This is a genomic window from Snodgrassella alvi (assembly GCF_002777745.1).
Classification (GTDB): Bacteria; Pseudomonadota; Gammaproteobacteria; order Burkholderiales; family Neisseriaceae; genus Snodgrassella; species Snodgrassella alvi_D.
Map to the genome: position 1 here is coordinate 1 of NZ_MEIO01000025.1, position 57,671 is coordinate 57,671.

Sequence of the window (57,671 nt, forward strand, 5' to 3'; positions counted from 1 at the left end):
CCCCTTTGGCCTGCTTACCCCCCAGTGCACTGGCCGCATCCTGCAAAGCCTTGGCGTGCTGCGCCTTGTGTTTGAGCACATCAACCGCAATACCCGTAACCACCTCACTTAAATTCAGGTCACCAAATAAATCACTGAAGATTGAACTATTCTTATTATTCGGTGCTATCGGTGGCGTAGCACCTGCCTTGGGTTTATTCGCAGGCTGGGTACCCGTGTTCACCGGATCATCATTAAAACCATCATCCTGATTGGGTGGTAGCGGCGTGGGTGGTGCCTTCTTATCCGCATCACCAAAATAAAGTATATCGCCGTTTTCGTGAATATCCTTAAACTCTTCTGCCTCATCCACATTATTGAGCATATAGATACTGCCGGCAAAAGTTTTCATTAAAAACCCCAGCGACAAAAAAGACTCAAAATTAAACTGATGCAAATAATCAGCCTTGAAATCCTTGGCACTCTCCAGCATATCCCAGCCATCATTGCGCGGATCATAATTTTTATTGATCATGCCATTCATAAAGTCGCCGCGTTTATCCGCCGGAATATCCCCCAGCCCCGCCTGCTGCCACACCTCATCATCCTTAGTAATGTCTGCCGGCGCCGGTGCCGGCAAGCCTCCGCCGGCTTGAGCCTGCGCCATCTCATTGGCATTACTGCGCCCCTGACGGATGATGCGCTCGCGCGCACTCACCTGAGCCGGATTTTCCTTCTCGCCCGCCGTCCCCTTATTTGGGGTGATTTGCAGCCCCAGAAACGTGGCATAGCCATCCACCCCGTCCTTTACCCAGCGCAAAATGCGCCAAGCGGTAATATGATGCACCTGCTGGCGCAAATTTTTATCCAAATTATCGGTAATCGACACATCGCGCCACGCATTAAAGCGCGCCACCATCTCCGGCTGCGTTTCAAATTCTTTTGATACATCTTTATCCATCATTTCATAATTTTTTAATTTGAATTTGCGCTTTTGCTGCATCTGTTTGGCTAATGCCGGATGTTTGGCCCAAATCTGCATCGGCATACCATGCTCCCAGCAGCGCGCATACATATCATGCAAGGCAATCTGTGCCACCACATGCCCCATCCCCAGATTGCTTTTAAACTGCTCCCCCGGCGGATAGCCGCCGCCGATATCGGCATGTACTCCGGGATAGGTGTATTCGCGAAATTCGCCGCCGCCGCCATGCGGATAGCCGCCATCAATACAGATGCTTTCTACAGAAAAGCTTTTGCGCTGCTCATGCCCGGCCACAAAGTGGTAGCAGCTTTTAACAAAGCGTGCGGCAGCGGCGCGCTCCAGCGACATGGTGCCATGCGCCCAGCCAAAATGGCCGCTAATCATCGACACCAGCGGCGACATACCCACATTGGCCACCGTATCAAACAGGCCGGCCATTTCAATGCTGATGGGAATGCCACGCAGCTTCAGATAAATAAACTCCGGCTTGCCGGCATTGCTCTGCGCGCTGTTATTCGCGCCGCCCTGTGGCTGCGGGTTAGCCTGTGACTGTTTAGGCTGTGGCTGCGAGTTAGGCTGTGGCTGCGGGTTATTATTGGCCTGAGGTGGTTTGGTTGGACCACCATTGGCCTCTTCCTCTTGTTCTTGCGCTGCTTTAATGGCTTCTTTTTCTTTATCCGGATATTTACGATAATATTTGCGCAGTCTGGCGCGCTGCTCCTGCCGCTGTTTGAGCAATTGTTCCAGCTGCTCCTTGGCCTCGGCATTTTCCGGCCGCTCCAGCAGATAATCCAGCAGCCAGTTGATAAAGGTGCGCCCTTCCGCTGCGCCGCGGGAAAAGCCGATTACATACAGCTTAATCGCCTGCGGCAGCGGCTTATTGCCCGGCGCCGGCACCAGCGCATCGATAAACTGGTCGAGCTGAGCTTTGCGCCCGATAGCCGAATCCATGCTTTTAATCATTTTCTGCGCCGTGGTAAGCTTCAGCGGCTTGTCATTATAAACTTTGCATTGTCCCAGCGTGGCACACAGGCGTGTCAGCGCCCAGTTGATTCTGGCTTGGCCATAGCGGGCAAAGGCTTCGCCGGCAAAGCCCGGATCCAGATCGCCGATTTCTTCAAAGCGCGTGCCCACGCCCTGAATATAATGTCTGAACCAGCCGTTTTCGATCATATCTGGATTGAGGTTATTTTCATCCGGTGTGCCACCGGCGCCCATACAGGCATGATACAGGCGCGTCACATTGCTGGTGCGTGGATAGGTATAGGCGCCAATCAGCTTGGCCTGCGGCGCCGCCGCAGTTTGCGCTTTCAGCTCCTGCTCGCTTGGTGGTTTCGCGCCGGTAACCACTTTATCCGCTTTTTCGTGATTATTGGTGCCATCAAAGAAAAAGCTGATTTTCAGAATTTTCTGGCACGGCTTGGGGGCATTACGTGCTTTATAAAAGCAGTCGCCACGATTTTTCTGGATTGCTTCAATTGAGGCCGGCAGGCGCCCGCCCGCCTCAGTGGGAAATATTTTCGGCTTATGCGTTACCGGCCATTTGAATTCGATACTTTTACCAGGCAAAATATCCCCGAGCGTATCCTGCGCTGTTTCTTTGATGCCCTCGCCAGCATGCTTAAGGTCTTTACCCAGCTGCTTAATCCCATCGCCGATTTTTTTAATCTGTTTACCGGCTTTATTCACCACACCACCCGGTGCATTGCTGCCGGTGCCACTCTTATTGCCGCTGGCACTGGCACTATTCGTACTGCTGCCACTGCTGGCGGGCTTGCTGCTGGTACCGGGCGGCGGCGGATTAGGCGTATTGCTGGCTTCATCCTTACCTAATCCCAGCCCATTTAACACATCAGGAAGCGAAATTTTATTGTTATTGGGGTTATTACCTGCCATCGTACTCTCCTTTAATAATTATTTCTGGCTGCTCAGCGGCAATTTACCTTCTGCCTCCAGTTGCTTGATATAGCGCGGCAGAATTACCTGCGGAATTGTTTTGCGTTCCGCCTTAATCGCATCCAGCTTCGCCTTGTTTTTACGGTAATCCGCCATCGATTTTATACTCGGGCGTGGCGTGCAGAGTTTCTGGCTTTCAGCAAACAGTTTCCAGTGCACCGGATTACGCCCTTCCTCAATGGTGCCATAAGTAATAAATATCTGGTTGCATGGCAAAAAATGCACCGTAATATTGGCTACCTCACCAAAATCATCACCCGCCGATGGCGGCGGCGGTGGCAGTGGAATATCGGTAGAATAATATTCATCATATTGATCAATAATAGCCAATTCCTTATGATCAAGATTCATCCCTGGTAAATCTAATCCTCTGGCTTGCCAGCCCGGATACGGCAATACTTTCCAGGAAATATGCATGGTCATCCCCGGCGTCCATTTTGCCCGCAATGCGGCTGCACCACAGGTAGAGCCACCACCATAGCGCATTTTGCCCACCTCATAATCATCTATGCCCGGCGTATTCGGAATACAGCCACCGCCGATACTGCCACCAGCCATATTTTCATAGTTATATTCAATTGCTTCTACCGGCGCGGCATACATGCGGTTTTTACCTGAGGTAATGCCTACAAAAGGCTCAAAACGGTTTGCACAGCTTGTAAGCTGCAAAGCCGCCAGCAGCGCCAGCCCTAGCCATTTTTTCTGCATCTTTTCTGCCTTTTTTATTAGTTTCAAAATTAATAATATTTTCAATGCATTCTATTCTGCTATCTTATTACTACAGTCATCAATTTACATTGTTATGCGTCAATATTTAGAGTGTTAATTATTATTTCTGGCTGCTTAATGGTTAGCACTTTATCCGCTTTTTCATGATTATTGGTGCCATTAAAGAAAAAGCTGATTTTCAGAATTTTCTGGCACGGCTTGGGAGCATTGCGCGCCTTATAAAAGCAGTCACCACGATTTTTCTGGATTGCTTCAATTGAAGCGGGCAGGCGCCCGCCTCAGTGGGAAATATTTTCGGCTTATGGGTTACCGGCCATTTGAATTCAATACTTTTACCGGGTAATTTTAACCCTTTCATCATAATAAAAGATGCTATTAATAGTATTTAGTACACCGGCATTATCAGCTTATTAACACACCCATAATTAAATCGCAAAATATCTCTGCTGCGTTCAATAGCGCAGCCAGTTTTGACAAGCTGTTTTAGTATGATGAACAACACCGCCAATATTTTACTGCGCGGCTTTATTGTCTGATTTCCTTGCTATGGGTACGCTTTATATAGTGAACCATGGCTGAAGGTTTTTTTGCCTACGGCTCATACTGCCTGTCAGTCAATTTTTTCTTATGCTTGCCGGTATGTAAGTAGGCTTTTCAAAATTCATAGAATGAAAGGCTACCAACATGAAAGCAATCCAGTAGCTTGCCCAATGCTGTAAATTTCCGCATCTATCACTAATATCCCAATCACAACCAATTGCAAGTAAAGCCAAAAATAAAACAAGTCAATGCTTGGCAGCTAGCAAAGCAATATAACAGCAAATATCATTCTTGCGCCCAATAGCAAACCAATGTGGAAGTGCATAATAAACCAGCAATAACATATTGCTGCCTTACAGCTTGATCAGGCCTGAGAGCTGGCTATTATTCAAGACAAAAATATAGCCCTAGAGAAAAAGCTCAAATGCTCAAACAACATGAGCTTAACACCATCATCGAATATTGTGGAAGTACCAGCTATAATATTGATTTTCTTAGCAGCACATTAGGCAAACTCCTGCTTGAACGCCCGCATATCCCCAGCCAAACCTTGCTACTGGAGAATCAGGGTATGCTTCAATTTGCCGGTATATTCAATACACTGCTTGCCAGCCTGAAAACCAGTATTAACACTATTGAAAGCAGCAGTAAGGTTGTTGTTGGTTGTTATCGTTAAGATACTTGTAGTTTGAATAAAAATGCCTATTTCTTTTTTAGTTATAGGCATCTATTTAAATTAGAATATATACATAATATTACGTTTTCTTGGAATAATGAGATATTAAATTATAGGTATATGTCCATATTTAATAACTTTTTAGCCTTTATAAATTCAGATGATTTCAAAATTTTTTCTTCATCTAGTTCAATTATATTAGCTTTTTCCTTGAAACAATTAATTTCATTACAATCCATTGCACATAAAATAAGTTGAGCTTGGGGTGGAATTGTATTAATAAGAAAATTTAAAATATTTTTATAATTAAAATTAGCCTGTTCCTGTTGATTTGGTGTATCAATGATAATGGATGCAAAAACTTCATTTTCTGCTTCTTCTATCAATTTCAGTATGGCCATATAATATGCGAGTAGTCCTCTGGTACTTTCAGCTGCGCCACCACTTCCATGCAGTTTGTTGTAATCTATAGGAGATTTAATTGATTTTAAATTAACTCCTTTTGCATCCAGTTTGTCGATATAATCACTTAAATATTTTAAAAAATTATTATTTATGGAAAGACGTTGTTCTTTTGATAAAAGTTGTGTTTGTTTTTGGTTTAACCTTTTTATCTCCAATTCATTTTCTTCTGCTAGTAATAAGCTGTTTGCTCTGGCTTGTTGTACATGCTTTTCAACATTTTTGACTGTTAACATATCAAAGATGTTAATATCATCTATCCCAACGCTTGATTTTTCTAAAACTAAATCCTTCGAAATGTATTTGTTTCTTATTTGATTAATTTTGCTTCGAAGTATTGTAATTTTAATATTCTTGTCTGATAAATTTTTATCAATAAGCTCAATTTCTTTTTTTAAGGATTGAACTAATTTAATGGCTTGGTCTTTGTCTGCAAGAATAGAAGCTCTATAAGGAGAGGAATTATTATGGATTGTCCCACATAAGGGACATAAAAGCTCATCATTGTTATGATATTCGATAGAGAATAAATAATCTTTTTCTAATTCGTCTACTGCTATATTAGCTAACTCTAACTGACTTAACAAATAGGTACGTTTTGCTTTATCTTTTGCTATTATATTAAATAATTCTTCTTGTTCGGCTTGAAGTTTAGATATATCTTCTGATACTTCTTTTTTTAAAATATCAAATTCTTCATTAGTTAAAGCTATAGTTTTAGAAGGAATGGGAAAGTATGTATTCACTATTTCAATGGCTGTATCAATTTTTTGTTGAATTTGTATTTGAGCTTTTCTTTCTTTGTTTTCTTGAGCAATTTCTTTCTGAATTGCAAAGTGTTCTGGCCTTAGATATCCAGTGTGATATTTTATAATAGTCTTTTGCCAGTCGCTATATTGACTTAGGCTAGAAAAACCTATCCATGTTTTAGACCAACTAGATTGCTGATCAATGTAAAAAGGTAAATAGTAAAAAGCTGGTGGAGGTGTCTCTAATATAAAGTCGTCTCCAACCCCTTTCTTACGTTGGGGTAAAAGAGCTCTAAAACCAACAATTTTAGCAAATTCTTCAGCATACTCCCCTGATATATTAGAATATTTTTTTTGAGAATTATCAGGCCAATATATTATTATGGTTTTTTTATAACGTTCTATCCTAAAATTATTTTCTCCTATATTAAAATCAACACGGCAATGTACTTCGAGGTTCTTCCATGTTGGATCTAAATATGGCTCACACCCTAAAGTCCATACTAATAATTTAGCTAAAGTTGATTTACCAAAGCTATTATTCTTTGCTGTTATCAAATTTAGATGAGGATTGAATTTGAACAGGTTTCCCAGTTTTTTTGACTCTGATATTACTACAAGTTGTTGGAATACTAAGTTTTTCATATTGTTTTGTCCTTAGATTTCTTATAAGCAATTTGTAATTATCGATTGTAGGTTCTTTTTTCATGGCTTTTATTTATCAATTCATAAATTATCGCTGCTAAAAGTTCGGTTCTATCTGTAAAATTATTTTTAATTGTTTGAGGTAAATCATTTAATGTAGCCTCTATAAAGTCTTTAACTGAAAGTTTTTTAAATATTTGAAAATTATTGTCAATTACTTTTATAATCTCATTTTTATTATTAACTGTATCAAGTGAACGTCCTATATGCATTGTATTCATATATCTGTTGAAGTCTATTCGGATATTTATTTTATCTGATGGATTTAATCCCAATTCTGGAATTAGATCATCGAACGTTTGGATGAAAATTTCTTTATTAAAATCAGTATTCACCAAAATAATTTCTTGAACTTGAGAGTAGGTAATTCCTTGGGTTTTAATCATTTTTTCCCAATTTAAATAGTTATTTTGGTTTGTACCTTTACGATGTAAATCATCTATTATGGCTCTATAAATTGTAAGCGGTGAACATTTTGAATTAGGATAAAATTTATCAATAAGATTTATTATTTTTCCTTTGGTTGTATCTTGAAAACTTGTAGATGGAAGTGCTGGTATAACAAATCTTAATGATTGTGGTAATGGATAATCACCTAGCTCTCTATTAATAGCATCTTGAATTTTTTGTAAACAATTTTCATCAATATCATTGATAGTAATAATATTTAATTTATAACCTTTTTTTCTTTTTTTAGATCTATCTTATATCCACAAGTTAAAACGAGATCCACATTTTTCAATCTTGAAATAAATGGTTTATCTTTTATTCCAGAAAGCATTTTTCCCAATAATGAATTAGCTTGATTAGAACTTTGTATTTTTACTAATTGTGTAGCTGTACATGGCGAAGAACTAATGCTTTTTACCTGTGTGAACTCAAATTCGGCTTTTGTTTTATCCGTTGAAGTAGCAAATAATACATCTTCATGTAACTCCATAAATATTACATAATCTTTGGATACCTCATGTGCTTCAAGTATTCTGCATAAAGCCCAATGATACTGATATTCAAATTTTTCGAAGGTCAAGGCACCAGCATTTTCGCGTTGTGGGCAAGCGAGAGGATTATTTTCTGGTGCAGATTGTGATATATCCAATATAACCTCCCATATTTAAATGAAAAATTAGTTACTATTTTATTAATATCAGTATATTAGATTATTTGATTTATATTAATAAACAGTTAAATAAATTTTTATATGTAAAATTTATTTAACTGTTACATGTCACCTTATTTAGGAACTTACAACAACACCTTTTCAATTCCCCCATTGCTGGCTTTCTGTACAAACTCTTCCTGCCAGTTTTCACCGAGTATATGTTTGGCCATTTCAATCACCACATAATCGGCCTTGGTATTGGTGTCATCGCTATAGCGGCTGAGGCCTTGCAGGCAGGCGGGGCAGCTGGTGAGGATTTTTACTGGCTCGCCCTGCGGCAGTTTGGCTTTGCCTTTTTCGATTTCTTCTTGTTTACGGAAGCGCACTTGGGTGGCGATATCGGGGCGGTTGACGGCAAACATGCCGGATTCACCGCAGCAGCGGTCGGACAGGGGGATGTTTTGTCCCATCAGCTCGTTAACTACTTTGACTGGCTGGGTGGTTTTGATGGGTGTATGGCAAGGATCGTGATAGAGGTATTGCTGGCCTTGGATGCCGTCCAGTTTCAGGCCTTTTTCCAGCAGGTATTCGTGAATATCGATGATGCGGCAATCGGGGAAGATTTTGTCAAAGTGATAATCTGCGAGTTGGTCGTAGCAGGTGCCGCAGCTTACGACTACGGTTTTGATATCCAGATAGTTGAGGGTGTTGGCTACGCGGTGGAAGAGGACGCGGTTGTCCATGGTGATTTGGTCACCTTTGTCTTTGTTGCCGCCGGCAGTTTGTGGATAGCCGCAGCACAGGTAGCCGGGTGGCAGTACGGTTTGTACGCCAACATGCCACAGCATGGCTTGTGTGGCCAGACCAATCTGGCTAAACAGGCGTTCGGAACCGCAGCCGGGAAAGTAGAATACGGCTTCGGCTTCTTCGCTTATCTGTGGATTGCGGATAATGGGTACGGTGGTGTTGTCTTCGATATTCAGCAGTGCACGGGCGGTTTTAATCGGAACGTGGCGCGGTAATGGCCTGTTGATGAAGTGGACAACCTGTTCGCGGATTTCTGGTTTGCCGGTGGTGGCACGCGGGGCGGTTTTCTGGCGTTTGAGCCAGCCTAGGCTGAAATGTTTGCCCATTTCATAGCCCCAGTTTTGCAGTCTGAAACCGGTTTTGATTACGCCCTGACGCAGGGCTTTGATGGTTCTGGGGTCGGTGGCGTTGAGAAAAGCCATGCCCATGTATACGGTGGGGTTGAATTTCTTTTTGCCAGCTTTGCGCAGGTAGTTGCGCATGGCTACGGTTACGTCGCCGAAGTCGATTTTTACTGGGCAGGGCTTGATGCAGCGGTGGCATACGGTGCAGTGGTCGGCCACGCTGTTAAGTTCGTCAAAGTGTTTCAGGGATACGCCGCGGCGGGTCTGTTCTTCGTACAGGAAGGCTTCGGTAAGCAGGCCTACGCCGAGGATTTTGTTGCGTGGGGAGTAGAGCAGGTTGGCGCGCGGTACGTGGGTGCTGCATACGGGTTTGCATTTGCCGCATCGCAGGCAGTCTTTGATGGCATGGGCGATTTTGCCTAGCTCGGACTGTTCCATAATCAGGGATTCTACGCCCAGCAGCTCGAAAGAAGGGGTGTAGGCTTTGTCGAGGTTGGCGCCGGGCATGAGTTTGCCGCGGTTGAAATGGCCGTGCGGGTCTACCTGCTGTTTGTAGTCCCAGTAGGGCTGCATTTCGGTTTCTGTTAGGTAGTCGATTTTGGTGATGCCGATACCGTGTTCGCCGGAGATAACGCCGTTAAGGCTGCGCGCCAGTGCCATGATGCGGTCTACGGCGTGGTGGGCGGTTTGCAGCATGTCGTAGTCGTCGGAGTTAACTGGGATGTTGGTGTGGACGTTGCCATCACCGGCATGCATGTGCAGGGCGACGAAAACACGACCACGGATAATGTGGCGGTGGATTTCGTCGAGTTTTTCCAGGATGAGGGTATCGGTCTTGCCGCTGAAGATTTCTGCCAGTGGCTGCATGATGTCGCGTTTTACGGATACACGCAGGTGGAAGTCGCGCATGGCGATAAAGCAGTTTTGCTTACCCACGGGTTCGTTATCTTCTAGTTTTTGCGGAAACTGTTTGAGGTAGTCGACCAGTGGCGCATCAAGGTGATTGAGCAGCCATGTCCAGCGGGTTTGGATGCTGGTAACGTGATCCAGAGCATGTTGTTTGCGTGAACCAAGTAATTCGGCGCTGGACAGGTCGGTATCAAGCTTGTCTACCGGCAGTTTGGTTTGCAGGTAGTCGATGATGGCGGCACACAAGGCCAGTTTGTTCCGGATGGACAGTTCGATGTTGATGCGTTCGATGCCGTCGGAGTAGCTGCCAAGCTGTTCCAGCGGTATAACTACGTCTTCGTTGATTTTAAAGGCATTGGTATGGCGGGCAATGGCGGCGGTGCGGGAACGGTCGAGCCAGAAGGTTTTGCGCGCTTCGGGGGTAACGGCGATAAAGCCTTCGCCACAGCGGGCGTTGGCTAGGCGCACGATATGTGCGGCGGCGGTCTGTACTTCGTTTTCGTCATCGGCAACGATGTCGGCAAGTAATACCATTTTCGGGCGGCCTTTGCCGGCAGCTTTGGTGGCATAGCCGACGGCGCGCACGTAGCGCCAGTCCAGATGCTCCAGCCCCGCCAGTTTGACGGTTGGGTGGTTGAGCATGTAGTTACGTACTTCGACGATGGACGGGGTGGCATTGGCTACGGTACCGAAAAATTCCATACATACGGTACGGGTATATTTGGGCATGCGATGCAGTACGAAGGCAGCAGAGGTAATGATGCCGTCGGTACCTTCTTTTTGCACTCCGGGCACGCCGGCAAGGAATTTGTCGGTAACGTCTTTGCCTAGGCCTACTTTGCGAAACCGCTGACCGGGTACTTCGAGGCGCTCGGTTTTGATAATGGAATAGCCGTCGTCATCTAGGGTGTGTATGTCGAAGATGGCGGTGGTTTCGTCGTGAATTTTGCCAAAGTTGTGGCGTATACGCTCGATTTTCAGCCATTGCCCCTGTGGGTTGACCATTTTCCACCATGCCAGATTGTCGAGAGTTGTGCCCCATAGTACGGCTTTTTTACCACCGGCATTCATGGCTATGTTGCCGCCGATACAGCATGCATCGGCGGAAGTGGGGTCGACGGCAAATACCCAGCCGGCGGCGGTAGCTGCTTCTTCTATGCGGCGGGTAACGACGCCGGCACCGCAGGTAATTACGGGGTGCTTGCCTTCTAGCCCGGGCAGTTGTTGTAAGGCTACTGGGCTGTACTGGTCGAGTTTTTCGGTGTTGATTACGGCACTCATGGCATCCATGGGTATGGCACCGCCAGTATAGCCGGTGCCGCCGCCGCGTGGGATGATGGTGAGTTCGAGTTCAATCAGGGCGCGTACTAATGGGGCTATTTCTTTTTCGTGATCTGGGTTGATGACAACAAATGGGTATTCGATACGCCAGTCGGTGGCATCGGTGACATGGGTAACGCGCGCCAGACCATCAAACATGATGTTGTCTTTGTGGGTGATTTTGCGCAGACGATTGAATACTTGTTCGCGTTTGCTGCGGGTGTGGCCAAAGCTGCTGTCAAAAGCGTTGATGGCTTGTTCGGTGTTTTCTATCAGCACTGCCACTTGCTGGTTGTTGTCGCGCCGTTTCTGGATTTCGTGCAGGCGGTGGCGCATTTCTTTAACCAGTGCCTGTTGGCGGTGCTGGTGTTCGAGCAGGTCATCGATGAGGTAGGGATTGCGGATGACTGCCCAGATGTCGCCAAGTATTTCAAACAGCATGCGTGCGGAACGGCCGGTACGTCTGTGTTCACGCAGTTGTTGCAGTAAATCCCACGCATGGCTGCCGAGTAGGCGGATGACTATTTCCCGATCGGAATATGAGGTGTAGTTATAGGGGATTTCGCGTATACGCTGATTGGCTTGTGTGCTCATTAAACGTGTTCCGTTCCGCTCTGCTGGCGTTAAATTGGTAAGGCTGTAAGTAGGTTATTTTAACTGATTTACGCTATATTTCGCAGTTTTGTCTGGTGACAATTTAGGTGAAAACAGTGATGGTGGCAATGGAAAAATCTGCTGGTTTGATGGTATTTTGTTTCATATACACAGTTGTTCAAATGGATAGCTACTGTGAGGTCTGTATAATGTTTTTGCTGGTACGGCTAAAAGTAATCAGCCCTTTAGTTTTTTGCTAAAGGGCTTGGAAGATTAATTTACTGGTTCTATGGTGGTGGTGTCTGGTTTTTTGTATCTGGAGCTGTAGGGACCGTAGAGGATGCCATTACGTTCCTGAGCGGATAATAAGTTGGCGTCGACAACTCCGGCAACTTTATAGGCGCGGTCTGATACTTTATCGGAAATCTGGGTAATCACTGCATTAACCATGAGTGAGAAAAGACCATTGTTATTGCTGTTGCTGCTGGAGTCTAGGGTGATGTTTTTCCGCCCTGTCCAGAGAACTGTACCGTTTCTGGCATCTACCAGTTTGGCATTGACTGTTACGGTGGTTACGCTGCTAATTACTTTGTATTTGGTGCCGTAGTCTTCTACGTTTAAATACAGAATGGCGTCGGGATTATATACTTTTCTGATTTTATTCAATTGTACGGCTTGTATTTCTGCACCATCATTTAAACCGTTGTCTTTAAATGTTTCATGAACCAGTGCTACTGGAAAAACGTAATAACCGGATTCGGCCAGTGGCTGGGTAGTTTGTGCCACGACTGCGTAGGGTGCTTTTACATCTACCGATGAGTTGGTTGGCAGCATCACCATTATGGAGTGTGGATTGCTTTGCTGGAATTGGCTGTAGTCACGCGGTTGTACATGGTGACGGTTGTTGGCACAGGCAGAAAGTAAGGCGATGATGGATAGTGGCAGTAATAGCTGGCGTAAACGCATTATGATTTGCCTCCGTCAATTTTTTTTATCAGGAAATCCATATAGGTTGCTGATTCTGGAAAGGCTTCTTTTTCCTTTTTAAATTGGGCTTTGGCGCCGGCGCGGTTGCCCACTTTGGCGTATAGCATACCCAGATGGGCATGAGCACCCGGTGCTGCCTTGCTATGATGGTTGCTGGTATCGATGAAGTATTTTTCCATGCTGGCAATCTGTTCTTCCGGGGTAGTTTTGCCATCAAGTGCTTGATATTGCAGTTTGTGGAAGTCTCCCCAGTAGTACAAGGTAGGTGCTTGCTGTCTTTGGGCACACGCTGCCAGTAACACGGCAGCTAAAGCTGTGGTTAGTATTTTATTCATATTGGGTTTGATGTGTGTTGATAAGTTTTTATTGATTTGAGGTTATGGATTCCACTGTCCTTGCTCAATACCTTTGACCAGATTGTTGACGGCTTCACGAATGGCTAAATCAAGTACTTTGCCATTGAGGGTACCATCGTAACTGGCGTAACCACCTGTGCCGAGTATTTCGCGTGTAGACAGTTTAAATTCGCCGGCGCCCTGACTTGAGTAAACGATTTCAGATGTCTGTACATCAACAATATTCAGGGTTACTTTGGCGTAGGCTACTTGAGTTTTGCCCTGACCAAGCAGGCCAAATAGTTGTTGATCGCCTACATTTTTTCGTCCGAATTCGGAAATGTCGCCGGTGACGACGTAGCGTGCACCTTTAAGTTTTTGGGGCATACCTTTGATGCTGGCTTCGGTGCGGATTTCATCCATATTGGTGCGATCCAGAACAATAAAGCGTCCGGTTTGCTGCAAATCGGTCATCAGGAGGGTTTTGGCCTGACTGGTAAGCTGATTGTTGCTGTTGCTGAAAATGCCGCCTCCGAGATTGCCACGGCTATCAAATTTGCCTACGGCCAGCGGTGCCTTGGCGCCGTTATAGGCCTGCTGATAGGTTTCTACTTTGGCAGTGTTCAGAATCTGAGAGCTTTCGGTAGCACATGCAGATAATAAAACTGCACTTAATGCGGTTAAATAAAGTTTATTCATGATTATTTGTGTTAATTATATTGAAGGGGAGTATATAGAGGCTGTTTTTTTATGTCAAAAATATATTGGGTAAAAATATAGATATTTTAATTACGCAAACTGTATGCAGGAAGTTGACTGGTATCAGAATTGTTCCTGTGCGCTTAGATAGCGCCATTGTCCCGGTGGTAGGGCTCCCAGTTTAATTTTGCCCATGCGTACCCGTTTCAGACCGGTAACGCGCAGACCTACCAGTTCGCACATGCGCCGAATCTGGCGTTTTTTACCTTGTTTGAGTATAAAGCGTAGCTGATCTTGATTTTGCCAGCTAACTTTGGCTGGACGCAGTTTTTCGCCATCCAGACTCAAGCCATGGTTGAGTAATGCCAGACCATTGTCGCTAAGCTTGCCGCTGACACGTACCAGATATTCTTTTTCGATGCCGCTGTTTTCACCGATAAGCTGTTTGGCGATGCGCCCGTCCTGTGTGAGTACGAGTAAACCTACTGAATCTATATCCAGCCGGCCGGCCGGTGCCAGATGGCGGGTATGGGTTGTCTGAAACTGGATACGGCTTTTGTCTTCCTGCCAGTGATTGGCTTCGGTAATCAGTTCGACGGCGGCACGGTAGCCTTTTTCTGGCTGCGCGCTGACATAGCCCACCGGTTTGTTTAACAGGATGGTGACGCGCTCGGCCTGTTGGCGGTGCGCCTGCCGGTCGAGGTCGATGCGGTCTGAGTCGATAACTTTTTGTCCCAGTACTGCGGTAACGCCATTAACTTTTACCCAGCCCTGCTCGATATAACCATCTGCTTCGCGGCGCGAGCATAGGCCTAGTTGTGCCATGCGCTTGGACAGGCGCTGTGGTTCATTTTGTTCTGATGTTGTCATACTTTGTGCTCTTTCTGTCGATTTGAACCAGCCACCATGTCCAGCAGGAACAGGCGGCAATCCAGATTACCATTGAAGAGGGGGATTTTGCGTTTGGGTGATAGGCGCATCAGTTTGGGCATATCGCGGTCGGCACTGAACATGCCAATCAGCCAGCCGGCAAAATACTGTTTCAGCCAGCTACCAAGCTGCGGATATAAGGCGTGCAGTAGCTGGATTTCTGAAAGGCGTACTCCATAGGGAGGATTGCTTAGCATAATGCCATTGGCACCATTTGGTCGAGTATCTAAGGCATCAGTTACCTGCCATTGAATATGTTGCTCTACTTCGGCGTAACGGGCATTGTTTTGTGCCAGTTTGATTAGTTTGCTATCAATATCTGCGCCGAAAATGGGTGCCTGAGGCTGGCTTTTAGCGGCTGAAGCGGTACGGCGCTGTTGTTGCCATAAAGCATCATTGTAATTGCATAGGTTTTCAAACCCGAAAGCTCGCTCCAGTCCGGGTGCTGTGTTGGTGGCAATCAGTGCTGCTTCTATGGCGAGAGTGCCACTACCGCAGAATGGATCCATGAATGGCTGGCTGCCATTATAACCAGCCAGTAGTAACAGGCCGGCCGCCAGATTTTCACGTAATGGTGCTTCACCGGTATCGCTGCGATAGCCTCGTTTAAATAAGGCTTCGCCACTGCTATCCAGATAGATAGATAGTTCGTTTTTTTCTATGAAGACATGAATACGCACATCCGGGCGGAATTTTTCTACACTGGGGCGGCTGCCGGTTTTGTCGCGAAATACGTCGCAGAGCGCGTCTTTTACTTTTAATGCAGCAAAATTCAGGCTGTTGATTTGTGCCTGTTTGCCTTCGATATGAATTTTGAAGTTTTTGTCAACGTTAAACCATTCAGGCCAGTTAATTTTTTTAGCTTGCTGATAGATATCGTTTTCGTTACGAAAGTAGCCGGTACTCAGGCGAATAAGTACGCGGCTGGCTACTCGGCTATGCAGATTAATCTGGTAGATACTGGCTAAATCACCGTTAACGGCAACACCGCCATCGTGGTTGTGAATCTGTTCGCAGCCAAGTGTAACCAGTTCCTGATTTAATATGGTTTCCAGTCCGCGCGGACAGCTTACAAAAAGAGAATATGAATTCATGCAATACTTTAACTAAGGAGGAAAGGACATGCTAAACTTGTTTACGCATGTTTGGATAGTATGATTGTAATATTGAAGGTCAGGTATTGACCATTGTTTGTGTTTTCGGGTGCGCAAATTTAGGTGATTTGGTGTGAAGCTGCATTTTGGGAAAAGCAAACTTTATGTCTGCATGTTTTGATGAATTATTGAAGGAGGTGCTATGTTTATTTTTAAGTTAACTTATCTGCATTCTATAGATGAAATTGAGAAATATATACCTGCCCATCTGGCTTATTTGCAGGAACATTATGATATGGGTCATTTTATTGCTTCAGGCCGGCAAGTTCCGTGTGTCGGCGGGGTGATTCTGTGTCGTGCCAGCAGTAGAGAGGCTGCTGAAGCCATATTGCAGGAAGACCCGTTTTATATCCATAAGCTTGCTGAATATGAAGTAATTGAGTTTGTACCAAGTAAATATGCGAATGGTTTTGAAGTATTTATCTGATTTTATTGCTGGGTAAGCTGATTAGTTTACTGAACTGGTTTCGGTTTTTGCTGGCAATTTTAGTTGGTGTTTGGGATACCTTTTTCTAATGAATTTTATTTTTAGGATATACAAACTTTATGAATCAACCTAAGAAACTAGCTGTTTTCATCAATGCTGATAATGTGTGTGCAAATACTATAGAATCTATACTAAACAAAATTGAAACCTTTGGGCGAATTGGTATCAAACGTGTTTATGGTGACTGGGGTTCTTCACGATTAACAACTTGGCGTCAGAAAATATTACCAAATGCTTTGACACCTATACAACAAATTGCTTATATCAAAGGAAAAAATGTAAACGATGTTGCTATAATTATTGATGCGATGGATTTATTACATAGTAAAGTATTTGACGGGTTTTGTATCGTCTCTAGTGATAGTGATTTTACTAGTCTTGCTACACGTATTCGTGCAGATGGCTTATTAGTATATGGATTCGGCGATATTAAAACTCCAAAAATTTACCGTAATTTTTGTGATCAATTTATTTATATGGATGAATTAAACTCGTCAACAAATAAAAATTCAGTATCTATAACTGCTGAAGAGTCTAAAAAAACTGAACAAAAACAGTCTGTCCATTCAAAATCAGAAAATAATATAAGGCTGAAAAAACAAATAATCACTCTAATAGCCTCGATTATTGAATCGCAAAAAAATAAAGAAGGCTGGTGTAATTTAGGATGTGTTAAACAACGTATCATTGTAGAAAAACCAGATTTTAATTTTAAAAGTTATGGACACAGTAAATTTTCTAGTTTAATTGCCAGTATTAATCTATTTGAACTAAACAAAGGGAATTCTTGCCTTGTCAGAATACGCCCACATTCATCGAATAGTAAATTAATTTTATCAGATATGCCTTGTGCTAAGACAAAAGAAAAAACAAACACGGTTTAAATTATTTTTAGTAAAAAATTATTTACATTATAATAATCATTCATTGATTAAATAGATAAAATTAAAAGGGTATGATGTAAAACGAACGAATCAGAATAATCAGATATAAATCAGATATAAAATGGTTTGCTAGATTTATTGTAATTATAAGAAATAAAGAGGGAATGCATTATAATGCCGCTTACAGATAGAATCGAAATCCAAAAATACTACCAAGCTTTACTCGCAAAAGACCCAAGCTATGTTGGTATCTTCTACGTAGGTGTTAAAACTACTTCAATATTTTGTATAGCTGCATGCAGAGCGAAAAAGCCAAAATTTGAAAATACGGAATTTTTTCGCACGGTTAAAGATGCTCTTGATGCAGGCTACAGACCCTGTAAAATCTGCCGGCCAGCAGAGAATGCTAATGAAGCACCCAAACAGGTGATTGATGCTATAAGAATCAGTACTGAAAATCCAAAGATAAGAATATCTGATGCGCTGTTAAGAGAGCATCAAATCAGCCCAGAAACTGTTCGCCGCTGGTTTAAAAAAAATTATGGTATTACTTTTCAGGCTTATCAAAGAATGTACCGGATTAATCAGGCTTATCAGGAGTTGAAAACGGGTAAAAAGATAATGGATACAGCTTTTGATAATGGATATGAATCATTAAGTGGCTTTGCTTATACCTATAAAAAGATTGTCAAAAAATCACCTTCCAATTATTCAAATGAGAATCTTATCCTTATCAATCGTTTAACCACGCCTATTGGCCCTATGTTTATTTGTGCTACTCAACAGGGTATTTGTCTGTTGGAGTTTGTTGACCGACGTATGCTTGAAACGGAGTTCAGGCAGCTACAAAATTTACTTAAGGGGACAATTATCTTTGGTGAAAATAATCATATTCTACAGGCCAGACTTGAAATGGATGAATACTTTCGGGGTAAAAGGACAAACTTTACTGTTCAATTGCATACACCCGGAACGCATTTTCAGCAAGCTGTCTGGGATTGTTTGAGAACAATACCTTATGGTGAACTCTCTACTTACAAGCAACAGGCAGAAAAGCTAAATAATCCTAAAGCAGTTAGAGCTGTTGCTAGTGCCAACGGTTTTAATCGTGTCGCCATCATTATTCCCTGCCACAGAGTAATCGGTTCTAATGGTCAATTAACTGGCTATGGTGGTGGATTGGCGCGCAAACAATGGCTTATTAATCATGAAAAAAATAATCACCAATCATAAATTTTTGGGTGCAAATGGGTAGTTTGCTTGGATTTTGTCACCGCTTAAATACACAGTTCTGTTTGTCTTTAACCATATTGCGTAATCTTGATTTAACTGAACATGGTTTTAATAGGCTGGTTTCGGTGGTTAAGCTGAAACAGGGCAAACTTGTGTCCAGTAGGCAATAAAAATTTACCTGCGGTGAAGCCTTAATTTAACTGATTTAGTAATAACCATTGCTGGTTGGAATTTTTTTAATGGAATATTCAGCGTAGTATAGCGGTCTTTACTTGTTCCATGATTATTTGTTCTTAAATAATGAAACTGGTAAAGTTACTCTGTTTTTTGTCTGTAATTATAATGTGTTTGAAAAGATTTTAGTTTTGGTAATTGTGTTGATTAATTTTAATATTAATTGAACTGGTTATCATGGTTAACTATATATTGATATGGTTTTTAACCTAATCTATACATAATTTATTTGTAATAAAAGGATAATAGATGAAAGAAAAATCAATTTCACATGTGTCAGCCTTATTAAAACAAATTAGTTCTGATACCAAGGCAGAAGATGTTTCTGAAGAAAAAGAAAATAATTTTAATGAGTTAGAATATATTGAAATGCAGGCGCAGCGGGGTGATGCAGATTCTCAATTTCACTTGGGTATATTTTATTATGCAGGTGAAGAGGTATGTCAGGATTGTGAGAAAGCTGCCAGATATTTCGGCATGGCAGCCAGACAGGGAAACGTTAATGCACAATTTGCTCTGGGTGTTATGTATCAAAATGGCGACGGTGTGCAGCAGGACTATGTTAAGGCTAAAGAATTTTTTATTCAGGCTGCTAAGCAAGGTAATGCTTCGGCTCAATGTAATCTTGGATTGCTGTATAAAAATGGCAATGGGGTAAAACAGGATTATTTTGAAGCGCTAAAATATTTTCAGCTAGCGGTTGCTCAGAATGAAGCTAAAGCACAATCTTCTTTAGGATTGATGTATTACTTGGGCGAAGGTGTGAAACAAGACTACATAAAAGCTTTTAACTATTTTCAGTTGGCAGCTAAGCAGGGTGAAATTACTTCTCAATATATTTTAGGGATAATGTACTATCATGGTGAAGGGGTAGAACAAAGTTATGATAAAGCAATGCATTATTATTCCCTTGCTGCTGAACAGGGAAATGCTGATGCACAATATAAATTAGGACTGATTTACCATAATGGTACAGGCACAACACAGGATTTTGTTCAGGCATTAAAATATTATCAATTAGCGGCTGATCAGGGGTGTAGTGATGCTTTAACTAATCTGGGGCTTCTGTACAGTGATGGATTAGGAGTAAAGCAGGATTATGAACAGGCTGTAAAATATTTTCATCTTGCTGCTGCACAAGGTAATGTAACTGCACAGTTTAATCTCGGAGTATATTATAGATATGGCTATGGTATAAAACAGAATTATACAAAAGCTCTGAGCTACTATCAGTTAGCGGCCGAACAGGGCAATATTATTGCCCAATATAATCTCGGTGTTATTTATGAAAATGGTCAGATTACGCAACAAGATTATGTTGAGGCTGTGAAATATTACCAGCTGGCAGCTAAACAGGGCTATTCTTATGCTATCTATAATTTAGGACTGATGTTATATAACGGTAAGGGTATTAAACAGGATTATCAAAAAGCGGCCAAATGTTTTTATCTGGCTGCTAAAGATGGGTTGGCCACTGCACAATATAATCTTGGATTAATGTACTATAAAGGGATAGGGATGAAACAAGATTATGCAAAAGCTGCTGAGTATTATCAATTAGCTGCTGATCAGGGAGAAGCTATTGCTCAGGCTGATTTGGGTTATTTGTATGATAATGGGATGGGTTTGCAGCAGGATTATATAAAAGCATTTGAGTATTATCAGCTTGCAGCAGATCAGGGGCAGGTTATGGCTCAATATAATTTAGCTAATATGTATCAAATTGGCAGAGTTGTAAAACAGGACGATGCAAAAGCATTGAAATATTACCAACTGGCAGCCGAGCAGGGACATGTGGATGCGCAACTGGATTTAGGAAAAAAATATTTCTCTGGTAATGGTGTCAAACAGAATTATTTGAAAGCAATTGAGTATTTTCAACAGGCTGCAACGCAGGATGATGCTGAAGCCCAGTTTATTTTAGGAGTGATGTACTTAAATGGTAAAGGTGTAAAGCCAAATAAGCGTATGGCTATGGAATTGCTTAGAAAAAGCTGTGAAAATGGTAAACAGGAAGCCTGCGAGATATATGGGCAATTGAAATAAAAAAATAGCTTTATTTTTTATCAGATATTTGTCTTTATTATATATTATAAGTCACCAGATAAAAACAACGTTGAAATTATCTATAATGGGTATCTGGTGAATCATGATGTTTGTATAGATAAAATAAATCTGGTTTTGCAAAATTTGTTGCTTGTTTTATGGCCATTGTCACCAATATTAGCTTTTTATCTGTAACAGTCAGATTTCTTTGCTAACAATTTGGTATTTCAAGATTAATCCGTTATGAATGAACAAGCAACACCAATGCCGGAATTTGCTCTCCGTTTAGTCAAATGGCAGCGGCAGTATGGCCGGCATGGTTTGCCATGGCAGACGCGTGAACCGTATCTGGTATGGCTGTCGGAAATTATGTTGCAGCAAACACAGGTAACGACAGTGTTGGATTATTATCCACGGTTTGTGGCTGCTTTTCCAAATGTGCAGGCTTTGGCGGCCGCCGATGAAGATGTGGTAATGGGCTTGTGGCAGGGGCTGGGCTATTACAGCCGTGCGCGGAATCTGCATAAGGCTGCCAGACAGGTGGTAACTGAGTTTGCCGGCAAGTTTCCGCGCAGCCGGATTGAACTGCAAACTTTATGCGGAGTAGGGCGCAGTACGGCAGCGGCGATTGCCGCTTTCTGTTTTAATGCTCGTGAAACGATTCTGGATGGCAATGTAAAGCGTGTGTTGTGCCGGCTGCTGGCACTGGATGGTGATATTGCCAGCAAGGCGTTTGAAGATACACTCTGGCGCACAGCCGAATCCTTGTTGCCGCTGGATGCTGCTGATATGCCGGCTTATATTCAGGGATTAATGGATTTAGGCGCGACGGTATGCAAACGCAGTAAGCCGGTATGTTCTGCATGTCCTATGAGTGATATTTGCATGGCACGCGCGCAAGACCGTATTGCTGAATTACCTCGCAAGAAAACTGCGGTGGCAGTAAGAAATATGTCGCTATACTGGCTGGTATTGTGTAATGGCGATGGGGCTGTGTTTTTACATAAGCGTCCAGCCAAAGGTATTTGGGGTGGTTTGTGGTGTGTGCCTTGTGTGGACAGTCTGGCTGCTTTGTATGAGTTGGCAGCACAATTTGGTATTGCTGTTGAAGATTTGAACGAAGACGCTGAAATCAGCCATCGTTTAACCCACCGCCAGTTACTCATTTTGCCTTTCAAGGCACAAGCAGACTGTCAACCTATAAAACCTGCCGAAATAGCTGGTGAATGGGTGCTGCCAGATAATTTAGCAGCCTATGGTATTCCTAAACCATTACATGAATATTTGAATGCGGTACAAGGCAGTCTGTTTTAATCCAATACTATTTTTATTTAATGACAGTGTTATTGAGAATGCTTGCTGAGCATGTTTATTTTTAATTTTGTCTGGTTTGTGTGAATAAACGGCAGTGAGTATTGCTGCTTGTGAATAATATTGTTTTTTACTCTATTTAGAGTAAATTTAATTGACGCTATCATCTTTGTCACGTATAAACGCTATCTTGCTGAAATGTTGCTGTCTTTTTGCTATTTTTACGCTATAGAGATGAAGGCGGTAAAACTATGTTTTCAGTATTAGGTGAACTTAATGCGATGCTTTAAGTTTCTGATTATTTAACCGGGAATAAAACAATGGAAGAAGATTCGAGTCGACCGTTTATTTTATTGATACTACAACTGCAACTAGGCCGTTGATGTTTCCGGGTTAACAGTATCTGCCGACCGGGAAACAGCATGGTCGGTGAGGTACTGTTTATGAAAAAATTAAAAAAAATCATTTCTCAACCAGTAGTAATTAAGGCTGTGCTGGAATCACGCAATAGTCTTGATGGTACACTGTCCAATTTACAGACTAGTCTGAGTGGTCTGACTGAACATGATGTTAAAGAACGGCTGGCCAGTTTTGGCAGCAATGATGTGGTGCACGATAAAGCACCTTCTGCGTGGCTGCAATTATTGCTGGCGTTTAAAAATCCCTTTATTTTTGTCTTGCTGGCACTGGCCTGCGTAAGCGTTTTTACCGATTATCTGATTCCCTTGCACAATGGTGAGGAAACCAGTGTGAGTGGAATTGTTATTATTCTGGTAATGGTTCTGCTCAGTGGTTTACTCAGTTTCTGGCAGGAATATCGTTCTAATAAGGCCGCTCAGGCACTAAAATCAATGATCAGCACCACTGCTACAGTGTTGCGCCGCAGCCATCATGATATCAGCGCCAAACAGCTTGAAGTGCCGATTAAGGAAGTGGTACCGGGCGATATTATTTTGCTGTCTGCCGGGGATATGGTTCCGGCCGATGTGCGCCTGATTGAATCACGCGATTTGTTTATTAGTCAGGCGGTACTGACTGGTGAATCCATTCCAGTAGAAAAATCAGATACTGTTGATCTGAATGGAATTGTTGCTGCTGAACAGCAGCAGCCATTATCGGCCAATCCTCTGGATGCAGAAAATATCTGCTTTATGGGTACCAATATTGTAAGTGGTACGGCTAAAGCGGTGGTGGTGGCTACTGGCAGCGATACTTATTTTGGTTCGCTGGCAAAATCGATTGTGGGTACACGCAGCCAGACTGCTTTTGACCGTGGTGTGAACAGTGTGAGTCATCTGCTGATTCGCTTTATGCTGGTGCTGGTGCCGGTGGTGTTGCTGATCAATGGTTTTACTAAGGGTGATTGGGGTGATGCAGCTCTGTTTGCTTTGGCTGTGGCTGTAGGACTGACACCGGAAATGCTGCCAATGATTGTAAGTGCCAATCTGGCTAAGGGTGCTATGGCAATGGCGCGGCGTAAGGTGGTGGTGAAACGTCTGAGTGCTATCCAGAATTTTGGTTCGATGGATGTGTTGTGTACCGATAAAACTGGTACTTTAACGCAGGACAAAATTATTCTGGAACATTACACTGACATCAATGGCCACAATGATAGCGAAGTTTTGCAGTTGGCATGGTTGAACAGTTCTTACCAGAGCGGTATGAAAAATCTGATGGACAAGGCGATTGTACGCTTTGCTCAGGAACCGGAAAACAGTGCTGTTATTAATGATGGTGGCTATCGTAAGATAGATGAATTGCCGTTTGATTTTGTACGCCGGCGTTTATCCGTGGTGTTGCGGGATGAGGAACAGTGCCATGTGCTGATTTGTAAAGGTGCTGTGGAAGAAATGTTGTCAATTTCCAGCTATGTGTATGAACAGGGGCAATATCTGCCACTGGATGCTGCACGGCGTGAGCAATTGCTGGCATTGGCTGAAAGTTATAATAAGGAAGGCTTCCGCGTACTGGCGATTGGTAAAAAGTATATTAGTCCGAATGCACAAAAATCACAGTATGCGGTGGCTGATGAAACTGAACTGACTTTATTTGGTTTTCTGACTTTTCTTGATCCGCCAAAAGACAGTGCAGCCCAAGCCATTGCAGCCTTGAGTGAAAATGGTGTGGCAGTGAAGGTGTTGACCGGTGACAATGCTATTGTGACACGCAAAATCTGCCATGAGGTGGGTATTGAAGCCGGCCAGCCTTTGCTGGGTAATGATATTGAGGGACTGAGTGATGAAGCACTGAAGCCTTTATTGGAGCAACATACTGTTTTTGCTAAGTTAACACCGTTACAGAAATCACGCATTATTCGTCTGTTACAGGAGAATGGGCATACTGTTGGTTTTCTGGGTGATGGTATTAATGATGCGCCGGCATTGCGTGATGCTGATGTTGGTATCTCTGTGGATACGGCTACTGATATTGCGAAAGAATCTGCCGATATTATTCTGTTGGAAAAAAGCTTGATGGTGCTTGAAGAGGGGGTAATTAAAGGGCGCGAGACTTTTGGTAATATTATTAAATACCTGAATATGACTGCCAGTTCTAATTTTGGCAATGTATTTTCAGTATTGTTTGCCAGTGCATTTTTGCCTTTTTTGCCTATGTTGGCGATTCAGTTGCTGATTCAGAATCTGCTGTATGATTTTTCCCAGCTATCCCTGCCATGGGACAAGATGGATGAGGAATTTTTGCGTAAACCACGCAAATGGGATGTTTCCAATATTAGCCGCTTTATGTTGTTTATTGGCCCGATTTCTTCTATCTTTGATATCAGTACCTTTGCGCTGATGTGGTTTGTATTTCATGCTAATGCGCCAGAAGTGCAGAATCTGTTTCACTCTGGCTGGTTTGTGGAAGGATTGCTGTCACAAACATTGGTGGTACATATGTTGCGTACGCGCAAAATTCCGTTTGTACAAAGTACAGCAGCTTTGCCGGTATTGTTGATGACTGGGTTAATTATGGCTATCGGAATTTATATTCCATTTTCTCCGATTAGCAGTTGGATTGGTTTGACTACGCTACCATGGCAATATTTCCCGTGGTTGGTACTCACTCTGGGCTGTTACTGTGTGGTGACTCAGATAGTTAAACGCTGGTACATTCGCCGCTTCGGACAATGGTTTTAGGCATTAAATAGTAAAAAAGAGCGAGTTGGCTACTCGCTCTTTTTTTGTGGCCATTTATCAGGGCAAATATGAGGCAGATTGTGATGCGTTTAATTTGGTGATATTCTGCCAATTTGTTTAATATGTACTGATTTTATATATATTTATATTTTTTATCAGTAAAGCGATAGAGATAAAAATGGCATTTAATGCAACTGAAAAAGCAGCTTTGCTAACGGTAAAAGGGATTGGGGAAAAAGTCATTCTGCGTTTGGAGCAAATGGGTATTGATTCATTGGCAAAACTGGCACAGGCAAATCCGCAGGATATCACTGAGCAGGCAGCCAGTTTAGTTGGCAGCAATTGCTGGAAAAATAGCCCTCAAGCCAAGGCTGCCATCAGTATGGCGGTAGATTTTGCACAAAAATCAGTATTAAAAGCTGATGAATAAATTAAAATAAATGATTTTGGTTAATTCTGGCTAACTTGATGGCAAAAACAGGAATATGCATTTTGAGAATTGAGAAATAATTATCTTTCTGAATGTTGGTGAGCTGGGGTGAGTTATGTATTTACAATTGATGATGGTTGATTATACTGATAATAAAGCGGTGCATGATTTTGTTAAATAACGCTATAATATGAATCACTATTATCTTGGCTATGTTTACTAGATTGCTCGGATAAAAATAATTTTATAGCGTGCTCTTTCAAGAATAGCTTATTGGTGTTGAAAACCTAAGACTGAGAACAGATATGGATGAATTAATCAAAGAAGCAGCATTACATTTTCACGAAGAACCCCGTCCCGGTAAAATACAGATTACGCCAACTAAGCCGCTGGCTACTCAATATGATTTGTCACTGGCTTATTCACCGGGTGTAGCTGCACCATGTATGGAAATTCACCGTGATCCTCTGAATGCATATAGATACACCGCACGCGGCAATCTGGTTGCTGTCATTTCAAACGGTACGGCGGTACTGGGGCTGGGCAATATTGGTGCTCTGGCCGGTAAGCCGGTAATGGAAGGCAAAGGGGTACTGTTCAAAAAATTTGGCGGTATTGATGTATTCGATATTGAGATTAATGAAACTGATCCAGATAAGTTAGTAGATATTATTGCTTCACTGGAACCGACATTTGGCGGTATTAATCTTGAGGACATTAAAGCACCTGAATGTTTCTATATTGAGAAAAAGCTGCGCGAGCGCTGCAATATTCCAGTATTCCACGATGACCAGCATGGCACGGCAATTATTACAGCCGCCGCAGTTAAAAATGGTCTTGAAGTGGTTGGTAAAGATATTAGTCAGGTTAAGCTGGTATGTTCGGGCGCGGGTGCAGCGGCTATTGCCTGTCTGGAGCTACTGGTTGCGCTGGGCATGAAACGTGAAAATATCACTGTGTGCGATTCTAAAGGTGTGATTTATCAGAATCGTGAAGAAAACATGGTGGAATCGAAAAAACTGTTTGCCATTGCGGATAATGGTCAGCGCCAGCTTGCTGATGCTGTTCATGGTAAAGATATTTTCCTGGGCTTATCTGGTCCGAATGTATTGAGTGTAGATATGCTCAAAACCATGGCTAAAGACCCGATTATTCTGGCCATGGCTAATCCGACTCCTGAAATCTGGCCGCCGGAAGCCAAGGCAGCCCGACCAGATGCTGTAATCGGTACAGGCCGTTCTGATTTCCCGAATCAGGTAAACAATGTATTGTGCTTCCCATTTATTTTCCGTGGTGCGCTGGATGTAGGTGCAACCACCATTAATGAACAGATGAAGCTGGCCTGTGTGCATGCGATTGCAGAACTGGCTAAAGCCGAACTGAGCGATGAAGTATCTGCTGCTTATGGTAATGCCGAGCTGTCTTTTGGACGTGAATACCTGATTCCGAAGCCATTTGATCCTCGTCTGATTGCTGTGGTGGCACCTGCTGTAGCTAAAGCGGCTATGGATTCTGGTGTGGCTACCCGTCCGATTGATGACATGGATGCTTATGTAGAAAAACTGAGTCAGTTTGTCTATAAATCTAGCCTGTTTATGAAACCGGTTTTTTCTCAGGCTAAGAAAGAGCTTAAACGTGTGGTGTTATGTGAAGGTGAAGATGAGCGTGTTCTGCATGCTACCCAGCACATTGTTAACCAAAAACTGGCTTTCCCGATTCTTATTGGCCGGCCGGCAGTAATTGAAGCACGTTCAAAAGCTCTGGGTCTGACTATTCAGCCCGGCAAAGATTTTGAAGTGGTTAATAATCAGGATGACCCGCGTTACCGTGAATACTGGCAGGCTTATTATCAGTTGCGTAAACGCCATGGTGTTACCGAGGAAATGGCACGCCGCCGCATGATTAGCAGCTCTACTTTGATTGGCGCTATGATGGTACACATGGGCAGTGCTGATGCTTTGTTGTGTGGTACAGTAGGCCGTTTCCACGATCATTTCAATATTCTGGAAGAAGTTATCGGCTACAATAATCCTGAGAAAAACGCCTGTGCAATGAATGCATTGATTATGACGTCAGGTAATATGTTCATTGCTGATACTTATGTTAATCCAGAACCTACTGCCGAGCAGGTTGCTGCCAACACGCTGATGTGTGTTAATGAGATGAAACGTTTCGGTATTGAACCTAAAGTAGCTTTGTTGTCTAATTCCAACTTTGGTTCACTAAACCAGCCGAGCAGCAGTAAAATGCAGCAGGCATTGGCTTTGATTAAAGAAGCCGATCCTGAACTAAATATTGATGGTGAAATGCAGGGTGATCTGGCTCTGGACGAAAAACTGCGTCAGAAACTGATGCCAGACTGTGAACTGAAGGGGGCAGCTAATCTGCTGGTAATGCCAAATGTTGAGGCTGCTAATATCAGCTACAATCTGCTGCGTACTTCTTCTAATGGCGTAACGATTGGACCGATTCTGATGGGTATGAATGAATCTGTACACATTGTTACTCCAATGGCTTCCGTACGCCGTATTGTGAATATGGTAGCTTTGGCTGCGGTGGATGCACAGCGTAAATAATTGCTGAGTTTGTTGTAAAATCAAGCAGGCTGTCTGTAATTTTCAGACAGCCTGCTTTTGTATCAATCATGGAGACTCAGGCTATGTCTAATGTGCCCTCTCAGACTGCACCCAATTACATTACTCCTACTGGTCATCAGGCTCTACAGGATGAACTATATCATCTGGTTCATAAGGAGCGTCCGGAAGTAGTGAATGTGGTAAATTGGGCTGCTGGTAATGGCGACCGTAGCGAAAATGGTGATTACCTGTATGGTAAGCGCAGGTTGCGTGAAATTGATCGCAGGATTCGTTTTCTGACCAAAAGGCTGGAAGCTGCACAAGTAATTGATCCGGAGGCGCGCGAAGCCAGTGATCAGGTGTTTTTTAGTGCAACAGTAACCATTCTGCGCGGAAACGGGCAGGAGCAGACTGTGCGTATTGTTGGTACAGATGAAATTGATACTGCCCGTAATAAGATTTCTTGGGTATCACCGCTGGCGCATACGTTACTGAAAGCTCATGAAGGTGATGAAGTACGTTTATATGGCCCTGATGGTGTGGAAAATATTGAAATACTGGCAGTAGAATATATACGCATTGATTAATCTGCTCTTAATCGTGCATAATGTTAAATCTAGTTAGTAATTTTGCTTTACATTGCATATAATTCTGAAATAATGCATTTTAAGACATGAATTATTAATATAATTTTAGTATTAGTATTTAGTATAAGTATTGCAGGGCTTATTATTAATTGTTATCACGGGGTGGTAATATTTTATGATACTGCCGGATTTTTTTATTACAAATGTGTTAGAACATGAATGCAAAACTTGAACCAATTTTCAAACAGCTCAATGCTCTGATTCTGGGTAAGCAACAAATATTGATACAGATTGTTACCTGTGTGCTGGCGCGCGGACATGTTCTGCTTGAAGATGTGCCCGGCGTTGGCAAAACTACACTTGCTCACGCATTGGCGGCGGTGTTGGGATTAAACTACCAGCGCGTTCAGTTTACTAACGATATGCTGCCGGCGGATTTGCTAGGTGTGAGTGTTTTTCAGCCGAAAACCAGTGAATTTATTTTTCATCCGGGACCGGTTTTTAATTCTTTTTTACTGGCAGATGAAATTAACCGTGCTTCACCTAAGCTGCAATCAGCTTTACTGGAAGCTATGGAAGAGGGGCAAGTATCTATTGATGGTAAAACTTATGCTTTACCCAAGCCGTTTCTGGTAGTTGCTACCCAGAATCCGACTGAACAACTGGGTACTTATCCTTTACCGGAATCGCAGCTGGATCGGTTTATGATGTGTCTGAGTATTGGTTATCCGGCAGAAAAAGAAGAAAAGCAGCTCTATCTTTCAGGCGGGCGTCGCCAGTTTGTACCGCGCCTGAAAGCTGTATGCAACGGGCAGATATTGCAGCAGTGGCAGGCGGAAGTTGCTAAGGTCAATTTATCAGCAGCAGCGGCAGATTATGTTTACCGTCTGGTAGCAGCCACACGTACACCGGGTACGTTTGCTGTTGGCCTGAGTCCGCGTGCCGGACTGGCTGTTGTGCAGGCAGCCAAAGCTTACGCTTGGGTGCAGGGACGGGAACATGTGGTGCCGGAAGATGTGAAAGCGGTATGGGTGGCAGTAGCTGCGCACCGCTTGCAACCATTACAAAGCCAATCCAGAAGTAGTACGCTGCTCACCGAGATGCTGGACTATGTTGCAGTGGTTTGAGGTGCCTGCTCCAACTCCTATTGATGGGCATACTGCTTTGCGTGCCCATAATGTGCGTATCAATTTAACGCGCATGGGCTGGGGGCTGGCTATTGCCTGTATTCTGTTGTGGATCATGGCAGTTAATTATCAGGTAAATGTAGCCTATGCGCTGGTGTTCTGGCTATTGGGCATATTACTGTTCGGTGCGCTTGCCGGTATTCGTCAGCTTACCGGACTGGTACTGACAATTGTGCCGCAGCAGGAATATTTTGCCGGTAAAGATTGTGTGCTGACTTTACGAGTCTGTGATAGCTGTAAACGTACGCGCTGGTTGTGGCTGCAAACCGCACAGGAAATAACTGGTACGGCCAGTGACTGGCAGCTATGGACGATCACGCCGGAAAATACTGACTTTGTCTGGACACTGCCACCACAGCGGCGCGGACTTTTGCCAACGCTGATACTGGCTGGTGCCAGTATGGCTCCGTTTGGGTTGCTGATGATTAAAACTCATTGGGAATTTACTGATGAAATTGTGATTTTTCCTGAGCCTGTCGAACACAATATCCCAGCAGCCAGAACCAGTGATGATAAGCAGAGTACACAAATCAGCTTAAGTGGTCAGGATCCAGCATATCTGTTGCCACATCAGAATACTACTTCACCGCGGCAGATTGCATGGAAGCATTATGCCAAGACAGGTGATTTACTGGACAAGTATTTTGAGCAAGGCAGTGCAGAGGTACAGCCATTGCTGATTTCTTATCATGATTATCCGCAGGGCACCAGTCTGGAAAAAATGGCCAGTATGATGTGTTATCGTGTTCTGGCAGCAGATGCCAGTGGGGAAAAATATATTCTGGAATTACCGCGGCAACGCTTTGAGGCCGCTACTGCACAACGAACACAATGTTTGAATGCTTTGGGTAGATGGTAATGTGGCTCGCTGATCCGGTTTTTTTACGCAAATCTCCTCCGGTACGTACTCAGTTTATTTTATTGCTGATGCTGGTTTGGGTAGCTTTACCTCTATTATTTGATTTGCCACTGAGCGTGGGTGCTGCATTTGTCGTGCTGTTAATTGTGCGTGTGGCCTTGCTTTTCACCAATGTTAAAAAACTGCCGCTGTGGGCATTGGTGATATTGTTGTTGGCTACTGCTGTATGGGTGTATTTCCGTATTGGAACAATTATCGGCCGCGATGCCAGTGTTTCGCTGCTGATGTTAATGATTGTGCTCAAGGCTTTTGAAGGCGAAACCTTGCGCGACTGGCAGATACTGTTACTGGCACAGTTAATTTTAATGGGTGGCGGTCTGCTGTTTAATCAAAGTATGCTGATGGCGCCGTGGCTGATTGTGGCATTATTCTGCTTGATTTCTTCATTAGGTTTACTGGCCGGTATCAATCCGGGAGCTGCTGTTCGTCAGGGTGCGCTGATTTTGATGCTGTCTTTTCCTCTGGCAGTGATTTTGTTTGTAGTGGTGCCGCGCAAGGATATGCCGTTATGGGGTGTGCCGCAGCCACAGCAGTCTGCTGTAACCGGATTATCAGATACGCTCGTTTCTGGCAGTGTTAGTAACCTGATTCTGAGTAATGCACTGGCGTTTAATGTTACTTTTGATAACGATGTTATTCCCCGTAATGCCGATCTGTATTGGCGTGTGATGGTGATGGGTGATAATCAGGGTGGGCAATGGCATGCTGTAAAAGAGCAATATACAGATGAAGATACTTTGCAGTTGCCACACAGAGCCGTTTTAGCTCAGCAGCCGAATAGCAGAATGGTAGGCTATCAACTGATTATTCAGGATGATCATGGGCGTATACCGGCACTGGATCAGCCGTTGGCAGACAATAAGCCGGATTTAACTCGGCGGGTGGGAAATGTGGTGCGAGTGAACAAAAGTCGGGAAGGCTTGCGCCGGGTGCATTTGTATTCTCAGCTAACACCGGATTTGCGCCAGCAAATGGATCAGGGTTTGCTGAATTACTATACCCAGCTACCGGCCGGACTTAATCCTGAAACCCGTCGGCTGGCGCAAAAAATGGCTAGAGAATCCGGCAGCAGTGAGGAATTTATCCGCCATATAATGGCCTATTTTCGTAATGGTGGATTTCAATATACACTCACACCAAAACGCAATATGGAAACTTTGAATAAAACGGATTATTTTTTATTCAGTGGCCGGGAGGGTTTTTGTGAAGATTATGCAGATGCTACTGTATGGCTGGCACGCGCGATAGGGGTTCCTGCACGAATAGTGATTGGCTATCAGGGGGGTGAATATCATCCTGATGGGAAATTCTGGCAGATTCGCAGCAAAGATGCGCATGCTTGGACAGAAATCTGGATAGCAGAAAAAGGTAAATGGCAGCGTGTAGACCCGACCGGTGCAATTTCTTCAGTGCGGGTGGAAAGTGGAGTTGAGAATGCTCTGCCAGCAGCACAGCGAGATGGTTTGTCTTCATCTTATCCGTTATTACAGAAATATTTGGATAAAGGGCAGTTTTATTGGCAGCAATGGGTGTTGAACTATGACACCAGTAGCCAGAATTCGATATTGAGCTGGCTTAAGTTAAAAGATATACCCAAATCTGTATTGTTAATGATAATTGCGATTGCGATTATGATTACAGCACTGCCATTGATTATCTGGCTGAGAAAGCAGGGAAGTGTGCAGGTGCAGCCATTGACCGATGGTATCAATTTGCTCAAACAGGCTGTTATAGACGCAGAGCAGTTGGAGCTGTCTGCCATCGGACCGCTGGAACTACAAGCTATTTTGGCTGAGCATGGTTTACTTAATGATAATTTGGCTGCTTTATTAGCTCAATATATTGATTGGCAGTATGGAGTTGCCGGTATGCCGGACAAACAGCATCAACGTGCATGGTATCGGAAAGTAAAACAGGCTGTTCGCCGGTTATCGTGATAATTAGAGCTGTATCTATATGTTTTTAGATGAACTCTACTTGGTAGCTAAGTAGATGGATAAATCCTGTCAAGCCTGAAACATTGGTCAATATTTTGAATATTTGTAATGCATAAGATGACGTACTTGATTACAATTAACCTAAAATATTGAGGCAGCCCAGAACAAACGACCAATAACATGAATTGATTCAGGGGTAACTATCTCTGTTTCATAAGAATAATTGTAACTATGAATTTTTATACGGGAATCGTCCGTCTTAATTAAAATTCTTATATGCGACCAACCATTATGGTCAATAAACGCATAAATTTTCCCACTACGAATCTCAGTTTCCGCCGTATCAATCCCTACTAAAGCACCATCTTGTAGTATTGGATCCATGCTATCATCAATAATCCGACAACAAATAATGTTATTAGGTTGAACGCCTAATTTTTGTAGTTCAGGCAGACTTAAAGGGATAGGCAAGGTTGCAAGAGTATTATTAAAACGCCCTAATCCGGCAGCAACTTTTACATCGCTATGATACGGTACTAGAGCAAAGTTGCTTTTTGGTAAGTCTTCTAGCTTATCATCGAATACAGGCTGTACATGAGATGAAGAAAGTTGCTCAGTACGCGCTTTGTTATTTAAAGCGTGTTTAGCAGTAGATCCTTTACTACTACACTCCAGCGGAGATTCTGCTAAGGTGCAGGACTTGCTTCGTCTGGTTTTATCTGTTCTGCGAGGTACGGTATCACTAAATTTCTTAATCTGATTTAAACTTTCACTGGAATTGATATCTAAATACTGCTTAATTTTAGCGTCAACACCCCGCCTACGGTGATCCCGTGCACATTTAGGACAACCAAATTTGGAGAGCCTTAAATTCCTGAAACCTAAATCTTCTACCAAGCCATGTTTGTAACATAATATAGAACAAGGTCTTGATGCTGATTCGAACTTAATCAGTTTATTATTTGGAAATTTTGATTCGTATAATTTTTTAGCCTCTGTAAATGCCACTTTTGCCGGCATTTTTATATACCTCCTTTGCAATTTCTTTACTTTACTTTAGTTTATTATAAAATTACCTAGATAAAAGGTCAAAAGTTTCAAATGTCTGATTATTTTCAGACTGACATTGCAGCATCTAAATATAAACATGGTAAAGCGAAAACTACCCAACTATTGATTCTATATCAATGGCTGGATAGTTTATTACAGCGTTGAATGATCATATTAATCTTAGAGTCAGAAGTTTTCCCACATTGTCAAAATTGCCTGACTGTTCGAAAACACTGCTGACAGATAACCTTTATTCATGTTGAATAAAGGTTAAGAAATAACAGTACTTTAAATTATTTTGATTGAAAAGGATTAATTAGTGTAAATAATTAACTGTATGATTTTAATGATTATTGAATTTAAGTTGGGTGTTGTTAAAAATGAAGTATTTATCTTTTTATACTTGAGGCTGATTGCCGGCTACTCAGGCAGATGAATAATTCAGAATAGCTTGAGATACTTTTGTATCTGAAATTAATTATTTAATGCTGTAATATTTATATGGTTAAAATAATGTATTTGGAATATTTTTTTGTTTTTGAATGATATTGAAAATGACTTTGATGCAAATCGCCGCTAGTTTGAAAGTTTCAGTAGTTTTATTTATTTTATAGTACATTATGTTTAATAATGAATGCTGTATGTGATTGGTGCTCAAAATAAAAAATACTTGTCAATTCTTAGGTTGTCGTATTCAATTTATTAATTCTATTATTAATGTCATTAATAACTTCTGAGGTTTTATTATGACATTTAATGAATTACATAAAAATTCTTATCCTTTAATACTATGTAATGTTTGGGATGTAAACAGTGCGAAGATAGCTGAAAAACTAGGCTTTCAGGCTATTGGCACTTCCAGTGCTGCGATTGCTTGTATGCTTGGCTATGAAGATGGAGAGAAAATACAATTTAAGGAGCTTTGTTATGTTATACAAAGAATTGCTGATAATACGTCTTTACCTCTTTCAGTTGATATGGAGGCAGGGTATAGCAGAATACCAACTAAAATAGTCAATAATATTAAGGAGCTGGCAATATATGGTATTGCAGGAATTAATCTAGAGGATAGTATTGTGAACGAGGAACGAATCCTGGTTGATGGTAAAAGCTTCGCTAATATTATTCATGAGGTTAAAAGCAAACTTAATGAAGCTAATCTAAATATTTTTCTTAATATCCGAACTGATACTTATGTATTAAATGTTCCAGATAAGCTGGATGAAACCCAAAAACGCATTGAACTGTATACACAAGCTGGCGCTGATGGAATTTTTATCCCCTGTTTATCGCACGAAGCGGATATCAAGTTTCTTGTAGATAAATCTCGGTTACCTATTAATATTATGGCTATGCCTGATCTACCTGGTTTTGAAAAGCTCCAAGAATTGGGGGTTAAAAGGATCAGCATGGGAGATTGTTTATTTTCTAATATGTCTGCCATGTTTAAACATAAGCTTAGTAAGGTTATGGACAATCAATCTTTTAATGCTATTTTCAGTGATAGCAAATGCTAATTTGAATATGGCTTAATTTGGTATTTAGAATCCCAGTATATCAATGCCAGCCTATTTGAAATTAATATTCTTTCATTTCTTTATATTGATAAATACCAGTGTAAGCGGCGGCCGAATTAAGTATGTGTGCCAGAGAAGCTGGTATTGATATGGGTGTTATGTAGTGGCATTTTCAGACTTGCAGCCATAAATAAGGCCCACTGCTATGCTTGAATCTGAGCGGTGAGCCTGTGTTCAGTAAGTTCAGATATTATTCTTTATCATGTCGATAACGTCTTTGCCTTTGCCCACAAATATGGCTTTGGAGCCATACCAAACCATGTTTTTCACATTTTCATAGCTGATTGCTGGTGGCATAATCAGTTCTTTGTCACTGATTACTACATCTAGCAGAGCCGGTCCTTTGTGTGCCAGAAAGGTTTGTACTGCTGCTTCCAGTTCGGAAGATTTGCTGACACTCTGGGCATTGAAGCCACAGCCTTCGGCAATGGTTTTAAAATCGCCGTTTTTCAGGTCAACAAATACTTCCACCAGTCCTTCGCCTTTTTGTTCCTGTTCAACAAAATTAAGGGAACTATTGTTGAAAACAACTATTTTAATCGGCAGATTCTCCTGTTTGGCGGTAAGCAGGTCGCCCATCAGCATGGCCAGACCGCCATCACCCGATAAAGAAATTACCTGTCGGTGCGGGAAAGCTTTCTGAAATCCATAAGCCTGAGGCATACCATTGGACATGGTGCCATGTTTAAGACTGGTAAGAAAACGTCGTTTACCATTCATGCTAAGGTAACGTGCACCCCACAACATGGGTGTACCCACGTCAGCGGTAATCAGGGCATCGTCGTCGGCATATTTATCTATCAGTTCAATCAGTTGTTGCGGATGAATTGGATGTTTGTCGTCTGGCGTGGCATTGGCTTTATACTTAGTCATGATTTTGGTAAATAAAGCGGTATGGTGATCCAGAAAACTGCTGTCGTTACGTGGCTGAATTTTAGGTAAAATGGTTTGCAGGGTGGTTTTAACATCGCCCACCAGCCCCAGACTGATTGGATGACGCAAACCTAATTGGGTAGCCTCGTGGTCAATCTGAATTATATTGGCATTTTCAGGATAGTATTCTGTCCATGCAAAACTGCACCCAAGTAATAACAGGGTATCGCAGTTTTTGACTGCTTCATAACCGGCTTTAGTACCAAACATGCCGGTCATGCCTATCTGATAGGGGTTTTCCCAGGCAATACTGTCCTTGGCGCGGGATGTGTGTACAACAGGAGCCTTAAGTTTTTCAGCCAAGGCAATTACTTCGTCATGCGCATCTTTACTACCATAACCGGCATAAATGGTGATTTTATTACCCTGATTGATGGCTTTGACCAGTTCTTCGATTTCATTATCATTCGGGCGGGTAACTGGCTGGGGATGCCAGATTTTTATTGGTTGTTCGACTACTTCCATTTTGCTGATGTCGCTGGGCAGGATAACAACGGCTACGCCACGCTTATTAATTGCAGCCTGAGCTGCCTGAGTGAAGATGCGCTGTGCTTCCTGTGGCTGGTTAACCATCTGACAGAATACGCTGGTGTCCTGATAAACTTTGAGGAAATCTACTTCCTGAGGAAAGCCAGTACCTATTGATGAGGCGGCCAGTTGGCTGGCAATTACAATTACTGGAGCATTGTTGCGATTGGATTCGTACAGCCCGTTAATCAGATGCAGGCTGCCTGGTCCGCACGAACCGGCACATGCAGTGAGTTTATTGGTAATCATGGCCTCAGCACCGGCAGCAAATGCAGCAGCTTCTTCATGACGGGTATGCACCCAGTTAATGCTGCTCTTTTCGATGGCTTTGCCAACAAAATTCAGGGTATCACCGATGATGCCATAACAGTTGCTTACTCCTGCTTGTGTCAGTACATCAATCAGTATTTCTGAAACGGTTTTGGTTTTAGACATGATGTATTTCCTCTAAGATTAATTATTTATTAATGGGAAAATGAATAAACAGTTTACTTTATAATCATTTAGTTATCTTGGATATTTTTTATATAAACAGTAAATTTAAATATTATGTTAATAATTTATAAATATTTAATGTATTGTAGTAGTGTGTAATTCTCAATACCAGAATGAGGGTAATAATCATTTTGTATCAATATTTCTACTTGAATTTTATTGTTATAGAAAATGGCAGCCGGTACAGTGTACAGGCTGCCATTTGCAGATAATGAGATATTAGATGGTACGGTCATCAAACAAGGGAATTTGGGTAATGCGGCTAATGCTGTTTATGTAGTCGAGTACTGGTGCTGTCCATTCAACACCTTTAACCATAGTCAGATTGCGTAGTAATGGAAATAATAGGATATCTTCCATACTGAAAGTACCATTAACACCGCGATCACTGAGAATCAGTGGGGAAAGAGCAATCAAATCGGCATTCAGGCGGTCGATGTAGATTTGGCTATTACGCAAATGCTGTTGAAAATCGCCGAAAATGGCGGTTTTTTTGCTAATAAAATAATCTATGGCACTTTGTGTCGCAAATTCTGGCAGCTTAATGCTGATACAGCGTGGTAGGGTAAGGAAATTACGATAGGTATCAGTAATTTTTATCCAGCCTTCAATTTCCGGACGAATTATGGTATTTAGTGGAGCACCGCCTGTAAGCTGGTCGATGTAGTGCACAAGATCCAGACTTTCACCCATAGCGCTGCCATCATCTTTCACCAGAATTGGTACCATTTTTTTGCCGATCAGCTTATTGGGGGTGTCTTCATCATCGTTGAGCAGATAAATATTTTCTACCGGTACCATTTTTTTACCGAATATCATCCGCGCACGTACGCAGTAGGGACAATGATCGTAGAGATAAAGTTGCATTTAGGTTTCCTTGTCTTCAATATGGTGGGTGCATAAGTTAGGTGAGTTTTGGTTATGCTATCTTTGGCATTGAGCGATTTTTAATAGTTTACTGTTAACTTGCTGCTGATAAATGTACAGTAAAATACTTCTCTTTACACAGAATTTTTGATTTTAAAAAAATCTAGTTTTGTAAGTTTTCTTTTAATAAGAATTACTTAATATTATACATATATTAAGTAATTATGGTTCACGGTTTTTTCATGAGTAGTGATGCTTTTAATCAGGTTTTAGATTTTTTTAAAAACTTACAGTCAGGTTTAGCCGAGGCTCTGGCGCAGGAAGACGGTGCGGCGGGGTTTGCAGTAGATGAATGGTCTAGCCGGCTGGGTAGTGGATGCAGTATGGTGCTGAAACAAGGGGCGGTGTTTGAGCAGGCAGGAGTAAATTTTTCCCATGTTACGGGAAAAGAAATGCCAGCTTCAGCAACGCGTGAACGCCAGTATCTGGCCGGTGCTCCGTATGAAGCTATGGGGGTATCGCTGGTAGCACATCCGTGTAATCCATATGTACCTACCAGCCATGCTAATATGCGTTTATTTGTGGCCTATCCTGAACATACCAGACCGGTTTGGTGGTTTGGCGGAGGCTTTGATCTGACCCCATTTTATCCATTTGCTGATGATGTGGTGCATTGGCACCAAGTGGCACGTGAGGCATGTCTGCCCTTTGGTGCAACGATATATTCCGAGTTTAAAGAATGGTGCGATCGTTATTTTTATCTGCCACATCGGCAGGAGCAACGTGGTGTGGGTGGTTTGTTTTTTGATGATTTAAATCGTTGGGATTTTGCTCAGTGTTTTGCTTTTGTTCGGGCAGTAAGTGCTGCCTATTTACAGGCATATTTACCTATTGTGGCACGACGTAAAGATATGGCGTACGGGGAGCGGGAGCGCCAGTTTCAGTTGTACCGGCGCGGACGCTATATTGAATTTAATCTGTTATATGACCGCGGTACGCAGTTTGGTTTGCATTCCGGTGGGCGCACTGAGTCGATTCTGATGTCAATGCCGCCTTTAGCACGCTTTGAATACCAGTATGAACCGGTGGCAGGTTCCGCAGAGGCCCGGCTGAAGGAATATTTGCGCAAACATGACTGGCTGGCAGAAGCTGAAAGCTGTCCTGCTTAGATAGATGGCAGATTGACTTTATTTTACTGTTTGTTTAAGACCTGCTGACAGGGTAATGCAGTAAGCAGACACAGGCTTATGGGCATGATAATGTCTGGAGTGATGTTGGTTATTTCCAGTACAAATAATATAGCGGTTAGAGGCATTTTTTGCTGTATGGCCAGAAAAACGGTGGCGCCAATCACTACTGCAGCAATAACGGGAACTGGTGGCAGTATGCTGTTCCATGCTGAGGCTGCCAATAACGCGATAAGCCCACCGAGCATCATTGAGGGGGTGATAAATCCACCATAAGCGCCGCCACGGGTTGCCAGCAACAGTGCAAACCATTTGCCGATTAGCAGTGCCAGTGCATAATGCCAGCCAATGTTGTCATTAAATAACAGTTCGTTACCGGCTTTGCCGTTGCCCAGTATTTCTGGTAACCACCCGGCCATGATACCAATTAATATAAATGCAGCAATGCTGATAATAATTAGTCTGGGGCTGCTACGGGTAGATGGTTTACAGCAAGCCAGTTGGCGTTGTAATAGCCATGAGCTGGCGACGATCACCGGACCAATCAACAGCGCCCAAATTAACAGCGGGTTGTTTAGAGTAAATGCGGGTATTTGGTAAGCTGTCATACCACCTAGTCCTAAGCGACCAACCCATGCAGCAGTGGTACAGCAAATTAATGCAGCGATAACATGATTACGCTGGAAACTAAATAGTAGTGTTTCCAGTGCAAACATGGCACCAGCCAGTGGCACATCAAAAACCGCAGCCAGACCGGCGGCAGCACTACAGGCCAGCAGAATTTTTCGTTCCTCGCTGCTGATATGTAAGCGCCGGCCAATGTAATCAGCCAGTGCTGAACTGATTTCACGTGGTGCCGTTTCGCGTCCGAGAGGGGAGCCCATGCCTACGGTAAGTATCTGGAGCAGGCCATGAATCAGGGTGGTGCTTATTGGTATCGGTATGGTACTGTTACCGATTGCTTGTTTAATATCAATCAGTTTGGGTGCATAACGGTGCAGTAAGAACCAGCCTATACCGGCAACTACACCACAGCTACTCAAAGCCAGCAGCCGATGTGTTGGACTGGTTTGTTCAACTATGTTGCGAAAGGTAATACCATCAATGCGGGAAATTCCATAAACTGTTTGCTGAATCACGTGCAGTAGGCCGATAAGGGATATGCCTGCTATACCAGCAATGGCGCCACATAGTAATAATAAGGCTATCAGTTTTGGACTTAATCTGACCATATCCATATGAATTTATAGTAGATAAAAAGTATTTTTACACTTTAAATAACTACATTGTAAACGACAGTACGCGGTTTGCCGAATTTTGGCATTTTCCTGTGCTAGAATTAGACTATTTTGTCAGAATTTTAAAGGAATCATTCCTGTGATCAGTACCAATAATATTACGATGCAGTTTGGCGCTAAGCCATTGTTTGAAAATGTGTCGGTGAAGTTCGGTGGCGGCCATCGTTATGGTTTGATTGGTGCCAACGGTTCAGGTAAATCAACTTTTATGAAAATTCTGGGCGGTGATCTGGAACCCACCAGCGGTGAGGTGGCCATCGATCAGGGCTTGCGGCTGGGTAAGCTGCGGCAGGATCAGTTTGCATATGAAGATATGCGAGTGCTGGATGTGGTATTGATGGGGCATACGGAAATGTGGGCCGCCATGACTGAGCGTGATGCTATCTATGCCAACCCGGAAGCCACTGAAGATGATTATATGCGCGCGGCTGATCTGGAAGCTAAATTTGCTGAATATGATGGTTATACGGCTGAGGCACGTGCTGCCGAATTACTTGCAGGTGTAGGTATTGATGAGCATCTGCATAATGCCAGTATGAGTGAAGTGGCACCCGGCTTTAAACTGCGTGTGCTGCTGGCACAGGCATTGTTTTCCAAACCGGATGTGCTGTTGCTGGATGAACCTACCAATAATCTGGATATCAATACTATTCGCTGGCTGGAAGGGGTATTGAACAGCTATGAATCTACCATGATTATTATTTCACATGACCGCCACTTTCTGAATGAAGTATGCACTTATATGGCGGATGTGGATTATGGCGGCATTACGCTGTATCCGGGGAATTATGACGATTATATGCTGGCTTCAACTCAGGCACGTGAGCGTACTCTGAAGGATAATGCTAAAGCCAAAGAGAAATTGCAGGAATTACAGGAATTTGTGGCACGTTTTTCTGCCAATAAATCCAAGGCACGTCAGGCAACCAGCCGTGCCAAGCTGGCAGATAAGATCAAGGCAGATATGGTAGAAGTGAAGCCATCAAGCCGTCAGAGCCCGTTTATCCGCTTTAACTTTGATGACAAGAAAAAATTACACCGACAGGCGTTGGAGGTACAAGATTTATCCAAACGTTTTGACCGGCAACTGTTTAAAAAGCTGAATCTGATGCTGGATGCTGGTGAACGGCTGGCCATTATCGGCCCGAATGGTGCCGGTAAATCCACGTTGCTGAAATTACTGGCCGGCGCGTACGATGAAGCGTGTAACGAAGGTATCAAGGCAGACACCGGTACGGTTAGATGGGCGGAAAAAGCGCAGGTAGGCTATTATCCGCAAGACCACGAGAACGATTTTGATGTATCGATGACCTTGACTGAGTGGATGCGCCAGTGGGGTAAAGAAGGCGATGATGAGCAGGTGATTCGCGGAACTCTCGGGCGGTTGCTTTTTGGCAGTAATGAAGTGGGTAAACAGGTACAGGTACTTTCTGGTGGAGAAAAAGGCCGTATGCTGTATGGCAAGCTGATTTTGCAGGAACCGAATGTGCTGGTGATGGATGAACCCACTAACCACATGGACATGGAAAGCATTGAAGCGTTAAATATGGCTCTGGAAAAATTTCCGGGTACGCTGATATTTGTCTCTCATGACCGTCAGTTTGTCTCCAGTTTGGCTACGCAAATTATTGAGCTAGATGGTGAAGGCTGCTTTGAGTATTATCTGGGTGATTACGAAGGCTATCTGGCCAAAAAAGGTCTGGTTTAATTTTATGCTGACTGCCTGTATTTACAGGCAGTTTTTTATATGGGAGAAAATAATGAGTATAGGTAAAAATGAAGTGGTAAAGCTGGTGGACTGTACGGAAAAAGAACATGCCGCAGCCATTCTGGCGCTTTTTAACGATACCATTGCTACTTCTACTGCCTTGTATGATTATGAACCACGATCACTGTCATTCATGCAAGGCTGGTTTGCAGTTAAGCGCGCGCGCAACTGGCCAGTAATTGGTGCGGTAAACGAGCATGGAGAACTGCTGGCCTTTGCTTCTTGGGGCGCATTCAGAGATTATCCAGCCAATAAATACACCGTGGAGCATAGTGTGTATGTTCGCAATGACTGCCGGCGGCAGGGGCTGGCACGCATGCTAATGCAGGAACTGATTGCTCGCGCAAAGCAGACTGATATGCATGTGTTAATGGGAGTAATTGATGCAGCCAATAGTAGCAGCATAGCCCTGCATGAGCAGCTTGGTTTCAAGCATGTAGGCACTTTGCCGCAGATTGGTTTTAAGTTCGGTCACTGGCTGGATGCAGCGCTGTATCAGCTAATTCTGGAAACTCCGGCACAGCCGGTGGATGGCTGACAGGCTGCACGATGCTGCTTCATGTGATTTTCAGCCACCAGTGTACGCTTAGTAAACCCAGTATGGTGAGCAGTAAAGAACCACCAGTGTGTAACAATATATGGGTTATTGCTAAAGTATAGCGTTGTGACTGGAGTAGTTGTACTGATTCGAGCGAAAAAGTTGAAAAAGTAGTTAGCCCGCCAAGAAAACCGGTAATCACAAACAAGCGCCATTCGGGTGCAATATTCACAAAATGCATAAACAGACCGCTGGACAGGCCAATCAGATAGGCTCCTGTCCAGTTGGCTATTAATGTGCCATATGGCAAGCCAGAATAAAGTGGATTCAGGCTGATACTTAGCAGCCAGCGTAAAATGGCACCCAGCGCAGCTCCGCTGGCAATGGCAAATAAAGATAAATACATAGAATATGCTGAAAGCACGGGTACAGGGTTATTTATTTTACGCTAAAACAGAGTAGATCATATTGCCATGTGCTGCTGAAGTGACTACGCTAGCGTTTTAACTATAAATGGAACGTATCAATATGAATCTGACCGAAACTAAAATTACCAGCAAAGAAGTTTATCGTGGTTCGTTTTTAAATGTTTTAGAAGATACTGTCAGCCTGCCTAATGGAAATCAGGCACAGCGGGTGGTGGTACAGCATCCGGGTGCGGCAGCAGTACTGGCGGTAACTGCTGAACAGAAAGTAGTACTGGTAAGGCAATGGCGCTACCCAGTGGGAGAGGCATTGCTGGAAATTCCGGCGGGCAAGCTGGATGGCAAAAATGAGGATCCGGCTGATGCTGCCTTGCGGGAGCTGGCGGAAGAGACTCCTTATACCGCAGCAGAGGTTAAACTTATTCATACTTTCTATACTGTGCCCGGTTTCGGTGATGAAAAAATGTATCTTTATCTGGCGGAAAATGTGCAGCCCAATAGTGCGCTGGCCGCAGATGAGGATGAAATTCTTGAACCAGTATTGTTAAGCCGGGATGAAGTGCGTACGGCATTGGCCAATAACCAGATTCATGACGGTAAAACGCTGATTGCCTTGCAGTACTGGCTATTGTATTGCTAAAACAGGAGTAAGCTGTGATGCATATCGTGCCATTACCAGCCCTGTCGGATAATTATATCTGGCTCTTGCGGCAGGAAAATCATGCAATAGTGGTAGACCCGGGTGAAGCGGCCGTGGTGAAGAATTATCTGACTGCACAGGCGTTAAACCTGAATGCTATCTGGCTTACCCATGCACACCATGACCATACTGGTGGTGTGGCAGCGTTAAAGCAACACTATCCACAGTGTGAGGTTATTGGTTGGGGTGAGTGGTCTGAGGTGAACAGAGCAGTAAATGAAGGCAGTGAATTTGAAGCTTTTGGACAACGGGTAGATGTATGGCATATCCCCGGTCATACTGCTGATCATCTGGCATATATATTGGCTGATTCTACTGGCCAGCAACGGGTATTTTGTGGTGATACCCTGTTTAGCGCCGGTTGCGGGCGGGTATTTACCGGAACTATGGCACAAATGTTTGCCAGCCTGCAGCGCTTAAACAGCTTGCCACCAGATACCTTATTTTATCCGGCACATGAATATACGGCAGCTAATTTAAAATTTGCTCAGGCTGTAGAACCGGATAATCCGGCAATCAGGCAGGCATTATTGCAGTCAGTAACATTACCTACATTACCGGTCAGTCTGGCGCATGAACGTGATATCAACCCTTTTTTGCGTACCAGCCAGCCACAAGTTATCGCTTCAGTAGTGCAGAAAGGATTGTCTGAGCAGCAGTCCGCTGAGCCGCTAGCAGTATTTACCTGTTTGCGGGAATGGAAAAACTGTTTTTGATTACAGTATAAGTTACAGCATGTTATCATTTAGTCAGTATAATAACGAAGGAATATATGAGTTGAAACAGGGCTGAATGATAACAATTGATGATATCGGCCAGTAAAAGATTCATGGCGCTTTCAGCCTGTCAACCTGTCTGAATATGAAAACAACTTTGCCATACTGTATGAACTGGACACAATTATTAAGTGCCCAACGTTTTAAACCGGATAATGGCTGTATCGTGCCTACCGTGACCTCTTCCAGTGAAGAAGGCGCGGAGGCTTTACGTACTGATTTTCACATAGATTATGATCGTGTGGTGTTTTCCAGCGGTTTTCGTCGTCTGGCACGTAAAACGCAGGTGCATCCGTTTGCCTTGCATGACCACACGCACAACCGTCTCACTCATAGTGTTGAGGTGGCCAGCGTCGGGCGTAGCTTGGGCAATCGTGTCGGCGTTATGCTGACTGCCGGTAATTTCCTACCACCGGGCAGTCATGCTGCCGATATTGGTGCGATAGTACAGGTAGCCTGTCTGGCGCATGATTTTGGTAATCCGCCGTTCGGGCATACCGGTGAAGAAGCACTGCGAGAATGGTTTCGTGATCCGCAGCACGCTCATTATTTGCGGGAATTGAGCAATACTGAGCGCAATGATATTGAAACCTATGAAGGTAATGCACATAGTCTGCGTCTGGTAGCCAGTCTGGAAATGTATCAGAACGCTGGCGGCATGCGGCTCACCGCAGCAGTTATCGGTGCCTTGCTGAAATATCCTTGGACAAGTTCGGCTGAGCAGGGGCGGCGTAAATTTAATATCTATCAGACAGAGCTACCTTTTATTCGGTGCGTTGCCCGGCAGCTTGGCCTGCCACTGTCGGGTGAAAATCACTGGGTACGACATCCATTATCGTATTTGATGGAAGCTGCTGATGATATTTGCTACGCTTTATTGGATCTGGAGGACGCTGTTGAGCTGGGCTTGTTACAGGTTGATGAAGTAGAGCAAATCTTATCCAGACTAACCAATAAAGAATATGAATGGCACTCTTATGCCAGTCAGGAACGTTGTGCCCGTTTGCGTGGGATTGCCATTGGCCGCGCAGTAGATGATATTGCACATACTTTTATCAAACACCACAGTGATTTATTGAATGGCTCTTTTCGCGGCAAAGATTTACTTGCACTGGCCAGTCCCGATGTAAATGAAGCGTTGAATGCAGCTAAGGAGCTGGCACGGACACGCATATTTCACCATCAGAGCAAGCTGATTACTGAAATCGCTACTTTTCCCTGTCTCGGGTCGATACTAGGTTTGCTGGTACCGGCTGTGCATGCCTTCATTAAAACCGACAAATTAAGCAGACGGCAGGAGCTAGCTTTGTCATTATTAAAAGAGCAGAAACTAAGCAAAGAGGATAGTTTATATCTGGCTTATATGAAAGTTTTGGATTTTGTTGGTGGTATGACTGATAACACCGCAGCAAAATTGGCTCGTGAGGTATCCGGTATCGGTATGTTGTAGATTTTCGCCTGACTTGTTTATTAAATTATATTATAAATCATATTGATATGTATTTATTTTGTTTTTATGGCAGTTTTCTGCTTGCCAAATGTCAGATTATTGCGTATTATCGCGCTTCTTGATTTTCGGTGACTCTTAAACGAGTTCGAAAGCAATGCACCCGTAGCTCAGTTGGATAGAGTATCTGGCTACGAACCAGAGGGTCGGGCGTTCGAATCGCTCCGGGTGCACCATCAAGACAACGCGCCCATCGTCTAGCGGTTAGGACATCGCCCTTTCACGGCGGTAACCGGGGTTCGATTCCCCGTGGGCGTGCCAGATTCTGAAAACCTGTTTGATTTTTCAAACAGGTTTTTTATTTTGTTTTAAAACCATTCTTGATGTATCTATCTAGCAAGTATTTAACGCAACACCGCTACTCATTAACATCATAACTGGATAAGCTTGCGTAATGTATTGGGGTACAAGCAGGCTAAATTTATACCCCAAAATAAGCGGCACGTTGTGACAGCCAGCGTTGCAAGTGCTTATTGACTACTTCTGATTGCTGGCTAATCAGTATAGGTGCCAGATCACGTGCTTTTTCCAATAATGGTAAATCTTCTTCCAGATTGGCAAAACGCAGCATGGGCACACCGCTTTGGCGCGCCCCCAGAAATTCTCCCGGACCACGGATATTTAAATCTTGCCGAGCAATTTCAAAACCATCAGTATTTTCATAAATCACTTTCAGGCGTGCTTTAGCCAAGTCGCCCAGCGGTTCACTAAACAGCAATACACAGCGACTGGCTGCTGCTCCACGCCCCACGCGTCCGCGCAGCTGATGTAATTGCGCCAGTCCCATACGCTCCGCATGTTCAATAACCATCAGGCTGGCATTGGGTACATCCACCCCTACCTCAATCACGGTAGTTGCTACTAATACCTGCGTACTACCTTCGACAAATGCAGCCATTACAGCCGCTTTTTCCGCAGGTTTCAGACGGCCATGTATCAGGCCTATGGTCAGTTCCGGCAAGGCGGCCTGTAATTGGGCAACAGTATCCACAGCTGTTTGTAGTTGTAATACTTCTGACTCCTCAATTAACGGGCATACCCAATATACCTGCCGCCCCTGAGCGCAAGTATGCTTCACCAGTTTTTCCACTTCATGCCGGCGCGCACTGTTCACCAGACGAGTTACTACCGGCGTGCGTCCGGGCGGCAATTCATCAATTACCGAAACATCCAGATCAGCAAAAAAACTCATTGCCAGTGTGCGCGGTATCGGTGTGGCAGACATCATTAACTGATGTACATCATCTCCTTTATTCTTTAAGGCCAGACGCTGGGCTACACCAAAGCGGTGTTGTTCATCAACAATAACCAACCCCAGATTATGAAAGGCCACATCATCCTGAAACAGCGCATGCGTGCCAACGGCCAGTTGAACCGTACCGTTTGCCAGTTCATTTTTGGCCTCTTCACGGGCTTTTTTGCGCACACTGCCGGAAAGCCAGGCAATCCTGATTCCCAATGGCGCAAACCATTGCTGGAATTTCAGGTAATGCTGTTCAGCCAGAATTTCTGTGGGCGCCATTACCGCTACCTGAAAACCCGCTTCCATTGCTGCTGCGGCAGCAAGTGCACAAACAATGGTTTTGCCACTGCCCACGTCTCCCTGCAATAAACGGTGCATCGGATGACTTTGTGCCAAATCTTTAGTAATTTCAGCAATGGCACGGTGTTGTGCCGTGGTTAAGGCGAAACCCAGATTAGCCAGTAAAGGTTGGCTGATATGCCCGTTACCACATAAAGCTGTAGCATGACCATTCAAACGTTGCTGGCGTGCCAGCCGCATTGATAATTGCTGTGCCAGCAATTCATCGAATTTCAGCCGCTGCCATGCGGGTAAAGTGCCATCATGCAAATCTCGCGCCGAGTACTCGGGTGGAGGAGAATGCAGAAAAGTCAGACTTTCCAGAAAGGGCGGTAACTGCAATTGTTGTAATAGTTCGGCTGGCAAGGTATCGTCGGCTGGCAGATGCTTGAGCGCAGCCTGAATCAGGCGGTGTAAAGTGGGTTGATTCAGTCCATTAACTGTAGGGTAGATTGGTGTCAGACTTTCGGCTAATCCTTTGTCGATATCAGTACGAATTTTGGGATGTACCATTTCATCACCCAAAAAACCATGTCTGATTTCACCTAGCGCACGAATTACATTGCCTTCTGCCAGTTGTTTTTGCTGGCTGGGGTAAAAATGCAGAAAACGCAGATACAAAACATGGCCGGACACATCTTTGACTTGTACTACTAACTGTTTGCGTGGACGAAATTGTATTTGCTGATGGATTACTGTTGCTTCAATCTGTACTGGTACACCTGTCTGAGCATCAGCAATTGGTGTGATATGAGTTTCATCCTCATAGCGTAAAGGCAAATGCAGGGATAAATCCCAGATATTACTGATATTGAGCTTGGCCAGTTTGGCGAGTGTGCCTGTACTGACTGGAAAAGGAAAAGCAGCAGTAGACATGGTGAAACAGTTAAAAGACATAATACAATATTGCTACCATAGCATGTTTAACCACATATCGCTATTCTGGCAGGCTTTGTCTCAAATGATGGTGGATAAATGACTGGTGATTATTTAACAAGTTTGTTTACCACAAAAATAAACCCGTTCTGCTAACCGGTAATTTTTTTCCGCAGCAAAACGGGTGGGGCTTTTCAGAAGCAATTAATCCTGTCTTTCGACTTGTGTTACATCACGTACTGCACCAGTATCGGCACTGGTTGTCATTGCGGCATAGGCACGTAAAGCAATGGAAACATGGCGCTGGCGTTTCACAGGTTTCCATGCACGGGCGCCACGGCTTTCCATTTCTGTACGGCGTTGTTGTAGTTCAGCATCGGATACAGCCAGATGAATCCGGCGTGCAGGAATATCGATTTCAATTATATCTCCTTCATGCACCAGACCAATATTGCCACCTTCCGCCGCCTCTGGCGAAGCGTGGCCAATCGACAAGCCGGATGTGCCACCGGAAAAACGGCCATCGGTGAGCAGTGCACAGGCTTTACCTAAGCCTTTGGATTTCAGATAGCTGGTTGGATAAAGCATTTCCTGCATACCGGGGCCGCCTTTAGGGCCTTCATAACGGATAATAACCACATCACCAGCCACAATCTGATTGCCTAGAATGGCTTCAACCGCCTCATCCTGACTTTCAAATACGCGGGCACGACCGCTAAATTTAAGAATACTGTCGTCTACACCGGCGGTTTTCACCACACAGCCACGTTCAGCCAGATTGCCAAATAAAACCGCCAGACCGCCATCTTGTGAATAGGCGTGCTCTTTATCACGGATACAGCCATTTGCGCGATCCAGATCAAGCGAAGGCCACATACAGTTTTGCGAGAAAGCTTCGGTTGAACGTACACCACCCGGCGCAGCCTGATAACGTTGTTTTGCCTCTGTATTGGCCGGACTGCTTACGTCCCAGTGTGCAATCGCATCTGCCAGCGTAGGCATGTGGACAGTATGCACGCTGGTATCCAGCAGGCCGGCACGATTGAGCTGGGACAGAATGGCCATTACTCCGCCGGCACGATGTACATCTTCCATATGATATTTCTGCGTAGCTGGTGCAACTTTACACAGACAGGGTACATGCCGGCTTAACTGGTCAATATCAGCCATTTTGAAATTAACCCCAGCTTCGGTTGCAGCGGCGAGCAGATGCAATACTGTATTAGTAGAACCGCCCATAGCAATATCCAGACTCATGGCATTATTGAAAGCTGCCTTGGTGGCAATGCTGCGAGGAAGAACACTGCTGTCATCCTGCTCATAATAGCGTCTGGCTAATTCAACAATACGCCGGCCTGCTTCGAGAAACAGCTCTTTACGTAAAGCATGGGTGGCCAGCAAAGAACCATTACCAGGTAAAGACAAACCCAGTGCTTCAGTCAGGCAATTCATTGAATTGGCAGTAAACATGCCTGAGCAAGAACCACAGGTAGGGCAGGCGCTGCGTTCTACACTGGCTACAGTTTCATCGCTGATGTTATCGTTGCCGGCTTCAATCATGGCATCAATCAAATCCAGCTTGCGTATTTGTTGCTGTCCATTAGTTGTAGCGATGATTTTGCCGGCCTCCATTGGACCACCGGATACAAATATGGTTGGAATGTTTAGGCGCATCGACGCCATCAGCATTCCTGGTGTAATTTTGTCACAGTTGGATATACACACTAGCGCGTCAGCACAGTGGGCATTAACCATATATTCAACACTATCAGCAATCAAATCACGTGAAGGTAGGCTGTACAGCATTCCCTCATGACCCATAGCAATGCCATCATCTACAGCAATCGTATTGAATTCTTTCGCAATCCCTCCGGAACGCTCAATTTCTTGTGCTACCAGCTGACCAATATTATGTAAATGCACATGGCCGGGAACAAATTGAGTGAATGAATTGGCAATGGCAATAATAGGTTTGCCAAAATCCTCATCGGCAACACCAGTTGCGCGCCATAATGCACGCGCGCCAGCCATATTGCGCCCGTGTGTAGAAATTTGTGAACGGTATTGTGGCATTATCATTCCCTTGTAATGTTTTTTATCTGTAGATATTAAAACAACAACTGCCTGCATACTACGCAGGCAGTTGATATTTGTAAACTCAGGTTTAAATTTTAATTACAATAGTTTTAGCCAGATAGTCTTCCAATGTGCGCCAATAGGTAGTGGTGCGAAATAACATAAACAGACAAATAGCATAAAAAAATAACGAGATAAAATTAGGTTTCTTTAGTGCAGTATAGATATTTTGATAAAAAATCAGATTCAATAACAGATCAATTGTGATTAATACAATAAAAGGCAATATTTCACGAAGTAAAACTGTTCCTATAAAACCAGGATTGCTACCATCTATCCCGATAACCTTTATCCCCAGCAGTTTTTTACCAAAGGACTGACCTCTCGTGCTCATCATAATGCACTGACCAATAAAATACATTAATAACGGAACTAAAGTGGCCAATATTATACATATTTTTCCGGCTAGGGCACTGTGCAACATTTTGGCTAAAAGCCCAAAGAAAAGTGTGCCCAGAATCATACCAAGATAAAAAATGAGCCAGTTAATTAAAACAGCAGCAATGCGCATCCAAGGTGAAGCCAGTTCAACTTCATAATCATCTGCTAAGCTGCTATAGGATGAGGAGGAAAGATAATCAGTCATGTATTGGTTTATCTATAAGGAAATATAAGATATGTTAATTTATATTATATAGATTTGTTTTTGCCGAAGAAATAATATTTTATATTTGATATGTCGAATTGTAGTTAAATTGCTAGGGTATAAATCATTAACTGAATGGGCACATATGCTGTCTATATAAATAATAATGCAAATGTCATTATAAATTTCTACTTAATTAGAAATCATTAAAATAATTATTCAATCTATAAAATCTTTTGCAGGTGCCATTTAGCAGCTTTGTATTTAACTTAACTGATTAATGATGATAATTGGTGTATTGGTAGCGATGAACATTTATGTCACTATGGTGTTATACTTTGATGCCAATTGTGTTGGCAAGATAATCCTGTAAAGTAAGGCGATTAGTCTTTTTGAAAAATAGCATGACTAAACAAATAAATGAGAATATAAGTTTACGTAAATATATAATTATAATCAAAGCAAATTGCGTATTAAATGAGGATAGTATAAAGCTGATCCTTGTTGGTGTGAATATAAATAATAATGCTAACCCTACGAGAATATTAAATCTCACGCATCAGTACCGTCCTAGCAAACCCAGAATTTTGTCCTGTGGTCTTGATGACTTTGATTTTCATCAATCGTTTACCAATAGATTGTCCTGTAATACACATCTGTATAGTTTGCCAAAGTGCAAAAATGGCTACTGATAAAATAATATATAAAAATATACTTGATAGATCATGTGTATTTCAAAAACAAACAGCAATCCAAAAAAAGATGAGGCTGGTTCAGTAGGCCGAAAGTCAGAAAGAAACCATAACTCAAAAGGTTGCACAATATTTTATCCTAAGGCCCCAGATTCAAAATCAAATGTTGCGTTATAAATGCGCAGACCTATAAAAATAATAGAATAATATATTGCATTATTAATTAAGCAGGCTGCAATTCTCCTCCACGGGGAAGCCAATTCAACTGCAACTGATTCACGGGATTCAGTCATAAACAACTTGGATTGATTATTATTTGAGTCTGAATGTTGTTGTGTGTTTACCATCATTGAACCTATGTCAGATTTTGTGTATTTTGCTTTTAAGTTAACTGTTAGTTCTGTTACTAAATTCTATAATAATTTGATTTATCTAACTTTCCTAATTCTGTATGGATATTGCCCATCTTCCATATGATATTTCTGTGTAGCCGGTGCAGCTTTATACAGACAGCGTACATGCCGGCTTAACTGTTCGATATGGTCATTTTGAAATTAACCCGGCTTCAATAGCTGCGGTGAGCAGGTGTGATACCGTATTGGTAGAACTGCCCATAGCAATATCCAGACTCATGGCATTATTGAAAGCTGCCTTGGTAGCCATGCTGCGGGAAAGAACACTGCTATCATCCTGCTCGTAATAGTGTTTTGCTAATTCAATAATATGCCATTTGGTTTGGAGAAACAGTTCTGTAATAAATTACATGAGTAGGCAGAATCTTAATCGACAAAGCCAGTTACGCTGCATAGTGTACGCGCACCAGCATATGCACGCCATTGATATTTGTAAACTCAAGACCGATTTTTAATTACAGTAATTCTGCCAACAAATTTCCAGTGTAAGCCTAGATTTATTTTTTCGAAATAGTATATGCATGATATGCATCGTCTACATGGCTATTTTTCAGCTTTTATAACTATTGTTCTGGCTAAATAATCCTGAAGAGTACGTTGATTTGTGCTTTTTCGGAAAAGCATAATCAGGCAAATAAACGGAAGCAAATAAGCAAATAGCAATTCAGTGGCTATCTCGGGAAAGTTAAATAAGTTAACAAATATAGCTACAAACGTAACTGAGATAATTTCGGCAATTATATTAAAGATACCTTCACGTAGCAGTACAGTACCAACAAAACCCGGATTTTGTCCGTCAATGCCAATAACTTTAATACCCATCAGACGTTTACCAAAAGATTGTCCGGTTTTGCTCATTTGTATAAATTGAAAGATAGCATAGATTAATAGAGATATAGAAATGCATATTATTAAACTTAAAATTACAATATATTCAGACTCAGATCGTAAGACAATTTTAACAAGAATAAGAGAGAGTATAACGCCAATAAGGGCAGCTAAAGTTAACAATAAACTGTTAATAATATATGCGCTAATTCTGTTCCAGGGGCTGGCAAGTTCAACTTCCATTTCCCTATCTGTTATATGGTCATATTGATGATTATTTGTTGAAAATTTTTCTTCGATATTAGACATAATTGATTTTTCTAAAAATTAATTGATGAAAATTACATAAATAACTTTAATTGTTACAGTAATTATTCCTTCTGCTTCAATTGGTATGCATAAAAATATAAAAAATACTGTTAAATATTTTAAGGAATCCTGCTCGTAAATTCTATAATTTTTTTGTGATCAATATTTAGCTCCTATTTTTATACTCTTCTCAGTTTTTCAATAGAGTATGAATACTTACGTTACAATTATTGGTTGGTGGTGCTTGATGAATAGCAATAACAACTTTATATTGCTCAAATTAACCGGTTTTCTGTTGAACGATTAAATGATTGCTTGTCTGAACAATGGATTTACTATCCACAGTGAGTATTAAATATCCCATATAGATTTAATAACAATACTGTAACATCTACAATCAGAATATCTGATTAACGTCTGGGGATTCTGACCTTAATGGGCTTCTCTGAAATTTTATCTCTGACAACTATTGTATCAGCCAGAAAATCCGGTAATGTTCGTCGTTGCCACTTAGTAATAAATACCATAGCTGGAAAAAACATAAAGACAAAATAACCAATACCTAAAGTCAAAGAGCCTATTATTACTACTATTAACTGATATACGATTTCGCGCAAAATCACATTGCGTACAAAGCCAGGATTATCACCATTGGTTCTGATTACCCTGAGATTTAGCATGCGTTTACCTATAGACTGACCATATTTAGTCATCCAGTTTATTTGCCATGCGGTAAAAATAATCAGTGCCATTATCGTCAAACAGATTATAGTCAGCGTTTGCGGTAGTGTAAGCCAGTCCAGAAAAAACTCTGTTAACTCATCTGAATCATACTCTTCCTCCATAGCTTCAAATAATGCTGATAGTGAATAGATGGATATAGGCAAAAAAATAATATATTGGAACAGTTGATTGATGGTTATTGCACACAGGCGATAGGCTGGTGTGGCCAGCTCCAGTTTACCATCAGCCAACGCCGGCATAGATTCTATATATCGATCAGAACATGATGTGTCTGGTTTGATACGGTATTGTTTTTGCATATCAGTATTTTGATAATATATGTAATAAAAGATGTTTTATTGTAAGTAAATGATGAGTATCCTGCAATGTTGGTTTTAATTAAATGATATATAGAAATAAAATGTATATTTCGATTGTGGTTAATAAAAGACAGACAGATTGATTAGTCAATCTGTCTGTCTTTCTTCACTTCTGGGGTGCCAGTTTTTTTATGAGGAAGCACGCAATTCTGCTGAGAGCTTATCCAGAATGCCATTGATAAATTTATAGCCGTCTGTACCACCGAAGGTTTTAGTGATTTCGATTGCTTCGTTAATAATCACCGGATGAGGTGTTTCCGGCATAGCTGATAGTTCGTGGCAGGCCATTAGCAAAACTGCCCGTTCTACCGGATTCAGTTCATCCTCATGTCGGTCGAGTAGAGGACGAATACGTCTCATGTAGTCGCGCTGATTGTTATAAGCGCCAAAGAATATCTGAGTAAACAGCTCACCGTCAGCCTTAGCAAAATATTCATTTTCACGAATATTCTGTGCAATAATGGCTGCCGATTCTTCTTTATTCAGCTGTGCCTGATACAGCGCCTGCACCGCAAATTGACGAGCACGGCGACGTGGGGTAATCATTGACATGTATACAATGTCCTTGTTTAGTAAATAATCAATATTGGGTTTTAAGCAGATTTGCCATTTCCACTGCTACAGTCGCTGCTTCACTGCCCTTGTTATACATACGTGCCAGTGCCTGAGCATCGTTTTCGGTGGTGAGGATGGCATTGGCAATTGGTATCTGATGATCCAGGCTAATACGGGATACACCAGCTGCCGCTTCATTTGATACCAGTTCGAAATGATAGGTTTCACCACGGATAACCACACCAATGGCCACTAATGCGTCAAATTTGCCGCTACCAGCCATACTTTGCAATACCAGCGGTACTTCTAATGCACCAGGCACAGTAGCCAGCGTAATATCGCTATCCTTAACCCCCAGTTTAACCAGACGTTCGGTACAGGCTTTAACCAGTTGAGCACCAATCGGATTAGTAAAACGTGCCTGTACGATGCCTATGCGCAGGCCAGAACCATTGTGTTCCGGGGTGATGGTATTCATTTGATTTCCTTTTTCATCAGTTATGTCATTAGCGCTGGTGTATAAAATAAAAAAAGCTTTTATATTGGGTATTCAAACGCCAATGTTTAGTGGTCTGATTTTACCGAATTTGTCGATAGCGTGGAATGTTTAAACGGTTTTTTTCTGGCCGCGCCTGGGTTTAATTGAACCCAGATATATTGCCAGCAAAGTTAATACTGTGCCAGTCCATTGCGCCGTATTAATCGGTTTATTGAGAAAAAAATAGTCAATCAGAATTGCAGCAATCGGCTCACTTAATAATAACAGACCGGTTAAAGTTAACGACAGCAGCGGCACGGCATAAGCAATTAGTCCCCAGGCAAAGCATTGCATAATCACACCATATATGATGATCAGAAGTACATCTGCCATATTGGTAGGCCAGAAATGGTTTGAATCAATTAATATACTTGGCACAATTAAGGCGCCAACTCCACCAACGCTCACCAGTAGCATTAGCGGAAATAAAGCAACCGGTTCTGCCTGATGTGCTTGCCGGATACAGGCCATGGAGGAGGCCAGAGCTGCTCCGGAAACCAGACCAATAAAAATGCCATATCCACCATAGGTATTGTGTCTGAGTTCTGGATGGGCTATCAGTATAATGCCAATTATGGACAATAACATACTGAATAATTGTAATTTGCTTTGGCGCTCACCAAAGAAAAACCAGGCAATTGCAGCTAGGAAAAATATTTGCATGCTATTGAGAAGAGTGGAAATTCCTGGACCAACAGCGTGAATACTTTCATGCCAGAATGCCAGATCAAAGCCTAAAAATACACCGGAAAGAATGCAGAAACGCTGTGCTTTACCGCTTGTAGGTAATTTTTGTCCAAAGTGTCGGCTAAGTAACAGGAAAACGATACCACCAATCAATACGCGCCATAAAGCAATGGCATAGGAACCAACGGAAACAAATTTAACAATCAAGCTGCCGAGCCCGAAAACAACGCAGCCAAAAGTTAAACCGGAAGCAGCCCATTTTTGTGGGGTCAGTTGCATTAAATATTATCCTTGAAAAACAGCCATTACAATAGGCTGTCGGAAAATATCTGATGTTCCCATCCGGTTACATCGCATAATTCAGACAGCCTGAGGGGGGCGTATTGTATTTCAATTGTGCTACTAAAATATATACTTGTTTAGTAAATAATTATTATCGGGTTGGTTCTTCAAATCCGATTACTTCAAGACCAAATCCGTTCAGGCCGGTAAAGGCTGAGGGCTTGCCCATAACTCGCATACGTTTTACTTGCAGGCCAGCCAGTATCTGTGCTCCGATACCATAGGTTTTACTATCCCACTGTCTAGCCTGATGGGCGCCTTTAGGTAAGGTGCGATCCAGCAGAGTAGCGCCTGTTTCGGTGCGGTGCATTAGAATGATAACACCGGCATCAGCTTGCTGTATGCGTGCCATGGCTTCAGGTAATGGCCATGTGTGCAGTTGGTCTGGTTGCAGAAAATCCATGGCACTGAATGGTTCATGTACCCGTACCAGTACTTCTTCAGC

General features: G+C 42.9%; 46 protein-coding genes, 2 tRNA genes and 3 pseudogenes (1 of these 51 running past the window's edge). 22 read left to right on the top strand and 29 right to left on the bottom strand.

The genetic code is table 11. The features are described 5' to 3' along the window. From BHC51_RS01180 to BHC51_RS12365, 3 genes are all read right to left on the bottom strand, one after another. The coding region (locus tag BHC51_RS01180) for a T6SS phospholipase effector Tle1-like catalytic domain-containing protein (protein WP_143558722.1) at positions 1–2,860 on the bottom strand (2,860 nt) is incomplete at its 3' end. 18 nt (positions 2,861–2,878) lie between these two features. Then, entirely contained in the window at positions 2,879–3,628 is a 750-nt protein-coding gene (locus tag BHC51_RS01185) for a DUF3304 domain-containing protein (RefSeq protein WP_100153129.1), read from the bottom strand. A 199-nt stretch (positions 3,629–3,827) separates the two neighbouring features. After that, the gene (locus BHC51_RS12365; protein WP_143558725.1) at positions 3,828–4,010 is read right to left on the bottom strand and encodes a hypothetical protein; all 183 of its coding nucleotides are present in this window, start codon (positions 4,008–4,010) and stop codon (positions 3,828–3,830) included. A 603-nt stretch (positions 4,011–4,613) separates the two neighbouring features. On the opposite strand from BHC51_RS12365, the gene BHC51_RS01190 reads away from it, so the two are divergent. Then, a complete protein-coding gene (locus BHC51_RS01190; protein WP_100153130.1) occupies positions 4,614–4,865 on the top strand; it encodes a hypothetical protein in 252 nt (83 codons plus the stop codon). A gap of 110 nt (positions 4,866–4,975) precedes the next feature. Here the strand turns inward: BHC51_RS01190 and BHC51_RS01195 are convergent, their stop codons facing one another. The 10 genes and pseudogenes from BHC51_RS01195 to BHC51_RS01235 all read right to left on the bottom strand — a co-directional run bounded on the left by BHC51_RS01195 (position 4,976) and on the right by BHC51_RS01235 (position 15,902). Beyond that, positions 4,976–6,721 carry a hypothetical protein gene (locus tag BHC51_RS01195; protein ID WP_100153131.1) on the bottom strand — a complete coding sequence of 582 codons (1,746 nt, stop codon included), beginning with the start codon at positions 6,719–6,721 and terminating at the stop codon, positions 4,976–4,978. A 38-nt stretch (positions 6,722–6,759) separates the two neighbouring features. After that, a complete protein-coding gene (locus tag BHC51_RS12990; protein ID WP_257384751.1) occupies positions 6,760–7,167 on the bottom strand; it encodes a hypothetical protein in 408 nt (135 codons plus the stop codon). Positions 7,168–7,260: 93 nt separating this feature from the next. After that, a pseudogene (locus BHC51_RS13230) lies at positions 7,261–7,446 on the bottom strand (hypothetical protein); the annotation flags it as partial. Positions 7,447–7,448: 2 nt separating this feature from the next. Continuing rightward, on the bottom strand, positions 7,449–7,880 hold the full coding sequence (locus tag BHC51_RS01205; protein WP_180296397.1) for a dsDNA nuclease domain-containing protein: 432 nt from the start codon (positions 7,878–7,880) through the stop codon (positions 7,449–7,451). Positions 7,881–8,026: 146 nt separating this feature from the next. Then, the gene (locus BHC51_RS01210) at positions 8,027–11,857 is read right to left on the bottom strand and encodes a DUF3683 domain-containing protein (RefSeq protein WP_100153133.1); all 3,831 of its coding nucleotides are present in this window, start codon (positions 11,855–11,857) and stop codon (positions 8,027–8,029) included. A 273-nt stretch (positions 11,858–12,130) separates the two neighbouring features. Beyond that, the gene (locus BHC51_RS01215; protein ID WP_100123656.1) at positions 12,131–12,823 is read right to left on the bottom strand and encodes a DUF799 domain-containing protein; all 693 of its coding nucleotides are present in this window, start codon (positions 12,821–12,823) and stop codon (positions 12,131–12,133) included. Further along, a complete protein-coding gene (locus BHC51_RS01220) occupies positions 12,823–13,179 on the bottom strand; it encodes a DUF4810 domain-containing protein (RefSeq protein ID WP_100100842.1) in 357 nt (118 codons plus the stop codon). Before BHC51_RS01220 ends, BHC51_RS01215 begins: the two co-directional genes overlap by 1 nt. A 42-nt stretch (positions 13,180–13,221) precedes the next feature. Further along, entirely contained in the window at positions 13,222–13,878 is a 657-nt protein-coding gene (locus BHC51_RS01225) for a CsgG/HfaB family protein (protein ID WP_100100843.1), read from the bottom strand. A 123-nt stretch (positions 13,879–14,001) separates the two neighbouring features. Continuing rightward, on the bottom strand, positions 14,002–14,748 hold the full coding sequence (locus BHC51_RS01230) for a pseudouridine synthase (RefSeq protein WP_100100844.1): 747 nt from the start codon (positions 14,746–14,748) through the stop codon (positions 14,002–14,004). Further along, a complete protein-coding gene (locus BHC51_RS01235; RefSeq protein WP_100153134.1) occupies positions 14,745–15,902 on the bottom strand; it encodes a THUMP domain-containing class I SAM-dependent RNA methyltransferase in 1,158 nt (385 codons plus the stop codon). Before BHC51_RS01235 ends, BHC51_RS01230 begins: the two co-directional genes overlap by 4 nt. A gap of 202 nt (positions 15,903–16,104) precedes the next feature. Here BHC51_RS01235 and BHC51_RS01240 point away from each other — a divergent pair, with 202 nt between their 5' ends. The 12 genes from BHC51_RS01240 to BHC51_RS01295 all read left to right on the top strand — a co-directional run bounded on the left by BHC51_RS01240 (position 16,105) and on the right by BHC51_RS01295 (position 32,930). Beyond that, positions 16,105–16,389 carry a YciI family protein gene (locus BHC51_RS01240; RefSeq protein ID WP_100100846.1) on the top strand — a complete coding sequence of 95 codons (285 nt, stop codon included), beginning with the start codon at positions 16,105–16,107 and terminating at the stop codon, positions 16,387–16,389. Between the two features lie 119 nt (positions 16,390–16,508). Further along, positions 16,509–17,333, top strand: coding sequence for an NYN domain-containing protein (locus BHC51_RS01245; RefSeq protein WP_100100847.1), 825 nt, complete (start codon positions 16,509–16,511; stop codon positions 17,331–17,333). 174 nt (positions 17,334–17,507) lie between these two features. After that, the gene (locus BHC51_RS01250; protein WP_100153135.1) at positions 17,508–18,566 is read left to right on the top strand and encodes a bifunctional transcriptional activator/DNA repair enzyme AdaA; all 1,059 of its coding nucleotides are present in this window, start codon (positions 17,508–17,510) and stop codon (positions 18,564–18,566) included. 483 nt (positions 18,567–19,049) lie between these two features. Continuing rightward, positions 19,050–20,846 carry an SEL1-like repeat protein gene (locus tag BHC51_RS01255; RefSeq protein ID WP_100153136.1) on the top strand — a complete coding sequence of 599 codons (1,797 nt, stop codon included), beginning with the start codon at positions 19,050–19,052 and terminating at the stop codon, positions 20,844–20,846. A 243-nt stretch (positions 20,847–21,089) separates the two neighbouring features. Further along, complete coding sequence (gene mutY, locus BHC51_RS01260) at positions 21,090–22,160, top strand: A/G-specific adenine glycosylase (RefSeq protein WP_100123661.1); 1,071 nt, start codon at positions 21,090–21,092, stop codon at positions 22,158–22,160. Positions 22,161–22,600: 440 nt separating this feature from the next. Further along, positions 22,601–25,294: a magnesium-translocating P-type ATPase gene (gene mgtA / locus BHC51_RS01265; protein ID WP_100153199.1), complete on the top strand. Its 2,694-nt coding sequence runs from the start codon at positions 22,601–22,603 to the stop codon at positions 25,292–25,294. Between the two features lie 178 nt (positions 25,295–25,472). Beyond that, on the top strand, positions 25,473–25,724 hold the full coding sequence (locus BHC51_RS01270; protein ID WP_100153137.1) for a helix-hairpin-helix domain-containing protein: 252 nt from the start codon (positions 25,473–25,475) through the stop codon (positions 25,722–25,724). Between the two features lie 305 nt (positions 25,725–26,029). Continuing rightward, the gene (locus BHC51_RS01275; RefSeq protein WP_100100852.1) at positions 26,030–28,300 is read left to right on the top strand and encodes an NADP-dependent malic enzyme; all 2,271 of its coding nucleotides are present in this window, start codon (positions 26,030–26,032) and stop codon (positions 28,298–28,300) included. An 83-nt stretch (positions 28,301–28,383) separates the two neighbouring features. After that, positions 28,384–28,887, top strand: coding sequence for a transcription elongation factor GreB (greB, locus tag BHC51_RS01280; RefSeq protein WP_100153138.1), 504 nt, complete (start codon positions 28,384–28,386; stop codon positions 28,885–28,887). Positions 28,888–29,102: 215 nt separating this feature from the next. Beyond that, positions 29,103–30,014: an AAA family ATPase gene (locus tag BHC51_RS01285; RefSeq protein ID WP_100100854.1), complete on the top strand. Its 912-nt coding sequence runs from the start codon at positions 29,103–29,105 to the stop codon at positions 30,012–30,014. Further along, positions 29,998–30,933, top strand: a complete 936-nt coding sequence (locus BHC51_RS01290) for a DUF58 domain-containing protein (protein WP_100100855.1) — start codon at positions 29,998–30,000, stop codon at positions 30,931–30,933. The genes BHC51_RS01285 and BHC51_RS01290 overlap by 17 nt, the downstream gene beginning before the upstream one ends. Beyond that, entirely contained in the window at positions 30,927–32,930 is a 2,004-nt protein-coding gene (locus BHC51_RS01295; RefSeq protein WP_100153139.1) for a transglutaminase family protein, read from the top strand. The genes BHC51_RS01290 and BHC51_RS01295 overlap by 7 nt, the downstream gene beginning before the upstream one ends. A gap of 141 nt (positions 32,931–33,071) precedes the next feature. Here BHC51_RS01295 and BHC51_RS01300 read toward each other — a convergent pair whose 3' ends face one another. Continuing rightward, positions 33,072–33,950 carry a S24 family peptidase gene (locus BHC51_RS01300; RefSeq protein ID WP_100100857.1) on the bottom strand — a complete coding sequence of 293 codons (879 nt, stop codon included), beginning with the start codon at positions 33,948–33,950 and terminating at the stop codon, positions 33,072–33,074. Positions 33,951–34,726: 776 nt separating this feature from the next. Here BHC51_RS01300 and BHC51_RS01305 point away from each other — a divergent pair. Continuing rightward, the gene (locus tag BHC51_RS01305; protein WP_100153140.1) at positions 34,727–35,497 is read left to right on the top strand and encodes an isocitrate lyase/PEP mutase family protein; all 771 of its coding nucleotides are present in this window, start codon (positions 34,727–34,729) and stop codon (positions 35,495–35,497) included. Positions 35,498–35,740: 243 nt separating this feature from the next. Here BHC51_RS01305 and BHC51_RS01310 read toward each other — a convergent pair whose 3' ends face one another. After that, positions 35,741–37,453: a thiamine pyrophosphate-dependent enzyme gene (locus BHC51_RS01310; RefSeq protein WP_100153141.1), complete on the bottom strand. Its 1,713-nt coding sequence runs from the start codon at positions 37,451–37,453 to the stop codon at positions 35,741–35,743. Positions 37,454–37,732: 279 nt separating this feature from the next. Continuing rightward, a complete protein-coding gene (gene grxB, locus BHC51_RS01315; RefSeq protein WP_100153142.1) occupies positions 37,733–38,380 on the bottom strand; it encodes a glutaredoxin 2 in 648 nt (215 codons plus the stop codon). Between the two features lie 242 nt (positions 38,381–38,622). On the opposite strand from grxB, the gene hemF reads away from it, so the two are divergent. Continuing rightward, entirely contained in the window at positions 38,623–39,549 is a 927-nt protein-coding gene (gene hemF, locus BHC51_RS01320) for an oxygen-dependent coproporphyrinogen oxidase (RefSeq protein ID WP_100153143.1), read from the top strand. Between the two features lie 23 nt (positions 39,550–39,572). On the opposite strand, the gene BHC51_RS01325 is transcribed toward hemF, so the two are convergent. Continuing rightward, complete coding sequence (locus BHC51_RS01325) at positions 39,573–40,799, bottom strand: chloride channel protein (protein ID WP_100153144.1); 1,227 nt, start codon at positions 40,797–40,799, stop codon at positions 39,573–39,575. 145 nt (positions 40,800–40,944) lie between these two features. On the opposite strand from BHC51_RS01325, the gene BHC51_RS01330 reads away from it, so the two are divergent. Then, complete coding sequence (locus BHC51_RS01330) at positions 40,945–42,573, top strand: ABC-F family ATPase (RefSeq protein ID WP_100153145.1); 1,629 nt, start codon at positions 40,945–40,947, stop codon at positions 42,571–42,573. A gap of 52 nt (positions 42,574–42,625) precedes the next feature. Next, positions 42,626–43,171, top strand: coding sequence for a GNAT family N-acetyltransferase (locus BHC51_RS01335; protein ID WP_100100872.1), 546 nt, complete (start codon positions 42,626–42,628; stop codon positions 43,169–43,171). Between the two features lie 19 nt (positions 43,172–43,190). Here the strand turns inward: BHC51_RS01335 and crcB are convergent, their stop codons facing one another. Then, a complete protein-coding gene (gene crcB, locus BHC51_RS01340) occupies positions 43,191–43,577 on the bottom strand; it encodes a fluoride efflux transporter CrcB (protein ID WP_100123672.1) in 387 nt (128 codons plus the stop codon). Between the two features lie 122 nt (positions 43,578–43,699). Here crcB and BHC51_RS01345 point away from each other — a divergent pair, with 122 nt between their 5' ends. The 5 genes from BHC51_RS01345 to BHC51_RS01365 all read left to right on the top strand — a co-directional run bounded on the left by BHC51_RS01345 (position 43,700) and on the right by BHC51_RS01365 (position 46,840). Next, positions 43,700–44,236 (top strand): NUDIX hydrolase, encoded by a 537-nt coding sequence (locus BHC51_RS01345; protein WP_100123673.1) that lies wholly within the window; start codon positions 43,700–43,702, stop codon positions 44,234–44,236. Between the two features lie 17 nt (positions 44,237–44,253). Continuing rightward, complete coding sequence (gloB, locus tag BHC51_RS01350) at positions 44,254–45,012, top strand: hydroxyacylglutathione hydrolase (RefSeq protein WP_100123674.1); 759 nt, start codon at positions 44,254–44,256, stop codon at positions 45,010–45,012. Between the two features lie 169 nt (positions 45,013–45,181). Beyond that, a complete protein-coding gene (locus tag BHC51_RS01355) occupies positions 45,182–46,522 on the top strand; it encodes a deoxyguanosinetriphosphate triphosphohydrolase (RefSeq protein ID WP_100100873.1) in 1,341 nt (446 codons plus the stop codon). 156 nt (positions 46,523–46,678) lie between these two features. After that, positions 46,679–46,755: transfer RNA gene (locus BHC51_RS01360), tRNA-Arg, on the top strand. Positions 46,756–46,765: 10 nt separating this feature from the next. Further along, positions 46,766–46,840, top strand: a tRNA-Glu gene (locus tag BHC51_RS01365). A 160-nt stretch (positions 46,841–47,000) separates the two neighbouring features. On the opposite strand, the gene recG is transcribed toward BHC51_RS01365, so the two are convergent. The 11 genes and pseudogenes from recG to ribBA all read right to left on the bottom strand — a co-directional run. Beyond that, complete coding sequence (gene recG, locus BHC51_RS01370; RefSeq protein WP_100153200.1) at positions 47,001–49,037, bottom strand: ATP-dependent DNA helicase RecG; 2,037 nt, start codon at positions 49,035–49,037, stop codon at positions 47,001–47,003. A gap of 204 nt (positions 49,038–49,241) precedes the next feature. After that, the gene (gene ilvD / locus BHC51_RS01375) at positions 49,242–51,110 is read right to left on the bottom strand and encodes a dihydroxy-acid dehydratase (protein WP_100135516.1); all 1,869 of its coding nucleotides are present in this window, start codon (positions 51,108–51,110) and stop codon (positions 49,242–49,244) included. 91 nt (positions 51,111–51,201) lie between these two features. Next, complete coding sequence (locus BHC51_RS01380) at positions 51,202–51,759, bottom strand: RDD family protein (protein WP_100123675.1); 558 nt, start codon at positions 51,757–51,759, stop codon at positions 51,202–51,204. 545 nt (positions 51,760–52,304) lie between these two features. Further along, the gene (locus BHC51_RS01385; RefSeq protein ID WP_100153146.1) at positions 52,305–52,472 is read right to left on the bottom strand and encodes an RDD family protein; all 168 of its coding nucleotides are present in this window, start codon (positions 52,470–52,472) and stop codon (positions 52,305–52,307) included. Between the two features lie 443 nt (positions 52,473–52,915). Continuing rightward, positions 52,916–53,201: pseudogene (locus BHC51_RS01390) on the bottom strand (dihydroxy-acid dehydratase domain-containing protein); the annotation flags it as partial. A gap of 206 nt (positions 53,202–53,407) precedes the next feature. Next, a complete protein-coding gene (locus tag BHC51_RS01395; RefSeq protein ID WP_100098760.1) occupies positions 53,408–54,001 on the bottom strand; it encodes an RDD family protein in 594 nt (197 codons plus the stop codon). 410 nt (positions 54,002–54,411) lie between these two features. Next, complete coding sequence (locus BHC51_RS01400; protein WP_100153147.1) at positions 54,412–55,044, bottom strand: RDD family protein; 633 nt, start codon at positions 55,042–55,044, stop codon at positions 54,412–54,414. Positions 55,045–55,233: 189 nt separating this feature from the next. Then, entirely contained in the window at positions 55,234–55,650 is a 417-nt protein-coding gene (gene nusB, locus BHC51_RS01405; RefSeq protein WP_100098915.1) for a transcription antitermination factor NusB, read from the bottom strand. Between the two features lie 34 nt (positions 55,651–55,684). Then, positions 55,685–56,137, bottom strand: coding sequence for a 6,7-dimethyl-8-ribityllumazine synthase (gene ribH, locus BHC51_RS01410; RefSeq protein ID WP_100098762.1), 453 nt, complete (start codon positions 56,135–56,137; stop codon positions 55,685–55,687). A gap of 129 nt (positions 56,138–56,266) precedes the next feature. After that, positions 56,267–57,163, bottom strand: a complete 897-nt coding sequence (locus BHC51_RS01415; RefSeq protein WP_100098763.1) for a DMT family transporter — start codon at positions 57,161–57,163, stop codon at positions 56,267–56,269. A gap of 154 nt (positions 57,164–57,317) precedes the next feature. After that, a pseudogene (gene ribBA, locus BHC51_RS01420) lies at positions 57,318–57,671 on the bottom strand (bifunctional 3,4-dihydroxy-2-butanone-4-phosphate synthase/GTP cyclohydrolase II) (its annotated part continues 729 nt past the right edge of the window); the annotation flags it as partial.

Bases quoted from the DNA above. Each gene is read 5' to 3' on its own strand.
- BHC51_RS12365 (WP_143558725.1), bottom strand. From the start codon at position 4,010: ATGATGAAAGGGTTAAAATTACCCGGTAAAAGTATTGAATTCAAATGG.
- BHC51_RS01195 (WP_100153131.1), bottom strand. From the start codon at position 6,721: ATGAAAAACTTAGTATTCCAACAACTTGTAGTAATATCAGAGTCAAAA.
- recG (WP_100153200.1), bottom strand. From the start codon at position 49,037: ATGTCTACTGCTGCTTTTCCTTTTCCAGTCAGTACAGGCACACTCGCC.
- BHC51_RS01380 (WP_100123675.1), bottom strand. From the start codon at position 51,759: ATGACTGATTATCTTTCCTCCTCATCCTATAGCAGCTTAGCAGATGAT.
- BHC51_RS01275 (WP_100100852.1), top strand. From the start codon at position 26,030: ATGGATGAATTAATCAAAGAAGCAGCATTACATTTTCACGAAGAACCC.
- BHC51_RS01345 (WP_100123673.1), top strand. From the start codon at position 43,700: ATGAATCTGACCGAAACTAAAATTACCAGCAAAGAAGTTTATCGTGGT.
- BHC51_RS01335 (WP_100100872.1), top strand. From the start codon at position 42,626: ATGAGTATAGGTAAAAATGAAGTGGTAAAGCTGGTGGACTGTACGGAA.
- BHC51_RS01395 (WP_100098760.1), bottom strand. From the start codon at position 54,001: ATGTCTAATATCGAAGAAAAATTTTCAACAAATAATCATCAATATGAC.
- BHC51_RS01325 (WP_100153144.1), bottom strand. From the start codon at position 40,799: ATGGTCAGATTAAGTCCAAAACTGATAGCCTTATTATTACTATGTGGC.
- gloB (WP_100123674.1), top strand. From the start codon at position 44,254: ATGCATATCGTGCCATTACCAGCCCTGTCGGATAATTATATCTGGCTC.
- BHC51_RS01235 (WP_100153134.1), bottom strand. From the start codon at position 15,902: ATGAATTCATATTCTCTTTTTGTAAGCTGTCCGCGCGGACTGGAAACC.
- BHC51_RS01185 (WP_100153129.1), bottom strand. From the start codon at position 3,628: ATGCAGAAAAAATGGCTAGGGCTGGCGCTGCTGGCGGCTTTGCAGCTT.
- BHC51_RS01400 (WP_100153147.1), bottom strand. From the start codon at position 55,044: ATGCAAAAACAATACCGTATCAAACCAGACACATCATGTTCTGATCGA.
- BHC51_RS12990 (WP_257384751.1), bottom strand. From the start codon at position 7,167: ATGATTAAAACCCAAGGAATTACCTACTCTCAAGTTCAAGAAATTATT.
- BHC51_RS01245 (WP_100100847.1), top strand. From the start codon at position 16,509: ATGAATCAACCTAAGAAACTAGCTGTTTTCATCAATGCTGATAATGTG.
- BHC51_RS01220 (WP_100100842.1), bottom strand. From the start codon at position 13,179: ATGAATAAAATACTAACCACAGCTTTAGCTGCCGTGTTACTGGCAGCG.
- mgtA (WP_100153199.1), top strand. From the start codon at position 22,601: ATGAAAAAATTAAAAAAAATCATTTCTCAACCAGTAGTAATTAAGGCT.
- greB (WP_100153138.1), top strand. From the start codon at position 28,384: ATGTCTAATGTGCCCTCTCAGACTGCACCCAATTACATTACTCCTACT.
- BHC51_RS01255 (WP_100153136.1), top strand. From the start codon at position 19,050: ATGAAAGAAAAATCAATTTCACATGTGTCAGCCTTATTAAAACAAATT.
- ribH (WP_100098762.1), bottom strand. From the start codon at position 56,137: ATGAATACCATCACCCCGGAACACAATGGTTCTGGCCTGCGCATAGGC.
- BHC51_RS01190 (WP_100153130.1), top strand. From the start codon at position 4,614: ATGCTCAAACAACATGAGCTTAACACCATCATCGAATATTGTGGAAGT.
- BHC51_RS01295 (WP_100153139.1), top strand. From the start codon at position 30,927: ATGGTAATGTGGCTCGCTGATCCGGTTTTTTTACGCAAATCTCCTCCG.
- BHC51_RS01290 (WP_100100855.1), top strand. From the start codon at position 29,998: ATGTTGCAGTGGTTTGAGGTGCCTGCTCCAACTCCTATTGATGGGCAT.
- ilvD (WP_100135516.1), bottom strand. From the start codon at position 51,110: ATGCCACAATACCGTTCACAAATTTCTACACACGGGCGCAATATGGCT.
- BHC51_RS01250 (WP_100153135.1), top strand. From the start codon at position 17,508: ATGCCGCTTACAGATAGAATCGAAATCCAAAAATACTACCAAGCTTTA.
- BHC51_RS01225 (WP_100100843.1), bottom strand. From the start codon at position 13,878: ATGAATAAACTTTATTTAACCGCATTAAGTGCAGTTTTATTATCTGCA.
- nusB (WP_100098915.1), bottom strand. From the start codon at position 55,650: ATGATTACCCCACGTCGCCGTGCTCGTCAATTTGCGGTGCAGGCGCTG.
- mutY (WP_100123661.1), top strand. From the start codon at position 21,090: ATGAATGAACAAGCAACACCAATGCCGGAATTTGCTCTCCGTTTAGTC.
- BHC51_RS01300 (WP_100100857.1), bottom strand. From the start codon at position 33,950: ATGCCGGCAAAAGTGGCATTTACAGAGGCTAAAAAATTATACGAATCA.
- hemF (WP_100153143.1), top strand. From the start codon at position 38,623: ATGAGTAGTGATGCTTTTAATCAGGTTTTAGATTTTTTTAAAAACTTA.
- grxB (WP_100153142.1), bottom strand. From the start codon at position 38,380: ATGCAACTTTATCTCTACGATCATTGTCCCTACTGCGTACGTGCGCGG.
- crcB (WP_100123672.1), bottom strand. From the start codon at position 43,577: ATGTATTTATCTTTATTTGCCATTGCCAGCGGAGCTGCGCTGGGTGCC.
- BHC51_RS01310 (WP_100153141.1), bottom strand. From the start codon at position 37,453: ATGTCTAAAACCAAAACCGTTTCAGAAATACTGATTGATGTACTGACA.
- BHC51_RS01270 (WP_100153137.1), top strand. From the start codon at position 25,473: ATGGCATTTAATGCAACTGAAAAAGCAGCTTTGCTAACGGTAAAAGGG.
- BHC51_RS01305 (WP_100153140.1), top strand. From the start codon at position 34,727: ATGACATTTAATGAATTACATAAAAATTCTTATCCTTTAATACTATGT.
- BHC51_RS01230 (WP_100100844.1), bottom strand. From the start codon at position 14,748: ATGACAACATCAGAACAAAATGAACCACAGCGCCTGTCCAAGCGCATG.
- BHC51_RS01215 (WP_100123656.1), bottom strand. From the start codon at position 12,823: ATGCGTTTACGCCAGCTATTACTGCCACTATCCATCATCGCCTTACTT.
- BHC51_RS01210 (WP_100153133.1), bottom strand. From the start codon at position 11,857: ATGAGCACACAAGCCAATCAGCGTATACGCGAAATCCCCTATAACTAC.
- BHC51_RS01355 (WP_100100873.1), top strand. From the start codon at position 45,182: ATGAACTGGACACAATTATTAAGTGCCCAACGTTTTAAACCGGATAAT.
- BHC51_RS01285 (WP_100100854.1), top strand. From the start codon at position 29,103: ATGAATGCAAAACTTGAACCAATTTTCAAACAGCTCAATGCTCTGATT.
- BHC51_RS01415 (WP_100098763.1), bottom strand. From the start codon at position 57,163: ATGCAACTGACCCCACAAAAATGGGCTGCTTCCGGTTTAACTTTTGGC.
- BHC51_RS01240 (WP_100100846.1), top strand. From the start codon at position 16,105: ATGTTTATTTTTAAGTTAACTTATCTGCATTCTATAGATGAAATTGAG.